48 protein-coding genes and 2 pseudogenes (1 of these 50 running past the window's edge) are annotated in these 57671 nt (G+C 72.6%); 21 read left to right on the plus strand and 29 right to left on the minus strand.

The features are described from left to right. Window positions 1-62: 62 nt before the first annotated feature. The 4 genes from ABGB21_RS31120 to ABGB21_RS31135 all read left to right on the plus strand — a co-directional run bounded on the left by ABGB21_RS31120 (window position 63) and on the right by ABGB21_RS31135 (window position 4596). Window positions 63-1043 (plus strand): sugar ABC transporter permease, encoded by a 981-nt coding sequence (locus ABGB21_RS31120; RefSeq protein WP_347656870.1) that lies wholly within the window; start codon window positions 63-65, stop codon window positions 1041-1043. Window positions 1044-1114: 71 nt separating this feature from the next. Next, entirely contained in the window at window positions 1115-1948 is an 834-nt protein-coding gene (locus ABGB21_RS31125; protein WP_347656874.1) for a carbohydrate ABC transporter permease, read from the plus strand. Beyond that, the gene (locus tag ABGB21_RS31130) at window positions 1945-3378 is read left to right on the plus strand and encodes a GH1 family beta-glucosidase (RefSeq protein WP_347656869.1); all 1434 of its coding nucleotides are present in this window, start codon (window positions 1945-1947) and stop codon (window positions 3376-3378) included. The genes ABGB21_RS31125 and ABGB21_RS31130 overlap by 4 nt, the downstream gene beginning before the upstream one ends. A gap of 174 nt (window positions 3379-3552) precedes the next feature. Continuing rightward, window positions 3553-4596, plus strand: a complete 1044-nt coding sequence (locus ABGB21_RS31135; protein ID WP_347656868.1) for a LacI family DNA-binding transcriptional regulator — start codon at window positions 3553-3555, stop codon at window positions 4594-4596. A 41-nt stretch (window positions 4597-4637) separates the two neighbouring features. Here ABGB21_RS31135 and ABGB21_RS31140 read toward each other — a convergent pair. Then, window positions 4638-4916: pseudogene (locus ABGB21_RS31140) on the minus strand (hypothetical protein); the annotation flags it as partial. A gap of 471 nt (window positions 4917-5387) precedes the next feature. On the opposite strand from ABGB21_RS31140, the gene ABGB21_RS31145 reads away from it, so the two are divergent. Both ABGB21_RS31145 and ABGB21_RS31150 read left to right on the plus strand, forming a co-directional pair. Beyond that, window positions 5388-6173 (plus strand): amino acid-binding protein, encoded by a 786-nt coding sequence (locus ABGB21_RS31145; protein WP_347656867.1) that lies wholly within the window; start codon window positions 5388-5390, stop codon window positions 6171-6173. Between the two features lie 37 nt (window positions 6174-6210). Beyond that, complete coding sequence (locus ABGB21_RS31150) at window positions 6211-7371, plus strand: GNAT family N-acetyltransferase (protein ID WP_347656866.1); 1161 nt, start codon at window positions 6211-6213, stop codon at window positions 7369-7371. Window positions 7372-7547: 176 nt separating this feature from the next. Here ABGB21_RS31150 and ABGB21_RS31155 read toward each other — a convergent pair whose 3' ends face one another. Next, complete coding sequence (locus ABGB21_RS31155) at window positions 7548-9122, minus strand: aldehyde dehydrogenase family protein (protein ID WP_347656865.1); 1575 nt, start codon at window positions 9120-9122, stop codon at window positions 7548-7550. A gap of 1090 nt (window positions 9123-10212) precedes the next feature. Between ABGB21_RS31155 and ABGB21_RS31160 the strand changes: the two genes are divergently transcribed. After that, complete coding sequence (locus tag ABGB21_RS31160) at window positions 10213-12987, plus strand: glycoside hydrolase family 9 protein (protein ID WP_347680855.1); 2775 nt, start codon at window positions 10213-10215, stop codon at window positions 12985-12987. A gap of 142 nt (window positions 12988-13129) precedes the next feature. Here the strand turns inward: ABGB21_RS31160 and ABGB21_RS31165 are convergent, their stop codons facing one another. From ABGB21_RS31165 to ABGB21_RS31195, 7 genes are all read right to left on the minus strand, one after another. Next, entirely contained in the window at window positions 13130-13618 is a 489-nt protein-coding gene (locus tag ABGB21_RS31165) for a helix-turn-helix domain-containing protein (RefSeq protein ID WP_347680799.1), read from the minus strand. 60 nt (window positions 13619-13678) lie between these two features. After that, window positions 13679-14539, minus strand: a complete 861-nt coding sequence (locus ABGB21_RS31170; protein WP_347680801.1) for an enoyl-CoA hydratase/isomerase family protein — start codon at window positions 14537-14539, stop codon at window positions 13679-13681. 37 nt (window positions 14540-14576) lie between these two features. Continuing rightward, a complete protein-coding gene (locus tag ABGB21_RS31175; RefSeq protein ID WP_347680803.1) occupies window positions 14577-15416 on the minus strand; it encodes an alpha/beta hydrolase in 840 nt (279 codons plus the stop codon). 23 nt (window positions 15417-15439) lie between these two features. Further along, on the minus strand, window positions 15440-16192 hold the full coding sequence (locus ABGB21_RS31180; protein ID WP_347680805.1) for an MBL fold metallo-hydrolase: 753 nt from the start codon (window positions 16190-16192) through the stop codon (window positions 15440-15442). Window positions 16193-16375: 183 nt separating this feature from the next. After that, on the minus strand, window positions 16376-16531 hold the full coding sequence (locus ABGB21_RS31185) for a hypothetical protein (RefSeq protein WP_347680807.1): 156 nt from the start codon (window positions 16529-16531) through the stop codon (window positions 16376-16378). 74 nt (window positions 16532-16605) lie between these two features. After that, the gene (locus ABGB21_RS31190) at window positions 16606-16908 is read right to left on the minus strand and encodes a hypothetical protein (protein WP_347680809.1); all 303 of its coding nucleotides are present in this window, start codon (window positions 16906-16908) and stop codon (window positions 16606-16608) included. 71 nt (window positions 16909-16979) lie between these two features. Further along, window positions 16980-18983, minus strand: coding sequence for a glycoside hydrolase family 3 protein (locus tag ABGB21_RS31195; protein ID WP_347680811.1), 2004 nt, complete (start codon window positions 18981-18983; stop codon window positions 16980-16982). A gap of 168 nt (window positions 18984-19151) precedes the next feature. Here ABGB21_RS31195 and ABGB21_RS31200 point away from each other — a divergent pair, with 168 nt between their 5' ends. The 3 genes from ABGB21_RS31200 to ABGB21_RS31210 all read left to right on the plus strand — a co-directional run bounded on the left by ABGB21_RS31200 (window position 19152) and on the right by ABGB21_RS31210 (window position 21384). Then, window positions 19152-19736: a TetR/AcrR family transcriptional regulator gene (locus ABGB21_RS31200; RefSeq protein ID WP_347656861.1), complete on the plus strand. Its 585-nt coding sequence runs from the start codon at window positions 19152-19154 to the stop codon at window positions 19734-19736. 58 nt (window positions 19737-19794) lie between these two features. Next, entirely contained in the window at window positions 19795-20649 is an 855-nt protein-coding gene (locus ABGB21_RS31205) for an alpha/beta fold hydrolase (protein ID WP_347680813.1), read from the plus strand. Window positions 20650-20721: 72 nt separating this feature from the next. Continuing rightward, window positions 20722-21384 carry a GNAT family N-acetyltransferase gene (locus tag ABGB21_RS31210; protein WP_347680815.1) on the plus strand — a complete coding sequence of 221 codons (663 nt, stop codon included), beginning with the start codon at window positions 20722-20724 and terminating at the stop codon, window positions 21382-21384. A gap of 39 nt (window positions 21385-21423) precedes the next feature. On the opposite strand, the gene ABGB21_RS31215 is transcribed toward ABGB21_RS31210, so the two are convergent. Next, window positions 21424-21603, minus strand: a complete 180-nt coding sequence (locus ABGB21_RS31215; protein WP_347656858.1) for a hypothetical protein — start codon at window positions 21601-21603, stop codon at window positions 21424-21426. 46 nt (window positions 21604-21649) lie between these two features. Beyond that, the gene (gene bioB, locus ABGB21_RS31220) at window positions 21650-22645 is read right to left on the minus strand and encodes a biotin synthase BioB (protein WP_347656857.1); all 996 of its coding nucleotides are present in this window, start codon (window positions 22643-22645) and stop codon (window positions 21650-21652) included. Window positions 22646-22925: 280 nt separating this feature from the next. Between bioB and ABGB21_RS31225 the strand changes: the two are divergent. The 4 genes and pseudogenes from ABGB21_RS31225 to ABGB21_RS31240 all read left to right on the plus strand — a co-directional run. Continuing rightward, window positions 22926-24059: pseudogene (locus ABGB21_RS31225) on the plus strand (8-amino-7-oxononanoate synthase); the annotation flags it as partial. A gap of 116 nt (window positions 24060-24175) precedes the next feature. Then, window positions 24176-24880 (plus strand): dethiobiotin synthase, encoded by a 705-nt coding sequence (bioD, locus tag ABGB21_RS31230; RefSeq protein ID WP_347656872.1) that lies wholly within the window; start codon window positions 24176-24178, stop codon window positions 24878-24880. A 98-nt stretch (window positions 24881-24978) separates the two neighbouring features. Continuing rightward, window positions 24979-26682: a histidine kinase gene (locus tag ABGB21_RS31235; protein WP_347680817.1), complete on the plus strand. Its 1704-nt coding sequence runs from the start codon at window positions 24979-24981 to the stop codon at window positions 26680-26682. A gap of 47 nt (window positions 26683-26729) precedes the next feature. Beyond that, entirely contained in the window at window positions 26730-27395 is a 666-nt protein-coding gene (locus tag ABGB21_RS31240; RefSeq protein ID WP_347656855.1) for a response regulator transcription factor, read from the plus strand. 95 nt (window positions 27396-27490) lie between these two features. On the opposite strand, the gene ABGB21_RS31245 is transcribed toward ABGB21_RS31240, so the two are convergent. Beyond that, a complete protein-coding gene (locus tag ABGB21_RS31245; RefSeq protein WP_347680819.1) occupies window positions 27491-28357 on the minus strand; it encodes an ABC transporter permease in 867 nt (288 codons plus the stop codon). Next, window positions 28354-29307 (minus strand): ATP-binding cassette domain-containing protein, encoded by a 954-nt coding sequence (locus ABGB21_RS31250; protein WP_347656853.1) that lies wholly within the window; start codon window positions 29305-29307, stop codon window positions 28354-28356. The genes ABGB21_RS31245 and ABGB21_RS31250 overlap by 4 nt, the downstream gene beginning before the upstream one ends. A 244-nt stretch (window positions 29308-29551) precedes the next feature. Between ABGB21_RS31250 and ABGB21_RS31255 the strand changes: the two genes are divergently transcribed. After that, window positions 29552-30091 (plus strand): signal peptidase II, encoded by a 540-nt coding sequence (locus tag ABGB21_RS31255; RefSeq protein WP_347680821.1) that lies wholly within the window; start codon window positions 29552-29554, stop codon window positions 30089-30091. A 27-nt stretch (window positions 30092-30118) separates the two neighbouring features. Here ABGB21_RS31255 and ABGB21_RS31260 read toward each other — a convergent pair whose 3' ends face one another. Further along, on the minus strand, window positions 30119-31282 hold the full coding sequence (locus tag ABGB21_RS31260; protein WP_347656851.1) for a cytochrome P450: 1164 nt from the start codon (window positions 31280-31282) through the stop codon (window positions 30119-30121). A gap of 9 nt (window positions 31283-31291) precedes the next feature. Further along, window positions 31292-31987, minus strand: coding sequence for a 50S ribosomal protein L11 methyltransferase (locus ABGB21_RS31265; RefSeq protein ID WP_347656850.1), 696 nt, complete (start codon window positions 31985-31987; stop codon window positions 31292-31294). Between the two features lie 254 nt (window positions 31988-32241). Here ABGB21_RS31265 and ABGB21_RS31270 point away from each other — a divergent pair, with 254 nt between their 5' ends. After that, window positions 32242-33195, plus strand: a complete 954-nt coding sequence (locus ABGB21_RS31270) for a hypothetical protein (RefSeq protein WP_347680857.1) — start codon at window positions 32242-32244, stop codon at window positions 33193-33195. Between the two features lie 126 nt (window positions 33196-33321). Here ABGB21_RS31270 and ABGB21_RS31275 read toward each other — a convergent pair whose 3' ends face one another. Continuing rightward, window positions 33322-36282: a M36 family metallopeptidase gene (locus ABGB21_RS31275; protein ID WP_347680823.1), complete on the minus strand. Its 2961-nt coding sequence runs from the start codon at window positions 36280-36282 to the stop codon at window positions 33322-33324. A gap of 516 nt (window positions 36283-36798) precedes the next feature. Between ABGB21_RS31275 and ABGB21_RS31280 the strand changes: the two genes are divergently transcribed. The 3 genes from ABGB21_RS31280 (at window position 36799) to ABGB21_RS31290 (ending at window position 40333) form a co-directional block, all read left to right on the plus strand. Next, on the plus strand, window positions 36799-38094 hold the full coding sequence (locus ABGB21_RS31280) for an extracellular solute-binding protein (protein ID WP_347656848.1): 1296 nt from the start codon (window positions 36799-36801) through the stop codon (window positions 38092-38094). Between the two features lie 93 nt (window positions 38095-38187). After that, window positions 38188-39549 carry a hypothetical protein gene (locus tag ABGB21_RS31285; protein WP_347680825.1) on the plus strand — a complete coding sequence of 454 codons (1362 nt, stop codon included), beginning with the start codon at window positions 38188-38190 and terminating at the stop codon, window positions 39547-39549. 28 nt (window positions 39550-39577) lie between these two features. Further along, the gene (locus ABGB21_RS31290; RefSeq protein ID WP_347680827.1) at window positions 39578-40333 is read left to right on the plus strand and encodes a hypothetical protein; all 756 of its coding nucleotides are present in this window, start codon (window positions 39578-39580) and stop codon (window positions 40331-40333) included. A gap of 75 nt (window positions 40334-40408) precedes the next feature. Here the strand turns inward: ABGB21_RS31290 and ABGB21_RS31295 are convergent, their stop codons facing one another. The 9 genes from ABGB21_RS31295 to ABGB21_RS31335 all read right to left on the minus strand — a co-directional run bounded on the left by ABGB21_RS31295 (window position 40409) and on the right by ABGB21_RS31335 (window position 51439). Beyond that, window positions 40409-41746 (minus strand): IniB N-terminal domain-containing protein, encoded by a 1338-nt coding sequence (locus ABGB21_RS31295; RefSeq protein WP_347680829.1) that lies wholly within the window; start codon window positions 41744-41746, stop codon window positions 40409-40411. 306 nt (window positions 41747-42052) lie between these two features. Then, window positions 42053-42865 (minus strand): SGNH hydrolase domain-containing protein, encoded by an 813-nt coding sequence (locus ABGB21_RS31300; protein ID WP_347680831.1) that lies wholly within the window; start codon window positions 42863-42865, stop codon window positions 42053-42055. Then, window positions 42750-44144 carry an acyltransferase gene (locus ABGB21_RS31305; protein ID WP_347680833.1) on the minus strand — a complete coding sequence of 465 codons (1395 nt, stop codon included), beginning with the start codon at window positions 44142-44144 and terminating at the stop codon, window positions 42750-42752. The genes ABGB21_RS31300 and ABGB21_RS31305 overlap by 116 nt, the downstream gene beginning before the upstream one ends. Window positions 44145-44350: 206 nt before the next feature. After that, window positions 44351-44896, minus strand: coding sequence for a DUF1707 domain-containing protein (locus ABGB21_RS31310; protein WP_347680835.1), 546 nt, complete (start codon window positions 44894-44896; stop codon window positions 44351-44353). Window positions 44897-45131: 235 nt separating this feature from the next. After that, window positions 45132-46721, minus strand: a complete 1590-nt coding sequence (locus ABGB21_RS31315) for a rhamnulokinase family protein (RefSeq protein WP_347680837.1) — start codon at window positions 46719-46721, stop codon at window positions 45132-45134. Further along, on the minus strand, window positions 46718-48781 hold the full coding sequence (locus tag ABGB21_RS31320; RefSeq protein ID WP_347680839.1) for a bifunctional aldolase/short-chain dehydrogenase: 2064 nt from the start codon (window positions 48779-48781) through the stop codon (window positions 46718-46720). Before ABGB21_RS31320 ends, ABGB21_RS31315 begins: the two co-directional genes overlap by 4 nt. 1 nt (window position 48782) lies before the next feature. Continuing rightward, entirely contained in the window at window positions 48783-49946 is a 1164-nt protein-coding gene (gene rhaI / locus ABGB21_RS31325) for an L-rhamnose isomerase (RefSeq protein WP_347680841.1), read from the minus strand. Continuing rightward, entirely contained in the window at window positions 49943-50326 is a 384-nt protein-coding gene (locus tag ABGB21_RS31330) for an L-rhamnose mutarotase (RefSeq protein ID WP_347656838.1), read from the minus strand. Before ABGB21_RS31330 ends, rhaI begins: the two co-directional genes overlap by 4 nt. Window positions 50327-50404: 78 nt before the next feature. After that, a complete protein-coding gene (locus ABGB21_RS31335; RefSeq protein WP_347656837.1) occupies window positions 50405-51439 on the minus strand; it encodes a LacI family DNA-binding transcriptional regulator in 1035 nt (344 codons plus the stop codon). Window positions 51440-51780: 341 nt separating this feature from the next. On the opposite strand from ABGB21_RS31335, the gene ABGB21_RS31340 reads away from it, so the two are divergent. Then, on the plus strand, window positions 51781-52800 hold the full coding sequence (locus ABGB21_RS31340) for a PmoA family protein (RefSeq protein WP_347680843.1): 1020 nt from the start codon (window positions 51781-51783) through the stop codon (window positions 52798-52800). A 64-nt stretch (window positions 52801-52864) separates the two neighbouring features. Here the strand turns inward: ABGB21_RS31340 and ABGB21_RS31345 are convergent, their stop codons facing one another. From ABGB21_RS31345 to ABGB21_RS31360, 4 genes are all read right to left on the minus strand, one after another. Beyond that, entirely contained in the window at window positions 52865-53737 is an 873-nt protein-coding gene (locus tag ABGB21_RS31345) for a carbohydrate ABC transporter permease (RefSeq protein ID WP_347656835.1), read from the minus strand. Further along, a complete protein-coding gene (locus tag ABGB21_RS31350; protein WP_347656834.1) occupies window positions 53734-54699 on the minus strand; it encodes a sugar ABC transporter permease in 966 nt (321 codons plus the stop codon). The genes ABGB21_RS31345 and ABGB21_RS31350 overlap by 4 nt, the downstream gene beginning before the upstream one ends. Window positions 54700-54934: 235 nt before the next feature. After that, complete coding sequence (locus ABGB21_RS31355) at window positions 54935-55516, minus strand: TIGR03086 family metal-binding protein (RefSeq protein WP_347656833.1); 582 nt, start codon at window positions 55514-55516, stop codon at window positions 54935-54937. A gap of 86 nt (window positions 55517-55602) precedes the next feature. Beyond that, window positions 55603-56205: a TetR/AcrR family transcriptional regulator gene (locus ABGB21_RS31360; RefSeq protein ID WP_347656832.1), complete on the minus strand. Its 603-nt coding sequence runs from the start codon at window positions 56203-56205 to the stop codon at window positions 55603-55605. Window positions 56206-56555: 350 nt separating this feature from the next. On the opposite strand from ABGB21_RS31360, the gene ABGB21_RS31365 reads away from it, so the two are divergent. Next, window positions 56556-57671 carry the 5' end (the start) of a TRAP transporter fused permease subunit gene (locus ABGB21_RS31365; RefSeq protein WP_347680845.1) on the plus strand. It continues 1236 nt past the right edge of the window, so only the first 1116 of its 2352 coding nucleotides appear in the window; the start codon lies at window positions 56556-56558; its stop codon lies off the right edge, out of view.

Consider the following 57671-nt stretch of genomic DNA (forward strand, 5'->3'; position numbering starts at 1 on the left):
CACCCCGCCCGGGTGTGGGCGCCGCCGGGTCACCGCCGTCCACCTCCCCGGAAGGACCTGCAATGAGTTCTGCTGTCGGCACGCGCCCGCCGCGGCATGCCGCCCCCGCCCCGACCCGCCCCGAACGCCGCCAGCGGTCGTTCCGCCTGGGCCGGTGGGACATCAAGTACTCGCCCTACCTCTACATCGCGCCGTTCTTCGTGCTCTTCGGGGTCTTCGGCCTGTTCCCGGTGCTCTACACGGTCTACGTCTCGCTCTTCGACTACGACCTGCTCAGCGGCACCAAGGAGTACGCCGGCCTGGAGAACTACCGCTTCGTGCTGGCCGACTCCCAGTTCTGGAACGCGGTGTACAACACCGTCGGCATGTTCGTGGTCAGTACGGTGCCGCAGCTGATCCTGGCGCTGGTCATCGCGAACCTGCTCAACCGGCAGATGCGGGGCCGGACACTGCTGCGGATGGGCATCGTCATCCCGAACATCACCTCGGTCGCCGCGGTGGGCATCATCTTCGGGCTGATCTTCGCCGACCGCTACGGGCTGGTGAACTGGCTGCTCGGCGGGATCGGCGTCGACCCGATCGCCTGGCGGGACAACCGCTTCGCGTCGTGGATCGCGGTGGCGTTCATGGTGGACTGGCGGTGGACCGGCTACAACGCGCTGATCTACCTCGGCGCGATGCAGGCGATCCCGAAGGACCTCTACGAGTCGGCCTCGCTCGACGGCGCCTCGGCCTGGGGACAGTTCTGGCGGATCACCGTACCGCTGATCCGGCCGACCATCATCTTCACGATCATCATCTCGACGATCGGTGGCCTGCAGCTCTTCACCGAGCCCCTGATGTACGGCTACGGCATGGTGCGCGGCGGCGCCGACCACCAGTTCCAGACCCTGGCGATGTACATCTACGAACGCACCTTCACCAACAACTTCGAGTACGGCGTCGGCGCGGCCATGTCCTGGCTGATGTTCCTTATGATCATCATCTTCGCGCTGATCAATTTCGCACTGGTCCGCCGCTCGGTCAAGGGGGAGACGAAGTGAGTACCCTCCAGACGCTTCCCCGCCCGCTGGCCGACGCGCCGACCCCGAAGCCGCGGCGCCGTCGTGGCGGCATGCCCGGGGCGCAGCTGTGGCAGGCCAGTCCGCTGACCTACCTCGCGCTGATCCTCGGCAGCGTGCTGTCGATCTTTCCGATCATCTGGTCGTTCCTGATCGCCTCGAAGGACAACAGCGGCGTCTACGAGATGCCGCCACTGCCGGGTGACAAGTTCGGCGACAACGTGAGCCGGATGTTGGCCAACGACGACGCCGCGTTCCTCTACGGCCTGGCCAACTCGTTCGTGGTCTCCACGGTCGTCACCATCTCGGTGATCTTCTTCTCCAGCCTGGCCGGCTTCGCCTTCGCCAAGCTGAGGTTCAGGGGCCGTAACGCCCTGCTACTGGTGATCATCCTGACCATGATGGTCCCCACCCAGCTCGGCATCATCCCGCTGTACCTGATGATGGTGGAGCTGGGCTGGACGGGCACCCTGCAGGCGGTCATCGTGCCGTTCCTGGTGCAGGGCTTCGGCGTGTTCATGATGCGCCAGTACGCGCTCTCCGCGATCAGCGACGAGCTGATCGAGGCGGCCCGGCTCGACGGCTGTTCGACCTGGCGGATCTACTGGAACGTGGTGCTGCCGGCGCTGCGTCCGGCGGCCGCGATCCTCGGGCTGCTGACCTTCATGCAGACCTGGAACGAGTTCCTCTGGCCGTTCGTCGTGCTCACCCCCGACACGCCCACCGTGCAGTACTCCCTCAAGATCCTCTCGTCGGGGCTGTACCAGACGGACTACACGGCGCTGTTCGCCGGTACCGCGCTGGCCACCCTGCCGCTGCTGATCGTGTTCATTCTGTTCGGCCGCCAGATCATCGGCGGCATCATGGAAGGCGCCGTCAAGTCGTGAGCAACTCCGCGAACCCCCAGTCCGCCCAGCTCCTTCTGGAGGACCGGGGGTTGAGCTTCCCGCCCGGCTTCCTCTGGGGAGCCGCGACCGCCTCGTACCAGATCGAGGGCGGGGTGCACGAGGGCGGTCGTACCGCCTCCATCTGGGACACCTTCAGTCACACCCCCGGCCGGGTCCTGCACGGCCACACCGGCGACGTCGCCTGCGACCACTACCACCGGTACCCGGACGACGTGAAGATGATGGCCGAGCTGGGCCTGAAGGCGTACCGGCTCTCGGTGGCCTGGCCCCGGATCCAGCCCGACGGGTCGGGCCCGGCCAACCAGGCCGGCCTCGACTTCTACCGCTCGCTCGTCGACGAGCTGCTGGAACACGGCATCGAGCCGTGGGTGACCCTCTACCACTGGGACCTGCCCCAGGCGCTCGAGGACGCCGGCGGCTGGCCGGTCCGGGACACCGCCCACCGGTTCGCCGAGTACGCCGAGCTGACCCACGCCGCCCTCGGCGACCGGGTCCGGCACTGGATCACCCTCAACGAGCCCTGGTGCTCGGCGTTCCTCGGCTACGGCTCCGGGGTGCACGCGCCCGGGCGTACCGAGGGACCGGCGGCGGTCCGGGCGGCCCACCACCTGATGCTCGGGCACGGCCTCGCCACCCAGGCGCTGCGCGCGGCCGCCCCCGACCACCAGGTCGGAGTGACGCTGAACCTCTACGCGGTCTCTCCGCAGACCGACTCGGCCGGCGACGTCGACGCGGCCCGCCGGATCGACGGGCTGGCCAACCGGTTCTTTCTGGACCCGATCCTGCGCGGCAGCTACCCGGCCGACGTGGTGGCGGACATGGCCGAGGTCACCGACTTCGACCACGTCCACGAGGGCGACCTCGAGGTGATCAGCACCCCGAACTCGTTCCTCGGCATCAACTACTACAGCCGGCACGTGGTCGCCGGCCCGGTCGAGGGGGTCGAGCCCGAGCCGTACTGGCGGGCGCAGTCCTGCTGGCCGGGCAGCGAGCAGGTCCGGTTCGTCACCCGGGGCGTGCCGGTCACCGACATGAACTGGGAGATCGACGCGCCGGGGCTGGTCGAGATCCTCCAGCAGGTCCACCGGGACTACCCGGAGCTGCCGCTGTACATCACCGAGAACGGGTCCGCCTTCGTGGACGAGGTGGTCGACGGCGAGGTCGACGACAGCGACCGGCTGGCGTACTTCGACGCCCACCTGCGGGCCTGCCACGCGGCGATCAGCTCCGGCGTGCCGCTGCGCGGCTACTTCGCCTGGTCCCTGATGGACAACTTCGAGTGGGCGTGGGGCTACACGAAGCGCTTCGGCATGGTCTACGTCGACTACGACAGCCAGCTGCGGATTCCCAAGTCGAGCGCCAAGTGGTACGCCGAGGTGATCCGACGGAACGGATTGGCCGCACAATGAACCATCTTCGGCCCTACCGCGCGGCCCGTCCGGGCCGCCGGGTGAGGATCGGCGCGGACGACGCGCCGTCCTGGCCGAAGCGGGTTCAATAGGCGTGGTCAGCCAGTATTGGGAGTGCCCGGCACCGGCCCGTACCAGGTCGGTGCCGGCCGCCCGACGTCGGAGGAGCAGACGATGACAACGCAGCGCACCCGCTCGCTCGGGCGGCCAACCCTGGACGCGGTCGCCGCCCGCGCGGGTGTGGGACGGGGCACGGTGTCGCGCGTCGTCAACGGCTCGCCGCAGGTGAGTCCGGAGGCCCGGGCCGCCGTGCAACGGGCGATCGCCGAGCTGGGTTACGTCCCGAACCGGGCGGCCCGGGCACTGGTGACGCAACGGACCGACTCGGTGGCCCTGGTGGTGTCCGAATCGGAGGAACGGGTCTTCGGTGAGCCGTTCTTCGCCGGGATAGTGCGGGGCATCAGCTCGGCCCTGCTGGAGACCCCGATGCAGCTGTGGCTGGCGATGGCCCAGTCACCGGCCGAGCGGGAACGGGTGGAGCACCACCTGACCAACCAGCATGTGGACGGCGTACTGCTGCTCTCCCTGCACGACGCCGACCCGCTGCCCACCCTGCTCGAACAGCGCGGGCTGCCGACCGTGCTCGGCGGCCGGCCGGCCCGGATGCTGGCCGACCCGGACGGCGCCTACTTCGTCGACGTGGACAACGCCGGCGGGGCCCGGCTCGCGGTGGAGTACCTGCTGCGGAAGGGACGCCGGCGGGTGGCGACCATCGCCGGCCCACAGGACATGGGGGTGGGCGTCGCCCGGCTGACCGGCTACCGGGAGGCGGTGCGGGACAGCGGCGCGCTGGTCAACGACGCGTTGATCGCGTACGGCGACTTCAGCGAGAGCAGCGGCGCGGCGGCGATGCGCCGGCTGCTGGACAGCTGCCCCGACCTCGACGCGGTTTTTGTCGCCTCGGACCTGATGGCGTGCGGGGCGCTGCGGGCGCTGCGCGAGGCGGGCCGTCGGGTCCCCGAGGACGTGGCGGTGGTGGGCTTCGAGGACGCCCCGATCGCCCGGCAGACCGAACCACCGCTCACCACGGTCTTCCAGCCGATGGAGGAGATGGGCCGGCAGATGGCCCGGCTGCTCGTCTCCCGGATCCGTCACGAGGAGCGGGAGGCGCCGTACGTCCTGCTCGACACCCACCTGGTGCACCGCACCTCGGCCTGACCCGTACCGTGCCCCTGGGCGCCCGGGAGCCGACGCGGGGATCAGGGTCCGTCCGGGCCGGCGCCCAGCGCGGCCAGGCCGTGCGCGACCAGCGGGGCGACCAGGGCGCCGATCCGGTCGAAGCCGGTGCCGACGGTCCGCCCCAGGGTGCAGGGTGCCAGGGCACAGGGTGGTGGTGTGCCGGTAGCGGCGAGCTTGAAGCAGCCCAGCGCAATGTGCCAGTCCAGGGGACCGACGTCGACGTCGCTGCGGGCGGCGTACCGGTTGATCAGCTCGGCCCCGGTCGGGAAGCCGGCGCCCGGCCCGAGTCCGTCGGCGAGCCCGGCCGCCTGGAAACAGTTCGGCCCGGAGCGGACCGCCCAGCAGGTCGGGCCGGTGCGTGCCGAGGTACCCGGTGAGCCGGTCGAGGTCGAGCCCGGACGGCGACCCGGCAGGTGACGCCGAACCGACGGCACCGGCCGGGGGATCGGTCATCCGGCCAGTGAACCTTTTCCACCTGAATCGCGCAACGCATGCGCCCAGACTTCCGCCCGCGGCCACGACGGACCGCACGGGGAGCGGGAAAGGGTTCGGTGGAGGGCACTCCGCCGCCCGGTCAAACCCTGCGGATCGGGACCGGTTGTCCGGCGTCGTCCGGTTTCCCGGACAGGGCCAGTACTGCGTGTCCTCCTGCCGAACACGGGTTGTTGCGGTCGGGACATGCTTCGGCAACAGGGGCGAAATGGTCATCGGGCAGCCTGGTATCCGCACCGGCGGTGACGCGCGCCGGTCCGCCGACGGAGGGGACGGACATGCTGCTGAGGGTGCGGGTAACCCTGCCGGATCGACCTGGGACGCTCGGCCAGGTCGCCCGTACGCTGGGCGTCGCGGGTGCCGACATCGTCCAGGTGGTGGTCCTGGAACGGCTCGGCGGACGCGCCGTCGACGACTTCACCGTGGTGTGGCCGGGGGTGGCCCGGGTGGACCGGCTCTCCGCCGGACTCGCCGCCATCCCGGGCGTACGGGTCAACGGCATGTGGCGGGCGATCGGCGCGCCGAACGGTGGCGGACAGGACGCCGAACTGCTGGCCCAGATCGCGGCGAACCCGGGGGACGGGCTCGGCACCCTGGTCGACGCGGTCCCGGGGCTGCTTGCCGCCGACTGGGCCGCCGCCGCGGTGGTGCCGGCGGACTGGGCGGCCCGGAGCGCCTCGGGTTCCGGGGCGCTGCGCGGCGCTGGCGGCTCGCCCGCCGTGGCGTACGCGAGCTGGCGTTCGCCCACCCCGCTGGTACTGCCGGAGGTGACCCCGCTGCGCGCCCGGGCGCTGAACGGGCCGGCCGGCACCCACTACGCGGTCGCGCCGTTCGGCCGGGCCGGGCTGGTGCTGATGCTCGCCCGGGTGGACGGCGACGGCCTCTCGGCGGCCGGCTTCCACGTCACCGAGGTGGATCGGATCGCACAGCTGGTCCGGGCCGCCGCGACGATTCTGGGCGACCGGCTCGACCTGGTCAGCGCACCACCCGTGTCGGACCCGACGATGGCGGCGGTGGTGACCGGGACCACGGCCGCCACGGCCGGTTCGGCAACAGCCGGGTAACAGTCCGCAGGCAGGCTGGAACCGGGAAGGAGCCGACATGACGCTGTGGCGGATCAGGGCGACGGTGGCCGACCGGCCTGGTTTTCTCTCCGTGCTCACCGCGAGTCTGGCGCTGCGCGGGGTCAACATCCTCACCGTCCAGGTGCACACCACCGAGGCCGGCGCGGTGGACGACTTCCTGGTCGACGCGCCTGCCGAACTGACCGCGGACGACCTGGTCGCGGCGGTGGAGAAGGGACGTGGCCGGGACTGCTGGGTGGCGCGCAGCGAGGCGCAGGGCCTGGCCGACCAGCCGACCCGGGCGCTCGGCCTGGCGACCCGGCTGGTCCACGACCCGGACGCGCTGGGGGAGACGTTGCGGGCCCTGCTCAACGCCGACACGGTGAGCTGGCGGCCGATGCCGGCCCTCAACGGTCCCGGATACGACCGGGGCAGCATGCGGCTGCCGGACCCGGACGGTGGGGTGTTCGAGCTGGTCCGCTCCGCGCCGAGCTTCACCCCGGCCGAGTTCGCCCGCGCCCAGGCGCTGCTGGAACTGGCCGGTACGGTGCTGCGCCGCAGCGTCGAACAGGTCACCCTGGTCCTGTCGGAGGGCACCGAACTCCTGGTCCGTCCGGCGTTGCCCGACGACCTACCGGCGGTACGGGCGATGCACGTCCGTTGCTCGGCGCGCACCCTGCAACGTCGCTACCCGGCGGCGGCGATCCGCCCGTCGGCCGCCCGCCTCGCGCGGCTGCTCGCCCCGCACCGGGGGGTGACGCTGCTGGCGACGACCGACGGGACGGCCGGCACGCCGGGTCTTCCCGAGCCGCCGGGACGGGAGCCGAACGGGCTGTCGGAGCGGGTGGTGGCGATGGCGAACCTGGTGGCCGAGGGGCCGGTCGCCCAGGTGGCCCTGCTGGTCGAGGACGGCTGGCAGCGACGTGGCATCGGTGGCACGCTGCTGCGTCGGCTCGTCGCGTACGCCCACCGGGCGGGTTACCTCGCGCTGTCGGCGTACACCTTGGCGGACAACGTGGGGATGCTGCGGCTGCTGGACCGGCTCTACCGGCCGGGCGCGGTGGAACGGGACGGCAACCTGCTGACCCTGACCGTGCCGCTGACCGAGCGGGCCGGTGCGGGACCGGCGGGTCCGCCGCCGGTGGTTCCGGCACAGGGCGACCGGCCTCCCGCCAGCGTCGAGGCGCCGCGGGCCTGAGACAGCGCTCCGGTCCCGGTTCGCCGACCGGAGCGGAGGCGGCGGCGCGGGCCTGGTGGGCCGCGGGCCGCAGAGACAGCGGTCCGGTCCCGGTTCGCCGACCGGACCGCCAGCAGCCCGAGCGGGCGGAACCCGTGGGGCCCTTCCGGCGGGACGTCCGGAAGGGCCCCACCGGGTCAGGTCGTCGGGTAGCTGCTGTAGTCCGGGAAGTTGCCATACAGCCGCTGGGTCGTTCCGGAGCCGACGGTGACCGCCTGCACCAGCAGGTCACCGCCGACGAAGGCACCCTTCCAGGAGGCGCCCCGGCCGCCGAACGGCTCCTCCCGGTCGCCCCGGGACCGTGGCCGGTTGATGCCGACCTTGAACGCCTGCAGGTCGACGGCGAGCTTCGCCGCCTCGTCCTCGTCGTCGCAGGCGAGGCTGGCCACCAGGGCGCCGTTGGAGGCGTTCATCGCGGCCAGCAACTCGTCGGGGGTGTCCACCACGACGATGGTGTCCACCGGGCCGAAGGGTTCGGCGTGCATCAGCCGGGACCGGCCGGGTGGGGCGAGCAGCACTGCCGGCGCCACGTACGCCGAGGTGTCCTGCCCGGAAAGGAACGGCGCGCCGTCGAGCTTGCCCCGGTAGAGCGGGACGGCGCCGCCCCGGACCGCCTCGTCCACCTTGCGGCGCAGCTCGTCGGCCTTGGCGCCGCTGATCAACGGTCCGAAGTCGAGCTCCGGCAGCGGGTCGCCGTCGGCCCAGCCCTCGTCGACGGCGAGCGGGTGGCCGAACCGTACCGAGCGGACCACCGGCAGGTACATGTCGAGGAACTCGTCGACCAGGTCCCGCTGGACCACGAACCGGGGGTACGCGGTGCAGCGCTGCTTGCCGTACTCGAAGCCCTTCTTCAGGTGCGTGGCGAGGCTGTCCCACTGGGAGAAGTCCCAGATGCCCCAGGCGTTCAGTCCCTCCTGCTCGATCATGTGCCGCTTGTCGGTGTCGAGCAGCGCGGCGGCGACCTTGCCGCCGTTGGACCGGCCGCCGACAAAGGCGACCGCGCCGATCTCCGGGGCCCGGACCAGCACCTCGGAGAGTTCCTCGCCGCTGCCGGAGAGCAGGGTGGCGGGCAGCCCGGCGCGGCGCATCAGGGCGTGCGCGACGGTGAGGCAGACCGCTCCGCCCTGGGACGGCGTCTTGGCGAGCACCGCGTTGCCGGCGAGCAGTTGCACGAGTTCGGCGTGGACCAGCACGCTCATCGGGTAGTTCCAGCTGGCGATGTTGCTGACCGGGCCGGACAGCGGTTCGCGGCCGTCGGCGAGCATCCGGTCGATCTCCTCGACGTACCAGCGGACCCCGTCCAGGGCCCGGTCGACGTCGGCACAGGCCAACCGCCACGGCTTGCCGATCTCCCAGACCAGCAGCAGGGCGAGCAGGTCACGGTGCAGGGTCAGTTCGTCGAGCGCGGCGACCACCCGGACCTTCCGCTCGGCGAGCGGGGTGTCGGCCCAGTCGCGGTGTTCGGCGGAGGCGTACCGGACGGCGGCCCGAGCCGAGTCGGCGTCGAGTCGGGGCAGGTTCACCAGTACGGTGTTGTCGACCGGGGTCCGGACGGCGCTCGGGGCGCCGACCGACCGCCAGGCCCCCTCGATCAGGTTCCGTAGCGTCGTGGTGCTGTCGGGACGGCCGGGGTCGAACGCTTCCGGGGTCGCCTCGACCGCTCGGGCGAGGATCTCCCGCCAGGCGGTGCCGTCGGCAAGGCGCAGTGCCATCGCTGTCTCCTCAGGTCGGTCGCCGGCGCGGTGGCCGGCGCGGTTCCGGTGGCCACCCCCGCGACCGTCCGACCGTCCCGTACACCCGTCCGTCCATCCATCCGTCTGGAACGGACCGGACTCGGACCGGACCCGGGCTGGTCAGGGCACGGTCCGGTCGGACGCGGTGGGGGGCGGGCACGGTGCACGGCGTTCCGGAGGGCCGTGCACGGTGGCGCACCCCGGGAGGGCCGCGGGTGGGCGGACCGTGGGTGGCGAGCGGTCACCGGGTGCGTCGCACTGGCTGGACGGCGCCCCGGCAGGGCCGCGGTGAGCTGCGCGGCGGCGACGATGGCACCGCTGATCTGGGCGTACTGTCCCCCGTCCCGGACAGCGGCGGCAACCGTACGCCCGTATACCGGAACGCCCGGTCCGCCGGTTGGTTCGATGATTCACGCCGTCCGCGGCTGTTGATCGTCGACGACCTGGGCGGACGTGCGGTGTGTATTGGGGATCATGGATTTTGTGGCGAGTGTCAAAGAATGGGAAAGGGCTTTCCTGAGGGACTTCCGCAATCGCCCTGTCGATCCGGTCGGGGGGCTGGGCTCACCGGTTTGGTCCTTCACAAACCGGCAATGGCGCGGTTACATTGTTGGCTATCCATGGGAGCGCTCCCGGCGCTCCGACTAGGCCCGATGACCCCCAGGACCGGACGGCACACCCACCGGCTCGACCGAACGCCCCACCACCAGCACCCCGCGTCGTGCACCGCACAGCGGAAGGGGCGGATGCGCCCACATCCGCCCCTGGTGTCCTCCGCTACGCGTCGCCGCGCGCGGCTCCACGGACAGGAGCGATTCTAGTGCGCGACCGCATCGCCCCAGCCCGGCCGAACGGGCAACGTCCCCGGCCCGGTCCACGCCCGAGGCCGAAGGTCCGGCACCGGCTCGACGGCCGGCAGCGACCGGACGGCCGGCAGCGCCCCGACCGGGGCCAACGGCCCGGCCGCTGGTACGAGCGGACCGCGACCCGGATCACGGCTGTCCTGACCGCCGTCGGGCTGCTGCTCGCCGCCCCGCAGACCGGCCTCGCCGCCCCGGCATCCACCGGGATCAGCGGCACCGGGAGTGTCGGCACCACCGCCGCGCCAGCGGACTTCAACTACGCCGAGGCACTGCAGAAGTCGCTGCTCTTCTACGAGGCGCAGCAGTCCGGCCGGCTGCCCGACTGGAACCGGGTCTCCTGGCGCGGCGACTCCGCGCTGACCGACGGCGCCGACGTCGGAGTGGACCTCACCGGCGGCTGGTACGACGCCGGCGACCACGTCAAGTTCGGCTTCCCGATGGCGTTCAGCACCACCATGCTCGCCTGGGGCGCGGTCGAGTACCGGTCCGGGTACGCCGACTCCGGACAGTTGCCGCACCTGCTCAACAACCTGCGCTTCGTCAACGACTACTTCATCCGGGCCCACCCGTCCGCCGCCGTACTCTACGGACAGGTCGGCAAGGGCGACGACGACCACAAGTGGTGGGGACCGGCCGAGGTGCTGCCGATGGCGCGGCCGGCGTACAAGATCGACGCCAGCTGTGGCGGCGCGGACCTGGCCGGTGAGACGGCCGCCGCGATGGCCGCCTCCTCGATGGTCTTCCGACCCACCGACCCGACCTACGCGGACACCCTGGTCCGGCACGCCCGCCAGCTCTACACCTTCGCCGACACCGTGCGGCGGGCCTACCACGAGTGCATCACCGACGTGACGAACTTCTACCGGTCCTGGAGCGGCTACCAGGACGAACTCGTCTGGGGCGCGATCTGGCTGTACCGGGCCACCGGCGAGGCGAGCTACCTGACCAAGGCCGAGACCGAGTACGACCGGCTCGGCACCGAACCGCAGTCCAGCACCCGGATGTACAAGTGGACGGTCGCCTGGGACAACAAGCAGTTCGGCGCGTACGTGCTGCTGGCCAACCTGACCGGCAAGCAGAAGTACGTCGACGACGCCAACCGCTGGCTCGACTGGTGGACCGTCGGGGTGAACGGGGAGAAGGTGCGTACCTCACCCGGCGGAATGGCGGTCCTGGACACCTGGGGCGCGCTGCGCTACGCCGCCAACACCGCGTTCGCCGCACTGGTCTACAGCGACCGGACCACCGACACCACCCGCAAGGCCCGCTACCACGACTTCGCGGTCCGGCAGATCACCTACGCGCTCGGCGACAACCCGCGCAACTCCAGCTACGTGATCGGCTTCGGAACCAATCCGCCGCGCAACCCGCACCACCGCACCGCGCACGGCTCCTGGTGGGACAGCCAGCAGGTGCCGGAGGCGACCCGGCACGTGTTGTACGGCGCACTGGTCGGCGGCCCCTCCGCGCCGAACGACGCGTACACCGACAGCCGGGGCGACTACGTGATGAACGAGGTCGCCACCGACTACAACGCCGGCTTCACCTCCGCGCTGGCCCGGCTCCACACCGAGTACGGCGGCACCCCGCTGGCGAACTTCCCGCAGCCGGAGTCGCCGGACATCGACGAGATCACCGTCGAGACCACGGTGATGCAGAACGAGCCCCGGTCCACCGGGATCAAGGCGATCGTCTACAACAAGTCCGCGTTCCCGGCCCGGGCGCTGACCGACTCCCGGTTCCGGTACTACTTCCGTCCGGAGGGGACCAGCGCGATCCAGGTGACCAGCGGCTACACCCAGGGCTGCCCGGCACCGACCAGCGCCCGCCAGTACGCCGGCGACATCTGGTACGTCGAGGTCGACTGCTCCGGCCACACCATCGCCCCGGCCGGGCAGTCGGCACACCGGATGGAGGTGCAGTTCACAATCGGCGTACCGGAGGGTGGCACCTGGGACCCGACGAACGACCCGTCGTACCAGGCCACCGCCGGACCGAACCCGAAGCTGGCGCTCTGGGAGGGCGACGACCTCGTCTGGGGCGCCGAGCCCGCCCCGCCGACCCCGGACACCGTCGCGCCGAGCGTGCCCGGCACCCCGACCGCCTCGGCGGTGACCGCCACCGGGCTGACCCTGAGCTGGGCGGTCTCGACCGACACCGGCGGCAGCGGGCTCGCCGGCTACGACGTCTACCGGGAGGCGGGCACGACCGACGTGCTGGTCGGCTCGCCGAGCGCGGCGACGCTCGCGGTGACCGGGCTGACCCCGGCGACCAGCTACCAGTTCCACGTGCTGGCCCGGGACGGCGCCGGAAACCGGTCCGCCGCCTCCGCGCCGGTCACCGTCACCACCGCGGCGGCCGGCGGCGGGGACACCACCCCACCGGGTACGCCGACCGGGCTGACCGCCTCGGCGGTCACCACCACCGGGGCGACCCTGAGCTGGACCGCGTCCACGGACAACGTCGGGGTCACCGGCTACCGGGTCTACCGGGAGGCCGGGGCCACCGACACCCTGCTCGGCACGGTGACCGCCACGACGTACCCGGTGACCGGGTTGACGGCCGGTACGACGTACCAGTTCTACGTGGTCGCGGTGGACGCGGCCGGCAACGTCTCGGCGGCCTCGGCGCCGGTCCCGGTGACCACCGGGACCACCCCGACCAGCGGCTGCCGGGTCGGCTACACCACCACCGACTGGAGCAGCGGCTTCACCGGCAACGTCACGATCACCAACACCGGCAGTACCACGATCGACGGCTGGACCCTCACCTTCGGCTTCGCCGCCGGGCAGCGGGTCACCCAGGCCTGGTCGGCCACGGTGGCCCAGTCCGGTACGACGGTGACCGCGACCAACCTCTCCTACAACGGCACCCTGGCCCCGGGAGCCTCGACCAGTTTCGGCTTCAACGGCTCCCACACCGGCAGCAACCCGAGGCCGGCGACGTTCACGCTCAACGGCGCGGCCTGTACGACCGGCTGAACCGTCCCTTGGCCGGTCCACTCCGGGGCCGTCGGGCAACACCAGCAGGCTGCCCGACGGCCCCGGTCCCGGTGCGGGCGGGTTCAGCCGTGCCGGTCACCGATGACGCCGCTGGCAGGGCGTCGCTGACCGCGACACGCGGTCACGCCGGCCGGGTGGTGGTGATCAGCCCTGGACCGGCCTGGATCTCCACCTCGTCAGACCGGACGTCGTGGCCGTTGTCGCAGACCAGCCGTACCCGGACGGGTGTCGCGCAGTCCCGATGGACTGCCCGCACCGGCGGTCCCTCCGGCCCGGCCGCCCAGATGTCGCCCCAGTCCCGCAGCGCGGTGATGACGGGAAGCAGGGCTCGGCCCTTCTCGGTGAGCCGGTACTCGTACCTCGTGCGCTGGCCGGGCTCCTGGTAGGGCACCCGGTCCAGCAGTCCGTCGGCGGTCAACTCCTTGAGCCGGGCGGCGACCGCCGGTTCGCCGACGGCCACCCGACGGGCGAAGTCGTCGAACCGCCGGGCGCCGAAAAACGCCTCCCGGAGCACGAGCACCGCCGACCGCGTGCCGATGATCTCGAACGCGCGTGCGATCGAGCAGTTCTCCATCGACCAGGCGTCTCGATCCTGGAGCAGGTCTCTCATGAGTCAAATGTACGTCTGGCTCGTGTTTGCGTCAGTCAGCAACCCGCCGGGCATGCCGGTTCACTCCGGTCCGTACAGCGAGGGCAGGTCGAGTTCGGCGGAGGCGAGGGAGCCGCCGGCCCTGGCGCGTAGCCGCCGCTGGCGCTCCTGCACCGCGTCGGTCGAGGTCAGCTGGAGGATCGCCGTGAAACTCTCCCGCAGTTCGGCCTCGGTCGGCACCGGCTGCCGCCGGTCGACGAGTTGCTTCACGGTGCGCAGCGCGGCCGGGTGGAAGCTCGCGATACGTCGGGCGAGGGTGTCGACGTGACCGTCCAGTTCCGCGTCGGGCAGGGCCCGGTTGACCAGGCCGTACAGCTCGGCGGTCCGGGCGTCGACGTCGTCGGCGCCCAGTACGATCTCCAGCGCCCGGGACCGGCCGACGTGCCGTGGCAGCCACTCCAGCCCACCGCCACCGGGCACGACCCCGAAGCCGACCTCGATCTGGCAGAGCAGAGCCCGTTCGAGGCTGGCGAACCGCATGTCGCAGGCGGCGATGAACTCGTTGCCGATGCCGCGGGCCCGGCCCCGGACCTTGGCGATGCTGACCACCGGGGCCCCGGTGAGCCAGGTGCTGAACGCCGGCCAGTGCGCGATGATGTTGTGCGCCCCGGGGATCTCCGGAACCTGGTTGATGGTGGCGAAGTCCAGGTGAGCGATGAAGAAGTCGGGGTTGCCGGATTCGAAGACGACAACCCGGACCTCGTCGCCCCGGGCCTCGACGTACTCCCGCAGCAGGTGCAGGCCGGCGAAGACGGTCGGGTCGAACAGGTTGGTTGGCGGGTTGTCGATCACGACGCGCAGGTGACCGGCGACCGGCTGCGACACGTGCACCACGTCGCTGGCGATCAGTGACGGCCCGGCCGGGCTGCTCTCGGTACTCATGCTGTGATCCTCCACGGTGCTCGTGAGTCGGGTCTCGTCAGCGCAGGAACGTCAGCACCTCGCGGCCGAAGTCTTCGGCGTGTTGGAACAGGAACCCGTGCCCCGCGTCGCCGTAGATCACCAGCTTCGTGTTGGGCAGTCGTTGCGACATCGCCCAGCTGCCCCAGGCGTCGATCATCACGTCGTGCGCGCCGTTGGCGACCAGGATGGGCTGGCTGAGTTCCCCGAGGCGCTCCCAGTAGCCGGGGAAGGTGGTGGCCGCCTGGATCTGCGCGGCGAGCGCCTCCGGCTTCAGCGTCGAACCGGACCCGCCGAGCCGGGCGTCGAGGCGGCGCAGCGAGGCCAGCCCGGCTTCGCGGCCCGCCTCGTCGGCAGGGAAGAACAGGTGGAGGAAATCCTCGTCCACGTTCTCGGGCCTGGTCGCGATCTGCCACGTCTGCTCGCTCATCCGGGGCATCGCCGGCACCGGGCCGCCCGGCGCGCTCCCGGCGACGACGAGGCGCCGGACCAGCTCCGGCCGGCGCAGCGCGACGCCCAGGGCGACGTATCCGCCCAGCGACCAGCCCAGCAGGTCGACCTCGTGGAGACCGAGCGTGTCGACCAGGTCGATGACGCCGTCGACCAGGCCCTCGACCGAGGTGGCCGGGGTACCGGTGGAGTAGCCGAGGCCACGGTTGTCGAAGACGATGACGTCACGCTCGGCCGCCAGGACGTCGAGCAGCGCCGGATCCCAGTGATCAATCGTGCCGCGGAAGCGCAGCACCATAACCAGCGGGACGCCCCTTCGGGGGCCCTGGCGGCGGTAGGCGTAAGTCGCGCTGTCGGTGGTGACGTACCGCGTCTCGACCCGGTCGGCCGGGTAGGTCGTCGTGTTCATCCGTGCTTTCCTTCCAAGGGGGGTTAGGAGTAGAGGGCGACGGCGCCGTTCCACAGGGCGCCGGGGTTGAGCCGGGTGGGGAAGCGCTCGAGCATGTCGTGGAAGAAGTCGAGCGGGGTTGGGTGCTTCGGCAGTAGTTCGTCGACCACGTCCAGGTATTCGCGGGTCTCCGCGATGGTGCGGCCCGCGTTGTCGTCGAGGTCCCGGTTCTTGTGGCCGGCGACGATGTGCCGGGGACGCAGCGCCTCGACGGTGCTGACGGCGGTACGCCACGCGTCGCGGCCGCCTTCCTTGGACTCCACCAGGAACTGGTGGACGCCGTTGTAGATGACGTCACCGGCGACGACCAGTTCGAGGTCGGGCACGTGCAGGACGCTGGTGTCGTCGGTGTCGCTGTGGCCGACCTCGACGATGCGCAGATCGTGACCCTCCAGCGCGAAGCGGTTACCCGGCGGGGTGGTGGCCGTGACGGGGGTCTCGGGAAGTTGGCCGGGCAGCAGCCGGTCCCAGAAGTGTGGCCGGATCGCCACGTTGTGGTGCATCTGGGCGATCGTGCCGGTGGAGGCGACCACCCGGGCGCCAAACCGCTCGGCGAGCGTCCCGGCGGTGAACCAGTGGTCGCCGTGACCGTGCGTGGCAAAGATGTGGGTCAGCCGCTTACCGCTGGTCCGGATCCAGGCCGCCACCTCATCGGCCTGCGCCCTGGTCAGGGGTGGATCGACGAGTACGGCGTCCCGCTCACCGGTGAGCAGGGTCACCGACAGTGGCGAGAACATTCGTCGATCGCCGTTCGGCACCGGCTCGCTCACGGCGAGCGGTACGGGATCGGTTACCAGGACTTCGTACCTGATCGTCACGTTCACCACGCTCCTAGCTGGCTTCTCTAAACCAAAGCTAGCATGCCGAGCGGAGATCCGGAGCCAGATCCGGTGGAGTCCCGGGATGCCCCGGGCGCGGAGTCAGGGCCGGCCGGCCGTCGCGGCAGCCTCGTCCAGCCAGTTGAGGTACCAGCGGGCGAAGCCGATCCGGTCGCCCCGGTCGGTGAGCGGACGGAGGCCTGCGTCGTCGGCGGAGTCGTCGGCCCACACCATGCCGCGTTGTGGCCCGCTGACCACCAGCAGTTGGCGCAGCGCGCAGCCGCGGTGACACAGGTAGATCGTCCCGACCGTGCGCGCCGGGTCGAGTCGGCTCAGGGCTGGGTTGTCATCCGGTCGACGGCCTGCTTCGCCGCCAGCAGACCCTCCCCGGTGGCCTGCCGGTAGGCCCGGACGGCCGCCACCGTCCGGCCGTTGCGGAGGTGCTCCCGGACCTCGGCGAGTTCCGGTTCGGGATCGGTGACCCCGAGGTGGGTCAGGACAAGCTGGAGCTTGCGGTCGATCCTGGCGATCCTGGCGACCGTGTCCCGCTGACGCTTCGCCGCCGTGGCCGCCTCGATCAACAGGAAGGCGAGCAGCGGGAGGGTGAAGACGGAGATGATGTCGATGGGATCCACCGGGCCATTCAACCAGTCCGGTCGGACCCGCGTTCGCTGCCGGAAACGCGGCGACGGCTACGAGAACCGGCTCAGCGGGTACGCAGGCCGTACCCGTACGGGAAGAGCGGGCGGTAGTCGCGGTCACCGATGTTGATCGGCACCTGCGCCTCGCTGCGCGGCCAGCTCATCGAGAGCTTGCCGGTGAACGGGCGCCGGCCGAACAGCACGTCCGCGACGCCGGCCCCCTCGCTGCCCGGCAGCCAGGAGGCGACCAGTGCGTCCATCTGACCGAGTTGGTCGGTGAGTACCTGGGGACGGCCGGAGACGACCAGGACGACGCAGGTGTCGATCTCGCCGCAGACCTTGTCGACCACCGCCTTGTCGCCCGGCTGCAGCGACAGCGACTTCTCCTCGTGCTGCGGGGTGGAGCACCAGGTGCACTCCGGCCCGCCGACATCACCGAAACCCTCGGCGTACGGGGTCTCGCCGACCACCACGACGCCGACGTCGGCACCGTCGGTCGGCGCGGAGGCGTCGGCGCTGTACGTCACCTCGGCCCGGGGAGCGACCTCGCGGATGCCCTCCAGGATCGTGGTGCCGGGGATGATGTCGCCGGAGGCGCCCTGCCACTGGATGGTCCAGCCGCCGGCCTGGTTGCCGATGTCGTCGGCGTTGCGGCCGGCGACGTACAGCTTCGCGTCCCTGCGCAGCGGCAGGGCCCGGTTGCTGTTCTTCAGCAGCACCTGGGACTCGGCGACGGCCCGGCGGGCCAGGGCGCGGTGCTCCCGGCTGCCGACCTTGTCGACGTTGTCGGCCGAGGCGTACGGCTTCTCGAAGAGGCCGAGTTCGAACTTGGCCCGCAGGATCCGGCGGACCGCGTCGTCGATCCGGGCCCGGCTGACCCGGCCCGCCCCGACCTCGGCGGTCAGCAGGTCGATGAACTGCTTCGCGCTGTTCGGCACCATGAACAGGTCGATGCCGGCGTTGACCCCGGTGCGGACCTTGTAGGGGGTGAGGCCGCCGTTGGCCGGCTCGGCCGGGTCCGGGATCTTGTGGATGCCCTCCCAGTCGGAGATGACAAAGCCCTGGAACCGCTTGGCGCCCTTGAGCACGTCGGTGAGCAGTTCCTTGTGCGCGTGCATCTTGACCGGGTTGCCGATCCCGTCCTCGGTCCAGTCCACACTGGAGTACGACGGCATCACGCTGCGCACGTCGTAGCGCCGCATCGCGTCCCAGTACGGCGCCAGGTTGGTCCGGTTGAACTCGGCCCGGCTGGTCACCGTCACGCCCTGGTCGATGACGTACGCCTGGTTGGCCGGCGGCAGGTTGGCGTTGTTGTCGGCGGCGGCCTGGTCGTAGACGGTGTCCCCGTCGCCGGCGTAGTGCTTGACCGTGGCGAGCACTCCGGCGCTCTGCGAGCCGGCGACGTAGCTGGCCATCTGGCCGACCAGCTTCGGGTCCTCGCCGAAGCTCTCGTACGTCCGGCCCCAGCGCTCGTCCCGGGCGACGCAGAGGCAGGGGGCGAAGTTCCACGGGATGCCGGTGGCCTTGACCTCCTCGGCGGTGGCCTTGCCGATCTGCCGGACCAGGTCCGGGTCGCGGGTGGCGCCGAGGCCGATGTTGTGCGGGAAGACGGTGGCACCGTGGACGTTCGCGTGCCCGTGCACCGCGTCGACGCCGTAGATGATCGGGATGCCGAGGCGGGTGCTCATCGCCTGCCGCTGGAAGCCGTTGATCATTTCGACCCAGGCTTCCGGGGTGTTCGGGGTCGGCACCGAGCCGCCGCCGGAGAGCAGTGAGCCGAGGTTCCACTCGGCGATCACCGTCGGGTTGTCGGTGACCGCAGCTCGCTCGGCCTGCGTCATCTGGCCGACCTTCTCGGCCAGGGTCATCCGACCGAGCAGGTCGTCGACCCGGCGGTCGACCGGGAGTTTCGGGTTGAGGTACGCCGGCCGACCGCCCGGGCCGCCGTGCCGGGCGGTGTCGGTGTCGCCGGTGGTGGCCGATGCCGTGCCCGCGGGCAGCAGGGAGACGGCCAGCAGGCCGACCACCAGCGGTATCAGCGGGGTGCGGGATCGTGGGTGTGGACGCAAGGTGCCCTCCAGGATCAATGGGTACGCGCCGCCACCGATCATTCCCACGCGGATAAGACGACGTCAATATGAAATCGTAAGGCTTCTTACTTGATAGATCGAATCCGATCCAGGAGTCCGAGGGTGTTGGCCCTTGACAAAAAGTACGATCGTGCGGACGATGTCCGCATGGGGAAGGGTGAGGTGACCCGGCAGGCGGTGCTGGTCGCCGCCAACGAGGTCGCCGACCGGCTCGGGCTGGCCGGGCTCACCATCGGTTCCCTGGCCGACCGGGTCGAGATGTCCAAAAGCGGGCTGTTCGGCCACTTCCGGTCCAAGGAGGCACTGCAGCTGGCGGTCCTGGAGTACGCCCGGGACGGCTTCGTCGACGCGGTGATCCGGCCCGCCCTGGCTGCGCCCCGGGGCGAGAAGCGGATCCGGACCCTGGTGGAGGGCTGGATCGTTCTCGGTGTCGAGCGTCGTGCCGGCTGTCTGTTCGTCTCCGCCGACCTCGAGTTCGACGACCGGCCCGGGCCGGTGCGGGACCAGTTGGTCCGCGACCACCGGGACCTGCTGGAGTCGGTCGCCCAGATGTTCCGGACCGGGATCTCCGAGGGGGAGTTCCGGCCGGACGCCGATCCCGAGCAGTTCGCCCACGACCTGTACGGGGTGATGCTCGGACTGTTCCACGCCCATCGCCTGATGGAGGATCCGCAGGCGATCAGCCGGACCCGCCGGGCGCTCGACGCGCTGTTGGACAACGCCCGGATCTGACCTTTCGGAGTGGAGAGACATGGTTGCTTGGCGGAAACAAAAAAGCACGATCGTTCGTATGATTACGATGGCGGTCACCCGGCGGATGTTCGGCGTTCTGGAACGGGTGGCGCCCGGCCCGGGAGCCGTACTCGCCGAACGGATCTGGTGCAGCGTGCCACGCGGCCCGGTCCGCCCCGCCGACCCGCCCGGGCAGCGGTTCACCGTCACCGTGCACGGCCGGCCGGTGGTCGCCGAGTCCTGGGGCGACGGTCCCGCCGTCTACCTGATGCACGGCTGGGGCGGCTGGCGGGGGCAGTTCCAGTCGTTCGTCGCCCCGCTGGTGGCGGCCGGGCACCGGGTCGTCGCCCTCGACGCGCCGGGCCACGGCGACTCCGCACCCGGGGCGTACGGACGGGGTCGCGGCCTGCTGACCGAGTTCGCCGACGCGTTGACCGAGGTGACCCGGATCGCCGGCCCGGCGTACGCGATCGTCGGGCACTCGGCCGGCGGCACCGCCACCGCGCTCGCGGCGCTGGACGGGTTGACCGCCGAGCGGCTGGTCCTGATCGCGCCGATGGCGGACCCGCTCGCCTACACCACCGACTTCGCCCGGTCGCTCGGCTTCGACGAGCGGATCCGGACCCGGTTCCTCCGCCGCCTGGAACGACGGGTCGGTCGGCGGACGACGGAACTGGACGTCGCCGGACGCGCGACCGGGCGGGACGACCTGCCGGCGCTGCTGGTCGCGCACGACTACGCGGACAAGGAGGTCCGGTACGCCGACGGGCAGGCGATCGTGGCGGCCTGGCCGGAGGCGGAGGGGCGGTGGTCCAACGGGCTCGGCCACCGGCGCATCCTGCGGGACCCGGCCACCGTGGCCGCGGTGGTCGACTTCCTGACCTGGAGCCGGGTGGCCCAGCCGGTCAGCTGACCCGGGACGGAAGCCGTTGCGGCCGCCGACCCGGACCCGGACCCGGACCCGGACCGGATAGGCTTCACTCCCGTGACCAGCCAAAACGACGTCGAACGGTCGATCGTGACCTCGGCCACCGCCATCGGACACGACGCGACCGGCGAGCAGCCGCCCCGGACCCACCCCGGGTCGCCGCCTGCGCCGCCGAGCCACCCCGGGTCGCGGCTGGCGCCGCTGAGCCACCGGTTGGCGACCGAACGGGACCTCGCCGCGCTGGTCCGGCTCCGTGACGACGCGGCCCGCTGGCAACTGGCCAACGGCATCGACCAGTGGCGGCCCGGAGACCTCACCGAGGACCACTTCCGGGCCCGGCTGGCCGACGCCGAGGTCCGGCTGGCCACCCTCGGTCCGGACGGGCCGGTCGTCGGCGCCTTCGAACTCTGGTGGGACGACGTCGTCACGTGGGGTCCGCAGCCCCCCGTGGCCGGCTACGTGCACCGGCTGATGACGGATCGACGTACCGCGCCGCCCGGGACCGGGCGACGGCTGCTCGCCGAGGCGGAACGACGGATCACGGCGGCCGGACGCCGACTGTGCCGACTCGACTGCCGGGCCGACAACCACCAGCTCCGGCGGTACTACGAGTCGGCCGGCTACCTCGTGGTCGGCGAGCAGTCGTTCACCGACCGCCCCACCCACGGAGCGGGCGGCAGCAACTACCCGGTCACCCTGCTGGAGAAGACCCTGCGGTAGGAGGGAGGAGCCAGCCGGGGACGGCCGCCGGGCGAGGCCTCAGGAGTGGAGGTCCCCGTGCTCCACGCAGGTCGCCGTCCAGCCGGCCGGCAGCACCTGCACCTTCATCCGCCGCCGGCAGGCGGCGCAGAACCGGGGCGGTTCGAGGTGCCGCGCCCGGTCGCAGTCGTCGTGGCCGCCGTCGGCGAGCGCCCCGCCGCACCGGTCACACCACGTCATCTCGGGCCCCCGCGGAGCTGGGGTGATCGGCTGCACCGTGCCTCCTTCACAGCGTCGCCGAGAGCGCCTTCACCGGCATCTTCAGCTCCTCCAGCAGCGCCAGGTCCTCGTTTGCCGGCCGGCCCAGGGTGGTCAGGTAGTTGCCGACGATCACCGCGTTGATCCCGCCGAGCAGACCGTCCCGGGTGCCGAGGTCGCCGAGGGTGATCTCACGACCACCGGCGTACCGGAGGATCGTCCGCGGCATCGCCAGCCGGAAGGCGGCGATGGCGCGCAGCGCGTCCCGTGGCTCGACCGGCGCCTGGTCACCGAGCGGGGTGCCCGGTCGGGGGTTGAGGAAGTTCAGCGGCACCTCGTGCGGATCGAGTTCGGCGAGCTGCGCCGCGAACTCGGCCCGCTGCGCGATCGTCTCGCCGAGCCCGAGGATGCCGCCGCAACACACCTCCATCCCGGAGGCGCGGACCATCCGCAGCGTCTCCCAGCGCTCCTCCCAGGAGTGCGTGGTGACCACGTTCGGGAAGTGGGAGCGGCAGGTCTCCAGGTTGTGGTTGTACCGGTGCACACCCATCTCGACCAGCTCGTCGACCTGCTCCTGGGTCAGCATGCCGAGCGAGGCGGCGACCTGGATGTCGACCTCGGCCCGGATCGCCGCTACACCCTCGCGCATCTGCTTCATCAGCCGCGCGTCCGGCCCCCGGACCGCGGCCACGATGCAGAACTCGGTGGCGCCGGTCGCCGCCGTCTGCTTCGCCGCCTCGACCAGCGACGGGATGTCCAGCCAGACGGACCGGACGGGCGAGGCGAACAGGCCGGACTGGGAGCAGAAGTGGCAGTCCTCGGGGCAGCCACCGGTCTTCAGGGAGACGATCCCCTCCACCTCGACCTCCGGACCACACCAGCGCATCCGTACCTCGTGGGCGAGCTGGAGGGCGGCGGAGAGCCGCTCGTCGGGGAGCTGGAGCACGGCGAGCACCCCGGCCTCGTCGAGACCGACACCGCCGTCGAGGACCTGGGTCCGTGCCTGGTCGAGGATGTCTGGCATGGGTCGTACCCTACAAGCCGGCCTGGCCGTCGATGGGCGCCGACCCGAAGGACGACCCGGCGGGCGTCGCACCCGGCCACCCCGCGCGGCCCGGCGGCCCCTCCGGCCGCCGACCAGGTGGTATTTTCGCCGGTCGGGGCCGTCCACGCGGACGGCCGGGGCCGCCGACGCGGGGTGGAAGCCGCCGCCGAGGCCCCTGCGGGCCAGGGTCCGACGGTTCCGCCGAGCGTCGCCGCCCGACACCGTCGGGCCGGACGTGCACGACGTGGGGAGTGAGACGGTGTCAGGCTGGCTGGAAGGGCTGGAGCGCCGGGCCCAGCTGCGGGCCAGGGCGGGTCTGCGCCGTCGGCTGCGACCCCGCGCCGCCGACGACCGGGTCGTCGACCTCGCCGGCAACGACTACCTCGGGCTCTCCCGGGACCCCGCGGTGACAACGGCCGCGGCCGAGGCACTGACCCGGTACGGCCTGGGCGCCACCGGCTCCCGCCTGGTCCGGGGCAGCACCGGAGCCCACCAAGAGTTGGAGAACGCGCTCGCCGACTGGCTGGGCGTCGGGCAGGCACTGGTCTACTCCTCCGGCTACCTGGCCAACCTCGGTGCGGTACGCGCGCTCACCCGCCCGCGTACGCTGCTGGTCTCCGACGCGCACAACCACGCCTCGCTGATCGACGGCTGTCGCCTCTCCGGGGCCGAGACGGTCGTCACCCCGCACCTCGACGTCGACGCGGTCGCCTCGGCCCTGGCCGCCGCGCCGGGCCGGCCGGCGGTGGTGGTCACCGAGTCGGTCTTCTCCGTCGACGGCGACCTGGCGCCGCTGGCCCGGCTGCACCGGGTGACCCGGAAGCATGGCGCGGTGCTGCTGGTCGACGACGCGCACGCGCTGGGCGTACTCGGACCCGACGGGGCCGGCGCGGTCGCGGGCGCCGGACTCACCGGCGAGCCGGACGTGGTGGTGACGGCGACCCTCTCCAAGGCGCTCGGCGGCGCCGGGGGAGTGGTCGCCGGCCCGGCCGAGCTGGTCCGGCACCTGATCGACACCGGCCGGACATTCATCTATGACACCGCGCTGCCACCGGCGGTGGCCGCCGGGGTTCTCGCCGCCACCGACCGGGCCCGCTCCGGTGCCCGGCTGCGGGCCGAGTTGGCCGACCGGGCGGCCGCCGCGGCCCGCCGGCTCGGCGCGGCCGGGCTGCCGGTCTCCACCCCGGCCGCCGGGGTGGTCTCGGTCACCGCGCCCGGCCCGGAGGCGGCGGTGGCCTGGGCGGCCGACTGCCTGGAGCGCGGGGTGGCGGTCGGCTGCTTCCGGCCGCCGTCGACCCCGGACACCCGGTCGCGGCTCCGACTCACCATCAACGTCGGCGTACCGCGAGCCGACTTCGACCGGGCCCTGGAGGCGATCGTGGAGTGTGCACCGGCGGGTACGACACCGTCATCGCCCATCGGGGCGGTGGTCGCGGGCGCCCAGCCGACGACGACGGCGGTGCCGGCCGGGGGAGGTCCCCGGTGACCGGCACGGGCTGGCGGGGGCCGATCCTGGTCACCGGTACCGACACCGACGTGGGCAAGACCGTGGTCACCGCCGCGATCACCGCCGCGGCCCAGGCCGCCGGGCTGCGGGTGGCCGTGCTGAAACCCGGCCAGACCGGTACGGCGACCGGTGGCCCCTCCGACGTCGACACCGTCACCCGACTGGCCGCCCCGCTGACGGCCCGTACGTTGGTCAGCTATCCGGATCCGCTGGCGCCGCTGGCCGCCGCCCGGGTGGCGAGCGCGGAACCGCTCGAGCTCTACACGGTCGTCGACGAGGTACGGGCCGAGGCGGAGAAGCACGACCTGGTGCTGGTCGAGGGCGCCGGCGGTCTGCTGGTGCCGATGGGGCTGCGGCCCTCCGGCGACGCGTGGACCGTCGCCGACCTGGCGGTGGCGATCGGCGCCCCCGCCGTGGTGGTGACCCGGGCCGGCCTCGGCACCCTCAACCACACCGCGCTGACCCTGGAGGCGCTGGAGCGGCGGGCGGTACCGGCCGGAGTGGTCCTCGGCGCCTGGCCGGCCGAGCCGGAACTGGTGCACTGGGCCAACCTCACCGAGCTCGTCCCGAACATGGTGGGCGCGCTGCCCGACGGCGCCGGGACCATGGAACCGGGCGTCTTCCAGCGGTCCGCGCCGGGCTGGCTCACCCCCGCCCTGTACGGGGTGCTGGACGACTGGCGGACCTGGGCCGACGAGGTCAGTTGACTCCCGGCACCTCACTTTCGTCGGTAACGCAACCTGTCCCGGCTGGGTAACCTGGCCGGGTGCTGGCCCGGCCGACAATCACCCTCCACCGCCGAAGCGTGTCTGACCTGGTCCGGGGACGGCGCGATCTGCTACTGGACGTCCTGATCTGGGCCGCGCTGTCCGGGCCGATCGGCTGGGCGCTGCTGTCTCCGCCGTCCGAGTTGTGGACGACTCTCCGGTCGGGCGGCGGGCTGCTGGTGATGGCCGTCGCGGTGCTGGTGAGCCGCCGGGCGCCGTTGTTGTCCCTGGTGATCGTCGTAGTGTCGACGCTCGCCGACGGCAACTTCGTCTTCGCGATTCCGGTGATGAGCTACCTGGTGGGTTGGCGGACGGCCCGGGCCGCTCCGGCGGCGTTCGTCTTCGGCGCCATCGCCCTCGGCGGCACGATCCTGAACCTCGGACTGCTCCGCAACGGTGCCGAGATGTGGTACCTCCTGGCCACCACCCTGGTGTTCGGTGGAGTCCTGCCCTGGCTGTTCGGACGCTACCGCGGCCAACATCAGGCCCTTGTGCTCGCCGGCTGGGAGCAGGCGGAGTTGTTGGAGCGGGAGCGTCGTGGTGTCGCGGAGCGGATCCGGATGAGGGAGCGAGCCCGGATCGCCCAGGACATCCACGACTCCCTCGGACACGACCTGAGCCTGATCGCGCTCCGCGCCGGTGCGCTGGAACTCGCGCCGGACCTCGACGAGCGGCACCGGCGGGCGGCCGGTGAGGTGAGGGCCAGCGTCACGTTGGCCACCGACCGGCTGCGGCAGGTGATCGGGGTGCTCCGGGAGGACGCCGAGCCGGCGTCGACCCGGCCGGCGGGCGAGGGGATCAGCGAACTTGTCGAGCGGTGCCGCGCCGCCGGCATGTCGGTACGGCTGCTCGACGACCGGACACAGACCGAGCCGTCGCCCCGCAACTCCGGCGAGTTCCCGTCGGGATCGAACGTGACGCGGCTGCCGGCTGGCGTACCGCCGTTGGTGGACCGGACGGCGTACCGGGTGGTGCAGGAGGCGCTGACCAACGCGAACCGGCACGCCCCGGGGGCCACGGTGACCGTACGGCTCGGCGGCGCGGACCGGACGGTGGTCCGGGTGGTGAACGGGCCACCACCGGCCGGTCCGGTGTCGGGCGTCCGCAGTGGCGGGACCGGCCTGCTCGGCCTGCGTGAGTGGGTACGGATGGCCGGCGGCACCCTGCGGGCCGGCCCGGTGGCCGGCGGCTTCGAGGTGGTGGCGGAGCTGCCGCACGAGCATCTTGATGGTCGGGTGGCGGCTGCCGATCCCGGGCTCGCCGGCGGGCTGGCGTTCGACGCCGACCGTCCCGATCACGGTGTGGCGGTCGACGGCCACGGCCGGGACGGAGGCGACCCGGACGATGATCCCTCTTCGCCGGAGGTCGGCCCCGTGGCGGCGTCGACCGAACGCCTGCGGCGGGCCCGGCGCCAGGTGCGGCGCAGTCTGCTGACCGCGGTCGCGGTGCCGGCGGTGATCGTTGCCGGCCTGACCCTGGCGTACTACCCGATCGCGACCACGGGAGCGGTGCTGGACTCGGCCGAGTTCGACCGGATCCGGCTCGGGCAGCAGCGTGCCGAGCTGCGCGACGACCTGCCCCGGCGGCAGGTCGCGCCGCCCGCGTACCGGGACGGGGAGAGCGAACCGGCCGGCGCCGCCTGCGAGTACTACACGGACGGGAACTTCCCGATGGGACAGGTCGTCTACCGGCTCTGTTTCCTCGACGGGCGGCTGGTGAGCAAGGACCGGGTACCCGGCTGAGCCGGGGCGCGGATGGTCCGCGCGGTGGAAATAGTTAGGGCTACGACGTGATTCCGGTGCTACTGGCCGACGACGAGATGATGATCCGGGCCGGGGTACGGGCCATCCTGGCCACCGATCCGGAGATCGAGGTGGTGGCGGAGGCGGCCGACGGGCACCAGGCGGTGGAACTGGTCCGGGCCCACCGGCCCCGGGTGGTGCTGCTGGACATCCGGATGCCTCGACTCGACGGGCTCGCGGCCGGGGCGCAGATCCGTCGACTCGCACCGGAGACTGCGGTGATCATGCTGACCACGTTCGGCGAGGACGACTACATCGCCCGCGCGCTCGGCGAGGGCATGGCCGGCTTCCTGCTCAAGTCGGGCGATCCCCGGGAGCTGATTGCCGGGGTACGGGCGGCGGCGGACGGTGGGGCGTACCTGTCGCCACAGGTCGCCCGTCGGGTCATCGAACTCGGCGGTGGACTGCTGGCCCGGGGCCCGTCCGCCCGGGAACGGATCGGGACGTTGACCGAACGGGAGTCCGACGTACTGGCCCTGGTCGGGGCGGGGCTCTCCAACGCGGAGATCGGCCGGCGGCTCTTCCTGGTGGAGGGCACCGTGAAGAGCTATCTCAGCAGCATCTTCACCAGGCTGGGGGTACGCAACCGGGTACAGGCTGCGATCATCGCGTACGAGGCCGGACTGACCGGGGACGACAACAACTCGGCCTGACATCGGTCGGGCCGCTCCGGCTGACCGCCGAAGAGTGGTGGGGAAGGGGCCCTTCCCATGCAAGGAAGCGATAACAAGGGCCCCTTCCCCACACCTCAGGCGTCGCGGCGGCGGAGCACCGTGTGCCCGGCGGCCAGAGTCGCGCCCGCCCAGGCGGCGAGCAGGAGCAGGCCGACCGCCGGCGGGTACGGGTCGGTGTCGCCGCGCAGGAAGTGCAGTCCGGCGCTGCCGGGCAGTACGTCGGCGAGGGTGTCGAGTATCGCCAGGTCGGGCAGGCGCAGCATGGTCGGTACCACCGTCAGCACCAGGAAGACCGCGACCAGGGTGCCGACCGGGCCCCGCAAGGCGGCGCCGAGGCCCAGCGTGAAGACGCTGATCAACGCCAGGTACGCCCCGACGCCGAGCGCGTCGCCGAACGCTTCCGGCGCCTCGAACCGTCCCCACTCACCGAGCACCGGTGCGGCGACCGCGGCACCGAGCACGCCGAGCAGGGTGCCGACGGCGAAGGTGACTCCGGCGACGATCGTGGTTTTGGCCAGCAGCAGGCGCCACCGGGACGGGGTCCACTGCAGGGTGTTGCGGATCATTCCGGTGCCGTACTCGCTGGTGATGACGAGCAGGGCGAGCGCGAGGACCGCGAACTGGGCCAGTTCGACGGCGTCGACCGCCATCCGGCCGATCGCGACCACGCCACGGTCGTCGACCGGTTCGGGGTTGGTGTTGCTGTTCTGCACGTAGATGGCGAGCTGGCCGGCGGTCGCGGCCATCAGTACGACGCTGGAGAGCAGACACCACCACACCGAGCGGACCGACCACAGTTTGGTCCACTCGCTGGCGATCGCGCCGGGTAGTCCGCCGCCGGAGTGCCGGGTCTCGGCGGAGCCCGGCGGGACCGGGGCGGCCGGGCGTCGGGTGGCAGGCGACGTCGGGTGGTGCGTGGTGCGGGAGGTCGGGGTAGTCATCGGGCCTCGCTCCGGGTCGGGTGGGTGGCGGTGCCGACGGGGGAGCCGGTGAACTGCAGGCTGTTGTCGGTGAGTTCGAGATATGCCTGCTCCAGGGAGGCCTCCCGAGTGCTCAGCCCGTGCAGCCGTACGCCGAGTTCGTGGGCCAGGTCGCCGACCTCGGCGACGGTCGCGCCGGTGACCACCAGTTCGTCCTCGCCGGCCGGTTCGACCGCGAGGCGCCGGGCGACCAGCCGCTCCCGGAGTCGGCCGAGCGCGGCCGGTTCCGGGAGACGTACCCGGACGGCGGTCAGTGAGCTGGCCGAGATCACGTCGGCGATCGGCGCGTCGGTGATCAGCCGACCGCGGCCGATCACCACGAGCTGGTCGGCGGTGAGTTGTACCTCGCTCATCAGGTGGCTGGAGACGAAGACAGTCCGCCCCTGGGCGGCCAGCGACCGCATCAGTTCGCGGATCCAGCGCACCCCGTCCGGGTCGAGGCCGTTCACCGGCTCGTCGAAGATCAGCACGCCGGGATCGCCGAGCAGTGCGCCGGCGATGCCCAGCCGCTGACTCATCCCGAGGGAGAAGGACCCGGCCCGTCTGCCGGCGACCTCGGTCAGGCCGACTGTGGCCAGCACCTCGTCGACCCGTTCGGTGGGGATGCCGTTGCTGCGGGCCATCGCGGTCAGGTGGGCCCGGGCGCTGCGGCCCGGGTGCACGGCCCGGGAGTCGAGCAGTGCGCCGACCACCCGGAGCGGGTGCCGCAGTGCCGCGTACGGTCGGCCCTCGACCAGGGCGGTCCCGCCGTCCGGCCGGTCCAGGCCGAGGATCATGCGCATCGTGGTGGACTTGCCGGCCCCGTTCGGGCCGAGGAAGCCGGTGACCCGGCCCGGCGTGATCTCCAGGGTCAGCGCGTCGACCGCGGTTGTCCGGCCGAATCGTTTGGTGAGTGCGGTTGTCGTGATCATGAGTCCTTCCGGGGCCGTTCGGTCCGTCAGCCGGAACCGGTCATCCAGGCGGGTCGACGGTAGGAATCCGGGCCGGGCCGGCACAGCGGACGATCGGGACCGGACGACCCTGACTTTCGGCAACCGGTGGGACGGTCAGCGACCGGATGTCCGGATCCGGGGGAAGCGGACCATGGGCTCCTGCCGGGCGAGGTCGTACGCTTGGGGCCGGTCCGGGGACGGTGCGGTGCTGGAGGAGCGTGTCATGCAGCAGGTCGAGGCGGATTCGTCGGTGCCGGAGGAGACGGCCGCGACCGCAGGTGTGCGATGGTTTCCCCGGATCGTCACCCTGGCGTTCCTGATCATCGTGGTCGACCAGCTCACCAAGTTCTGGGCCACCTCGACGCTCTCCGGCGGCCGGTCCCGGGAGATCCTCGGCGACCTGCTCAGCCTCCGGCTGCTCTACAACCCCGGAGCGGCGTTCTCGATCGGCACCGGACACACCTGGGTCTTCGCGATCATCGCCGCGGTGGCCGTCGTCGCGATCACCCGGGCCGCCTGGCGGGTACGGTCCCGCGCCTGGGCGCTCGCCCTCGGGCTGATGCTGGGCGGCGCCACCACCCACCTGCTGGACCGGTTGTTTCGGGAGCCCGGCTTCGCCCGGGGGCACGTGGTCGACTTCATCGACTACGCCGGCTTCTTCGTCGGGAACGTCGCCGACATCTGCCTGGTGGTCGGTGGTGTGCTGATCGTCCTGCTCTACCTGCGCGGCATCGACCTGGACGGCCGACGCGGCGAGCACTGACCCACCGAACCGCCGGCCGACAACCGGTCAGCGGCGGGTGACCACAAACGCGTCAGGCATCCGGAACGAGAGGTTGTCCGGACACCAGGGGGCACGTCGTACCGTGACGTCGCCGAGCAGCGGCGCGGTCTCGGCCACCACCACCGCCGCCTCCATCCGGGACAGCTGGGCGCCGACGCAGCGGTGCGCGCCGGCCCCGAACGCCAGATGCCGCCGCGAACCCCGCTGACCGGGAACGAACTCCTCCGGGGCCGCCACCACCGCCGGGTCACGGCCGGCCCGGGCCAGCCACAGCACCAGGCTGGCCCCCGCCGGTACGGCGGTGCCGGCCAACGTGGTGTCCCGGTCCGCCACCCGACGCCAGGTGACGATCGGCGGTTCCAGCCGCAGTCCCTCCTCCACCACGTCCTCGACCCCGACCGTGCCGTCGCGCAGCCCGGCCAGCACCGCCGGCTCCCCGGTCAGCCGGTGCAGCAGCAGGGTGAGGAACTGCGAGGTGGTCTCCTGACCGGCGACCAGCAGGAAGAACAGCGCGCCGACCACCACCTCCGGCGGGTGTCCGGCGGCCCGGAGCCGGCCGACCAGTCCGTCCCCGGTCCCGGCGAACTCCCGCAGTACGGCGTGGAACCGCCCGACGGTGTCGGAGAGCACCCGTTGCCGGTCGGCGTCGACCGGGGCCCAGAACAGTTCGAGGGCGGCCCGGGTGAACTCCTTGACCGCGCCGGTCGGCGCCGCCGGCAGGTCGACGAGCCGGGCCAGGACGAGCAGTGGCAGGTCGGCCGCGAGGTCGGCGTACAGGTCGACCGACCGGCCGGCGTCGAGCGCGGCGCGCAGTCGGTCGACCCGTTCGCGTACCAGGGTGGTCAGCCAGGGGCGCAGGGCGTCGACCCGGTGCGGGTGCAGGGCGTCGGCGACGATGCCCCGGATCTCCGGATGGCTGGCCCCGCCGTTGTTGGCCAGGGTCGGCGGCAGCCGGAAGCCGTGTCCGGCGAGCACCCGGAGCGCGGTGACCGGGATCGGGGTGACCGCGTCGAGGGCGTTGTCCGGGCGGAACGTGTCGGGGTCGGCGAGCACCTGGCGGACCAGGGCGTGCCGGGTCACCACCAGATGGTCCACCCCGAGGTGGTCGGGCACGGTGACGACGTCCGGCCAGGCCTGCTCGACCGGCCCCTGCCAACTACGGAACAGCACGTCGTCACGCTAGTCAGTACGCGGATCCGGGCCGGAACGCCCCGACCCGGGGGTGGCGGGGATCAACTCCCAGACCGTGGTGTGCTTGACCCGGACGCTCTCCAGTGCCGGCGGGACCGGGATGTCGTAGCTGTCCAGCCGGTGGAACCGGGATCGGGGCAGGTACGCCCGTTCCGGGTCACCGACCAGCACCCGGGCACCGCCGTCCCGGGCGGCCCGGAGCAGGAACCGGAGCATCCGGTTGGCCATCTCCTGGCTGTAGAAGACGTCACCGGCCAGCACCACCTCGGCGTCCCCGGCGTCGCCGTCGAGGATGTCGGCGAGGCGGGTCTCCACCGTCACCCCGTTCGCCCCGGCGTTCACCTCGATCGCGGCGACCGCTGTCGGGTCGACGTCGACCGCCCGTACCCGGGTGGCGCCGGCCCGGGCGGCGGCGACCGCGACCAGACCGGAGCCGGACGCCAGGTCGAGCACCCGGCGGCCGCGGACCGTCTCGGGATGGTCGAGCAGGTACCGGGCCAGGGCCTGACCGCCGGCCCAGGCGAAGGCCCAGAACGGTGGCGGCTGCTCGCTGCGGAACTCGCCCTCGGTCAGCTCCCAGAGCCCGATCGGCTCGGCCGCCTGGTGCAGCCGGATCTCGGGTACCGCCGCGACCGGGGCGAGCCCGGCGTAGGCCCGGACGAATTCAGCGACGCTCTCCGACACAACCGCAGATTGTGCCCGGCGGGACAGCCGGGCCCGGGGCCGGGTCGGCCGGTCGCGGTCTGTTGGTAACCGGTTCACCACTGCCCGTGAAATCTGCCCCTTTGATTGCTGAAAGGTGCCTATACGCCAGTCTTCCGCCCACCCGACCGACGCCCATAACGTCGGTTCCGCACAGCTTCGTCGGTGCGCGGACCGCCCAGGCGTCCGGCGGACCGTACCGACGGGGTTCCGGTGACGACGAGGCGGTGGTGACGATGCGGCGGTGCGGTGTGGTCCGGCTCGGGCTTGTCCTGGCCGGTGCGACCGTGGGCTGGGCGCTGCTACCGGCAGTACCGGCCGGCGCGGCACCCGGCTTCCGTACCGTGCTGACCACGGTGCCGGACACGCTCGCGGCCGGCGGTGATCCCCGTACCGTCACCGCGGTCGTCTCGACGAGCCGGGACGAGGGCTGCCGCAAGGTCCGCTGGTCGCTGCTGGTCCAGGTGTCGGGCCTGCGGCTCGACCAGGTCGGGGTCGACCGGATCGAGGAGACCGGCTCCTTCCCGATGACGGTCCGGGCCGGCGGCGACACCGGCCGGCTGACCGACCGGGACCTGGATCCGGGCACCCTCTGCCGGGACCGGACCGTCACCGCCCAGTACCGGATCGCGGTCGCCGACGACGCGCCGGCGGGCCGGATCAGTCTCACCGTCGAGGCGTACGACGCGCAGGGGCGGCTGCTCGACCAGGCCGGCGCCACCCGGCAGGTGACCGGTGCCCGGGCCGAGCGCGCCCCGGACACCCCGAAGCGGTCCACGGCGGCACCCACCCCGTCCCGCTCCGCCCCGCCGACGTCGGCGGCACCGAGCACCACCGGCCCCGCCGACGACGAGACGACCCCGGCGGACGATGCCACGTCGGACGATGCCACCTCGGACGATTTCGCCGAGGACGCGGCCGGGCTGGCCGGTGCGGACACCTCCGGGGACGGGACCGGCGCCGCCGACCGGGCCGGCGCGGTGACCGGGCCGGACCGGATCGGGCCGGTCCAGGTCGGCTTCGCGGTCGGCGGTGTCCTGCTCTTCCTCGGGGTCGGGCTGCTGCTGCGGGTGCTGAGCCGGAGCCGGGAGAACGATCCGGAACCCGTGCCACCGGCGCGGCGCGGCCGGGCCGGCTACCCGCCCCGGCCGGCGGCACGCCGCCGCGCCGCCCACCTTCCCGACTGGTGAACCGGCCACCGCCGACGGCACACCCCGGACAGCACACCGCCGCCCGGCCCGGGCGGACGACCCGGGACGGACGGCGGTGCGGGGGACCGACGGGGCCGGCAGACGGCCGGCCACGGCTGTGCGCGGCTACCGGCCGAACACCTGGAACTCCGCGATCCGGACCTGGTTACGGGCCGGGCTGGAGGTTGCGCAGTCGGTGCTGGTCGCCGGGTCGTTGTCCTGCTCACCGGCGTACGCCGGCCCGCCGGTGCACTGGCTGGTCAGCACCTCCAGTCGCAGGTGGGTGGCGACCGTGGTCGGGATCTCGAACGACCGGAGGTTGATGTCCCGGGAGTACGCCCGGTACGCCCCACCGGGGAACGCGTCCGACCGGCTGGTGTAGACCCGGCGGTAGTTCGTGTCGTCGGTGCAGTCCCGCTTCGTCGCGTCGCAGGCCAGTACGGCGAACGAGCGCAACGCCGAGAGCGCGTTCTGCGACCCGGTGTCCGGACCGGTGGTGACCGACGGACGCAGGTAGCCGCTGACGTTCACCCGCCGGACGGTCTGCGGCCGGTCCCCGGCGAGGTCGACGGTGACCCGCCTGCCGGCCACCCCGTCCAGGGACGCCCAGTTGGTCGCCTCGGTGTCGTCGACGACCTGCGCCAGGTTGACGCCGTCCCCGGTCACCGTCGCACCGGAGGCGCCGGAGGCGAGGTTGCGGCGCAGTTCCGGCGCCACCTGCTGCGGCCGGTCGCCGTGCCGGCCCTTGCCGAGGGTGAACTCCCGGCTGAACCGGGTGTGCCCGAACCCGGGCGCCACCGCCACGAAGGAGAACTTCGTGCCGGGGACCGCCTCGAAGGTGTCCGGCAGCGGCGTCGCCGGGTCGGTGTCCGCGACCGGAACCGCCCGGGCCTCGTACTCGCCGAGGTAGAGCCGGACCGGGGCGCCGGCCGCCTCGCCCGTCGGGCGCAGGGTGACGGTGACGTTGCGGCCGTACGGGGAGGCGAAGCTCGGCGTCGGGTCGGTGTCCGCCGCGCCGTTGGTCACCGCGTCGCGGCCGAGCCCGGACTCGGCGAACGCCCGCCAGATGATGTCGGCGTTGCGTCCGCCGAACCGGAGCTGGTCGGCGGCGAGCATGTTGTCCCGCATGTCGATCATGCTGACCGAGCTGGCCGCCTGGAGCAGGTACGAGTCGAAGACCAGCTGTGCCCAGCGCCGGTTGCCCGGGCACCGCTCGACCGGCACCGTCCCGTTGGCGCAGTCCAGCTGCCGGGACGGTGTGCCGAGGCCGTACCGCTTGACCAGGGCGGACCGGACCCGCCAGTTGGTCGCGCCCCAGATCTCGCCGTCGGCGTGCACCGCCGGGCCGGCCGTGTTGTAGCCGATGTCGGAGTAGTTCAGCGGGCTGCGGCTGAGGTCGTAGTTGCGGATCCCGCTGACCAGGTTGCCGGTGACGTAGCCGCCGGTGATGAACGGCGTCTCGCCGGGTGCCCGCAGGTTGTGCTGGAAGAGGTACTCGGCGCCCATCAGGTCACCCCAGGACTCGCCCATCGCGCCGCCCTGGTGGCCGCTGATCCCGCTGTCCGGGCCGGCGATCATGCGGTTGGTGACCGCGTGCATGTACTCGTGCCCGATCACCGTCATGTCGTAGTCGCCGTCCACACAGGGCGGGTACGGCCCGCCGGCGGCCGGCTGCCACAGGTACATGTTGGTGGTCGGCGGCAGCCCGTCGCGCATGGTGCCCTGGTTGGCGTTGTTCCGGTTGCCGCTGAGCGCGCCCTGCTGCGCACGACCCTGCTCGGCGTCGCCGCCGAGCCCCTGTCCGCTCAGGTTGACCGCCTGCAGGTTCCACGACGACTCGGTGAAGCCGAGGTGGTAGGTCCAGTCGTGCATCCGGTTGTGCATCGCGAACAGGTTGGCGATCGCCGCGTCCGCGTCGTTGCGGCCCGGAGACGTGAAGACCGCCGGGTCGCACTTCGACGTCCGCCACGGGTCGGTGAACGGGTAGACGTACTCCCGGGTCGCGCTGGTCGGCGCCGGGACGACCGGGCTGCCGGCGCCCCAGGAGACGACCGTGTTGGCCGCGTTGCCCCGCGAGGTGTACGTCGGTTCGCCGGTGGCCAGGTCGACGTCCCAGGCCTGCCCGCTGACCGGGTCCCGCACCGTACGCTCGCAGCCCCGTTCCCGGCTGAGGCACCAGAGCACCCGGGAGTCCTCCCGACCCGGTTTCACCCGGCTCGGCGGGGTGCCCGGGAAGACCGCCCAGTGCGGGTTGTCCGAGTCGAAGTCGACCAGGTCCTCCCGGACCAGCACGGTGCGGTGCTCGCCGTCGACGAAGGTGCTGAACGCGGTCGGGTGCGCGCTGTCGGTGGAGATCAGGGTGACCTCCCAGGCGGCCCGGGCCGGGCTGCCCGGGATCGGGACCGCAACCTGACGCGTCTCGTGCCGGGTCACCTGGTCGGCGCTGAGTCCGGCGTCGGCGAGCGCGGTCGCGTACGCCTGCTCGGCGGAGATGGTGACCGGGCCCGGCGCCCCGGTGTGCCGGGAGAGCGAGGAGCTGACGTTGACCACCGCGCCGTCGCGGACCGCGATGCTGACCAGGCCGTCAACGCCGGCGGGCAGGTCGCCGAAGCGCTGCCGCAGGGTCACCACGGCCCCGGCGCCGATCTGCCGGACCAGTAGCCGTTCCAGCCCGGCGACCGCCTCGGCGTCCAGCCCGAAGAGGTCCCGGTTGGCGGCCAGGTACTGCCGGGCCGCCGTCTCCGGGTCGCTGTCGAGCCCGTCGGCGAGGGGGCCGTCGGTGGCGGTCAGCGCGTGCGGGGTGCCGAGCGGGTTCCATCGGACCGTGCCGGGCAGCTGCTTGGCCAGCCCGCGTTGCCGGGCGTCCGGTGCGGCCGCGCCGCCCCGGTTGTCGACGTCGCGGGGGGCGTGACTGCCGCCGTACGACTCGGGGTGTTCGGCCGGGGTGACCGGGGCGGTGGCTTCGGCCGGTGCCGCGCTCGCCGAGGTGGTGGCGGGCAGCAGCGCGGCGGCGAGTACGGCCGCGGTGAACGCGGGTACGAGCCGTCGCCGGCCGCGGTTCGGTGATCTCCACCCGGATCGTGGCAAGGGGTCCTCCTTGGACTGCGGGTACGCGGAACGGGGGTGAGCGGGGCGGGACGGGTGGTGGGGCGGACCGGGGGCGTGGTGTGGGTACGGCGGAGCCGACCGGGGGAGGCCCGGCCCGGACGTGGATCATGAGCGCGTGTAGATACGTGGATATCAGCAGGTGGGGACGAAGGCAAGGAGTGATCGCGAACTGTTCCGGGACCCGGTGGCCGTCGCGGCGCGGTGACTCGGGTCGGTCCGACACCGGAAGCCCAGGTGGGGCGGGGTCCGGATCCCTTGACAACCTGCGGGTGTCCCCATACCGTCCGGACTAGTTAAATCGTTTCATCCCCCCGACTGACAGCACCGACACATACCCCACATCGCGCCCAGGTCCCCCGTCGACGTCGGAGAGTCCCCCGGCGGCTAGCGCACTCCCTGCCCGTCCCGGGTAAGCGCTTACCGGCACTCCACACGTCCCGCCGGTCCACCGAGACGACGGCCGGAAACTGGGCGCCACCGGGAAGGAGAACGTCCATGGTGCACACCCGGCGCCTGCCCCGCGCAGCGCGGGTCGCCACCCTCGCCGCCGCCGCACTGCTCGTCCTGCCGCTGGCCGCCTGCGGCGACGACGGCGGCTCGGACGGCACGGTAACCCTCGATTTCACCTGGTGGGGCAATGACGACCGGGCGAAGGTCACCGAGGCGGCCATCGACCTGTTCGAACAGAAGTACCCGAACATCAAGGTGAACACCTCGTTCGGCGCCTTCGACGCGTACTTCCAGAAGCTCTCCACCCAGATCGCCGGCGGTGACGCGCCGGACGTGCTGCAGATGGACCGCGCCTACCTGCGCGAGTACGCCGAGCGCAACGCGTTGCGCGACCTCACCGAATACGTCGAGGACGGCACCCTCGCCGTCGCCGACCTGACCCAGACCCTGCTGCCGGCCGGCAAGGTCGGCGACGCGACGTACGCCGTCCCGATCGCCCAGAACACCCAGGGTGTCGTCTACGACCCGGCGGTGCTGGAGAAGGCCGGCGTCCCCGCGCCGACCCCGACCTGGACCTGGGCCGACATGCAGGCCGCCGGGCAGAGGATCAGCCAGGCCAACGGCGGCAAGGTGGCCGGTTTCGGCGACTTCGGCTTCGCCATCGACTGGTTCGACATCTGGCTGCGCCAGCGGGACAAGGCGATCTACACCGACGACGGCAAGCTCGGTTTCACCGAGGCCGACCTGACCGCCTTCTGGACGATGACCGGCCAGATGCGCGACGCGGGCGCGCTCGCCCCGGCCGCCCTGACCACCCAACTCGACGGCTCGATCCAGAACTCGTCGCTGGTCAAGAAGGGTGTCGCCGGCGAGGTCAACTACGACTCCAGCTACACCGGACTCGTCGGGGCGTACGGCGCGCCGCTGGCCATCGCGCCGATGCCCAGCGACACCCCGAAGCGCGGCATGATCGCCTCGATGTCGATGGCGTACAGCGTGGCCCAGCGCAGCGAGCACCCGAAGGAGGCCGCGATGCTGATCGACTTCCTGGTCAACGACGTCGAGGCCGGCAAGGCGCAGGGTGTGGCCCGGGGTATGCCGGCCAACGCCAAGGTCCGGGACGCGATCGCGCCGAGCCTGACCGAGAACGACAAGAAGGTGTACGAGTTCGAGAGCTCGGTGACGAGCCTGCTGCTGCCCACCCCGCCCGCCCAGCCGAAGGGCGGCGGCGCGGTCAAGGCCGAGTTCCAGCGGGTCTACGACGAGGTCATCTTCGGCCGGATCCCGCCCGCCGAGGGTGCCAAGCGGGTCATCGCCGAGGCTGCCAGCCAGCTCGGTTGAGGTCGGTGCCCTGGCCCGTTCCGACTGCGGCCCGGCCGTGTGCGGTCGGTCGGGTCGGGCGGGGCGGGCCACGGTGCCGACGACCGGTGCCGCATGACCGCACGCGACCAGGCGAGGCTGTCCGGACTTGTCCGGAACCCCGCCGCCACCGAGGAGATGCTGGTCCGGCTGGCCCGCGACCCGGCGGTCGCCCGGGAACTGGCCGGCTGGCGGCGGCCACTGCCGGATCCGGTGGCCGAGGCGGTCCTCGCGCACCGGGATCCCGACTCGCTGCTGTTCCTGCGCGGTGACCGGGTCTCCCCGGCGATCCGGGCCCGGATCGCCGCCGACCCCGACCCGGCGATCCGCGACGCGCACCGCGACCTTGTGCGCCGTAAGGTCGCGCGGCGGGTCTTTGTCCCCGTCGACGACTTGGCCGAGGCGTACGGGCGGTCACCCGAGGAACTGGCCCGGGATGCCGACCCAGGTATTCGGGCCGCGGTCGCCGAGGCCTGGTGGGCCGCGCCCGCCCCGGTCCGGATCGCCCTGCTGACCGACCCCGACCCGACAGTACGGGCCGCCGCGTCCCGCCGGGCCCAACCACCGGTACCGGCCGAACTGCACCCGGCCTGCCTCGCCGACCCGGCCACCCGGGCCCACGTCGCCGGCTACGCGGAGCTGACCGACGTCGTCGCCTTCGCCCTGGCCACCGCCCCGGACCACGGGACTCGGCAGGCCGTCGCCCGCAACCCCCGGCTGTCGGCCGAGGTGGTCGCCGTGCTGGTCGCCGATCCGCACCCGTTCGTCCGCGGCGTGATGATCCAGCATCCGGGGGTCGACGAGCGGACCCGGGACCGGCTGCACGCGGAACTGGTCGCCGAGCGGGCCGCCGGCAGTATCGAGGCGCGGGTCGCACTCGAGGGGGACCTCGCCGTACCGACCTGGGTACGCGACCTGCCGCTGCCAGCCCGGCTGTCCTACCTGGACTCCCCGCACGTGGTGTTCCGGCGCGCCCTGGCCACCTGCCGCGACCTGCCGTCCGAGGCGTGGCAGCGGCTCGACGCCGATCCCGACCGGCGGGTCCGCCGCTCCGCCGCGACCCGCCCGGACGTCCCGCCGGAGGTGCTGGAACGGCTGGTCCGGGAAGACGGCGACGGCGGCCCTCTCCGGCCCCGGCTGGTCGAGCACCCGAACTTCCCGGCCGCGGCCTTCGCCCGCTTCGCCGAGGATCCCGAGCCCCGGGTCCGGCGTCTGGCGCTGGCCGGTCCCGATCTTCCTCCGGACCTGCTCGGCCGACTCGCCGTCGATCCGGAACCGTCGGTCCGCCGGGCCGCCGCCGGCCATCCGGGGCTCGACCCGGCCCGGGTCGCCGACCTGCTCGCCGACGAGGACCCCGAGGTGGTCCTCGCCGCCGCCGCCAACCCGGGGCTGCCGTCCGGGTGGGCGTACCGGATCCTGGCCGAGGCGGGGCTGTGAGCGTGGGCCGGTTCGCTACCCTCCGGCCGTGACGCAGTGGGAAGTCTGGCGACAGGACGACAATGGCAACGAGTACCGGTTGGCCGTACATCCGGACCGGATAGCCGCGTTGGCCCAGCTCATGGTGCTGGAGTCCGGGGTACCGCACAAGCAGCTGTACCGGGTGGCCGGGCCGTCCGGGCCGGTCTGCCGGACCAACCGCGATCTCTACCGGCGGGTCCTCGCCGAGGGCCGGCGGATGACCGAGCGGGGGCGCACCCTGGACGAGTTCCTGCGTGGTTGGTGGCAGGTGGCGCGGCCGCTGGCCGGCCGGGCCCGCCTCGACCTGGACGAGGTGGCGGCGATGCTGGTGGCCGCCGGGTCGGTCGAACCGCCGCCGATCCGGCCGGAGTGGCGGTCGACCTCGTTCGAGTGGCTGACCGTGGAACCTCGCCGGTACGTCGACTGGCAGTCCATCGTGCGGTGCCAGATCGCCGACCTGGCCGACTTCGCCGACCAGGGACCACTGCCGCCGTACGCCGGGCTGGGGCTGGACGCGCCCCGGCCGGGCGGTCAACGCCGGTGCATCGGGGTGCGCTGGTACAACTTCGACCCGGCGTCCTATCTGGAGTGTGGACTGGCCGGCGCGCTCGGCGGTTGGGACCCGGACGACGACGTACGGGTCGAGTTGCCCGGCCCACTGGTTCCGCTGCGTCCGGAGCCGGGGCCCGAAGAGGTGCCGGTCGAGACGTTGACCTGGGACGACCTGGCCGAGTTCGCGGTCTGTGGGCAGGAGTACGAGTAGGTCACGGCGAACGGCGACGGCCGGACCAGCCGCTTCCCTGGTCCGGCCGTCGCCGTTTCTGGTGGAGGTGAATGCTCAGAGGACGCCGTCGGTCAGGTTCTGCACCCCGAGGTCGCCGGCGCCGAGCAGACCGGTCACGCCGCCCAGCGCGCCGTCGACGGCCCCGGTGACGTTGCCCGTGGTCCCGCCCAGGTCGGTGACCCCACCCAGGGTGCCGGTCACGCCGTCCAGGTCGGCGACGCCACCGAGCGTCCCGTCGACCGTGCCGGTCACGGTGCCCAGGGTGCCGTCGAGGTCGGCCACGTCGGTGACACCGCCCAGGTCGGTCACGCCACCGAGGTCGGTGACGCCGCCCAGGGTGCCGGTCACGCCGCCGAGGGTGCCGGTCACGCCGCCCAGGTCGGTGACCCCACCCAGGGTGCCGGTGACGCCGCCCAGGTCGGTGACCCCACCCAGGGTGCCGGTGACGCCGCCCAGGTCGGTGACCCCACCCAGGGTGCCGGTGACACCGCCCAGGTCGGTCACCCCGCCGAGGGTGCCGTTGACGGTGCCGGTCACGTTGTCCAGGGTGCCGTTCACGTCGGTGACCCCGGCCAGCGTGCCGTCGAGGTCGGCGACGCCACCGATCGTGCCGTCGACGGTGCCGGTGACCGTGCCCAGGGTGCTGCTCAGGTCGGTGACGTTGCCCAGCGTGCCGGTCAGGTCGGTCAGGCCGCCCAGGTCACCGGCGCCGACCAGGTTGGTCGCGGTGCCGGCGGTGGAGGTCACCGTGGTCGCGGCGAAGTCGGCGGTGCCGAGCACACCGTCGACCACCCCGAGCCCGCCGGCCGCGTTCAGCACGGTCGCGTCCAGGGTCCCGGCCAGGTCGTGCGCCCCGGACAGGTCCACCGTCACACCGCTGCCGAGGCCGAGCACCGGCAGGGCGGTGGAGGAGGCCGTCACGGTCAGGCCGGTCGGGTCGATGCTGACCCCGGCGACGTCGGCCACGCTGACGTCCGCGTCGGTGGCGTAGAGCCCGGTGGTGAACTGGTTGGCGACGGTCTGCACCTGGCCGACGACGGCGGTCGGGCTGACGGCGAGCGAGCTCAGGCCGAGACTCTCCACCGCGCTGAGGTCGGTGAGGCCCTGCAGCGGTACGGAGTCGACCACCAGCGGGATCACGTCGTGGACGTCGGCGGGGACCACGTCGCAGAGCCCGAGGCTCTCCAGGGTGCCCTGCGGGTCCAGCTCGAAGGCCGAGCGGAGGTCGGCGTCGCCGAGCAGGTTGAGCACGAAGTCGTGCAGGGTCGGGGTCGCCTCCGGCGCGGCCGACTCGGGCGTGGTCGCCTCGGGCGCCTCCGGAGCCGGAGCCGGCTGCGGGCTGGCGGCCGGGGCCGAGGTGGCGGTCGAGTCCGCGGTGGGTGCCGTACTCACAGTGACGATCTCCTCGAACGTTCGGCGGGACGATCTGGGCATGTCCGTCCAGACCTGGCGATGACCGTACGGCGGGTTCGACGTACCGGACATCGGGGACAAGCCCGTGTTCTCACCCCGACCGCCGGGGCGCTTCGGGGGTCGGCACGTTAGGGGCTTAGGGGGTGGGAGCGCCGACCGTGCCCGCCGCCGCCTCTCGACGGGCTGGCGGGAACCCCGCTGTCCACGCAGGTGAGCGCGGTGTTGACCGGTGGTGCCCCGAGTCGGGCCGGCACCCCCTGGTGCCGCTCGGGGGTGGGGTGACGTTCAGGGCGTGGTCTGGCCGACCACGCGCTCCAGCGCGGCCCGGAGTCGGGGACCCAGGCTCCGCGCGTAGCTCGCGGTGAGATGCTCCGTGTCCCGGTAGACCAGAAGACCGCCGATCACCGGCGCGCAGCGGTCGGTCGGGCAGATCGCGCCGTTCAGGTCGATCAGCGGTACGTCGTCGAGCTTGCGCACCGCCTCGGCCTGGACGGCACCGGCCCCGGCCGCCAGCGCGGTACGCCGTGACGGCGCACACCGGGTCAACCGGTTCGGGTTCCGCACCGCACACTCCGGTACGTCGATCCCGGGCACCGGGGTGTCCCGGAGCACCACCGTGCGGACCTGGTCGGCGACCAGCCCGGACCAGGTCCGGCGCATCCCCTCGACCAGGGCCTTCTCGGCGGCGCGGCCGGTCAGCGCCCGGCCGTCGACCGACGGCGGGTACCGGCGACCGGTGGTCAGCAGCAGCGTCGGGCGTTCCGGCCCGGTCAGTTCGGTACGCACGTTGGCGTACCACCGGGCGCAGGCGGCGACCGGACGGCCGGCGCTGTCGGCGACCGGCAGGTCGAGGAAGGGACAGCCGGGCCGGAGGTAGGTGATCAACCGCCAACCTCTCGCCTCGGCGACGGCGGCCAGCGCGGGCACCCAGCTCGCGGCGTGGCTGTCGCCGGCCAGCGCGACGGTGAAGTCGGAGTTCCGGTCACCGTAGAGGCAGGCCCGGGCCGGCCCGTCCGCCCCGCCGGAGAAACAGTTGTGCCGGTAGACGTCGGGCAGGTCCGCCCCGGCGTCGGCCGGCTTCGGACTGATCGCGCGCACCCGGGCCACCGGAGCGCCGGCCGGATCGCCCGACGGTGAGCCGCGCAGCGCGGCGGCGCCCCGCGGCGGACGACGGGGTCGGGCGGGGCGGCCAGACCCCGAGCTGGAGCAGCAGCCCGCCGATCACCACGGCGGCCGGCAGCAGGGCGGCGATCCGCAACGTCTCGACGGGTGACCAGGCGGGCAGACCGGCGTGCAGCGGCGCCTCGACGTACCGGCGGGTGAGGACGGCGAGCAGGACGGCGCCGCAGAGCACCGCCACCGCGGCCACCGCCGGCAGGTCACCGAACCGGGCGTGGGCGGCGACCAGCAGCGGCCAGTACCAGAGGAGCAGCGGATAGCAGATCCGCCCCGCCGCGCGTACCGGACGGCTGGCCAGGAATCCGACCGGCCGGTCGTCGCCGGTGGTCGTACCGGTGTGGCAGGTGCGGGCGAGGATGACGGCGGCGGCACCGAGGGCGGGCAGCACGGCGGCGACGCCGGCGGAACCCGGTCCGGGGCGGAGGGTGAGGACGGCGACCACGATGGCGCCGAGTCCGCCCCAGCCGAGGGCGGTGGCGACCCGCCGGGACAGTCCGACCGGGCGCAGCGCCAGGATCGCGAGCCCGGCCCCGAGGGCGGGTTCCCAGACCCGGGTGTGGGTGCCGACGAACGCCGGTGCGCCCGGGGCGGCCAGCACCGCCCAGCCGAACGAACCGGCGGTGAGCAGGCCGGCCGCGTACAGCAGGGGACGGCGTGGATCGCGGCCCTCGCGCCGGACCGCCCAGACCGCGACCGCGGCGAGCAGCGCGGGCCAGAGCACCAGGAACTGTACGGCGACGCCGAGCGCCCAGTGCTGCGCCAGCGGCCCGGCGGCGGCGTCCGGGGCCACCGGTACGCCGGCGTCCTGGGCGGCGAGCCGCCAGTTCAGTACGCCGAGCCCGGCGGTCAACAGGTCCCAGCCCGCCTCGGGCCAGCGGGACCGGGGCAGCCCGGTCAGGACGAGCAGTGCCGACCCGGCCAGGACCAGGACGGCGGTGGGCAGCAGCCGGCGGGCGCACCGGGCGTAGAACGTGGTCAGCCCGACCTGGCCGGCCCGGTTCCACTCGGCGAGCAGGGTGGCGGTGACCAGGAAACCGACGAGTACGAAGAGGACGTCCACCCCGACCGGGCCGCCGGGTACGACGTCGGGTCCGACGGCGACGAGCAGCAGCGGCAGGGCGCCGAGCGCGGCGAGGCCGAGCAGGTCGGTGCGGTGACCGGAGTCGGTCCCGGCGTGGGGTCGGGTCCGCGTCGCCATCTGTGCAGCCTCCAAGCCCAGGGATCAGTCCGGTTAGCACCTTCTTAACAGATGCTTTCCTTTTGAGGGCTTCTTTGGCTTTCATGAGCAATGCTCGTTGAGCCTGCTCCGACGACGGCGACCGCGCACCCGGGCGATCGGCGCTCCGCGACCGCGCACCCGGGCGATCGGCGCTCCGCGCCTGGCCGGACCCCTGGCCAGGGGGACTACCAGCGCCAGAACCAGAAGCGGCGCTCGTAACGGACGAGAAGGGTGCCGGCGGCGGCACTGCCGGTGACGACGATGTGCGGCGCGGTCGAGCCCGGTTCGGGGGTGGACGGAACCTTGCTCCTCGCCGTACCACCGGTCGTGCTGACCCCGTCGATGTCGGCGGTCGCGCCCGGCGGTAGCACGATGGTCGTCGCGCCGGCCTGGGTGGCCAGCTCGATGTGGGACACCCGGTGACTGATCACGGCCTGCCGCAGGTCGAGGTGGACCGCACCGGCCATGCTGTGCACGACCAGCCGCCGGGGCATGCTCCACCGACCGGTACGTCGGATCTGGCCGGCGTGACTGCGCAGCTCGACAACCTCGCTGGGGGTGACCGGTGCGGCGGCGGCCGGCAGGTCGGCGAGGAAGGGCTCCACGTCGCCGTAGGTGCGGGCCCGCAGCACGCCGTCGACGCGCTCCTCGAACTCGGCCAGGGTCAGCCGGCCCTCGGCGACCGCGGTGTTCAACTGGGCGATCACGCCCTCCCGGTCCGCATCGGACATCCGGACAGCCCGGCGCGACGGTACGACCTCGCCACTCACTCCGTCGACTCTACGGGCCGACGACGCAGGCGCGGAAGGCCCGCCGGGGCGCCCGGCGACACCCGGCGTCCACGCCGGGCTCGCCCGCCGCACCGACCCCGCCGCACCGACCCACCGGCCCGCTCCACCGACCACCCGCCGACGGGACCGGCACGGCGACGGGACCCGCTCCGTTGCCGGTCCCGTCGCCGGCTCGTCACCGGTCCTGGAGACCGGCCCGTTCGGCGGCGTCCCGCCAGGCGGCCTCGGCCCCGGGCGTCGGCTGGTACGTCCGCAGCGCGCCGGTACGCGGCAGCGTGCGCCGCAACAGCCCGCGCAGCTGCGGCAGCCCACCGGCCAGTACGCCGAGCGCCCGGCCCTGCACCAGCGCGTTGCCCAGCGCGGTCGCCTCGACCGGGCCGGCGACCACCGGCAGCCCGCAGGCGTCGGCGGTGAGCTGACAGAGCAGCTCGTTACGGGCGCCGCCGCCGACGACGTGCACCACGTCCACCGGCCGGTCCGCCAGCCGGGCCGCCTGCCGCACCGCCGACCGGTGCGCCAGCGCCAGACTGTCCAGAATGCACCGGGTGATCGCGGCCGGCCCCGCCGGCACCGGCTCGCCCCGGTCCGCGCAGGCCCGGGCCAACCGGGCCGGCATGTCGCCGGGCGGCAGGAAGACCGGGTCGTCCGGGTCGACCACGGCGCCCAGCCCCGGTTCCCGGGCGGCGGCGGCGAGCAGCTCCGGCAGCTCGACGTCGTACCCCCGGGAGCGCCAGACCCGCAGCGACTCCTGGAGCAGCCAGAGCCCCATCACGTTGCGTAGGTAGCGGACCGTGCCGTCCACCCCGGCCTCGTTGGTGAAGTTCGCCGCCCGGCTCTCCGCCGACAGCACCGGCGCCGGCAGCTCCACCCCGACCAGTGACCAGGTGCCGCAGGAGATGTACGCGAACCGGTCGCCCTCGGCCGGCACCGCGACCACCGCCGAGGCGGTGTCGTGCGAGCCGACCGCGGTCACCGGCAGCGGACCGGTCGCCCCGACCGCCTCCCGTACCCCGGCGAGCAGTTCACCGGCCGGTTCGCCCGGCTGGCGCAGCGGGCCGAACAACCGTTCCGGCAGGCCGGCCGCGTTGATCAGCTCCGTCGACCAGCGTCGGGTGGAGACGTCCAACAACTGGGTGGTGGAGGCGTTGGTGACCTCGGTGCCGGCCACCCCGGTCAGCCAGTAGCTGAGCAGGTCCGGAATGAGCAGCAGCCGTTCGGCCCGGTCCAGGACCGGGGTGCCGGTCGCGGCGACCAGCTGGAAGAGGGTGTTGAACGGCAGCAGCTGCAGCCCGGTCGTGGTGTAGAGCCGGTCGGCGCCGAGCGCCGCGACCACCCGCTCCGGCACCCCGTCGGTCCGCCGGTCCCGGTAGTGCACCGGGTTGCCGAGCAGCGCCCCGGTCGCATCGAGCAGCCCGTAGTCGACGGCCCACGAGTCGATGCCGACGCTGGCCAGGTCGGGCCGGCGGGTCAGCGTGGTACGCAGCCCGGCGACCGTCTCCGCGTACAGCCGGAGCACGTCCCAGTGCAGGGTGTCGAGCAGGCGTACCGGGTCGTTGCCGAACCGGTGCACCTCGGTCAGGTCGATCCCGTCGGCGGTGATCTCGGCGAGCATCACCCGTCCGCTGCCGGCCCCGAGGTCGACCGCGGCCACCGCGGTCGAGTCCGGGCGGGCTGCCGTACCGGCCCGACGGCCCGGTGCGGTGGTGGTGGCCGGCGGCGAACCGGCGACGGGGGAGCCCGCCGCCGGTTCCGTCGGCGCACTCATCGCAGGAAGGCCGCGGCCACGCCGGAGTCCACCGGTACGTGCAGCCCGGTGGTGTGCGACAGTTCGCCACCGGTCAGCGCGAAGACCGCGTTCGCCACGTGCTCCGGCAGCACCTCGCGCTTCAGCAGCGTCCGCTGGGCGTAGTACGCCCCCAGCTCCGACTCCGGCACCCCGTAGACGGCGGCCCGCTGGGCACCCCAGCCGCTGGCGAAGATCCCCGAACCGCGGACCACCCCGTCGGGGTTCACCCCGTTGACCCGGATACCGTGCTCGCCGAGTTCGGCGGCGAGCAGCCGTACCTGGTGGGCCTGGTCGGCCTTGGCGGCGCTGTAGGCGATGTTGTTCGGGCCGGCGAAGACCGAGTTCTTGCTGGAGACGTAGACGATGTCCCCGCCCAGACCCTGGTCCAGCATCACCCGGGCGGCGGCCCGGGAGACCAGGAACGAACCCTTCGCCATCACGTCGTGCTGCAGGTCCCAGTCCGCCTCGGTGGTCTCCAGCAGCGACTTCGAGATCGACAGCCCGGCGTTGTTGACCACCAGGTCGACACCGCCGAAGGCGAGCGCGCCCTCGGCGAAGGCGGCCTCGATCCCGGCCGGGTCGGTGACGTCCACCGGCACCGCGACCGCCCGGTCGGTGCCGCCGAGCTCACCGGCGACCGCCGCCGCGCCCTCGGCGTTGCGGTCGGCGACCACCACGCAGGCACCCTCGGCGGCGAGCCGGCGGGCGATCGCCGCCCCGATCCCGGAACCGGCGCCGGTGACCAGGGCGACCCGGCCGGCCAGCGGCTTCGGCTTCGGCATCCGTTGGAGCTTCGCCTCCTCCAGCGCCCAGTACTCGATCCGGAACTTCTCCGACTCGTCGATCGGGGCGTACGTCGACACCGCCTCGGCGCCGCGCATCACGTTGATCGCGTTCAGGTAGTACTCGGCGGCGACCCGGGCGGTCTGCTTGTCCCGCCCGAAGCTGAACATCCCGACCCCGGGCACCAGCACGATCGCCGGATCGGCGCCACGGATCGCCGGGGAGTCCGGCGCCGCGTACCGCTCGTAGTAGGCCCGGTAGTCCTTCCGGTACGCCTCGTGCAGCTCCCGCAGCCGGGCGACCACGTCCGGCAGCGGCGTCCCGGCCGGCAGGTCCAGCACCAGCGGCCGGACCTTGGTGCGCAGGAAGTGGTCCGGGCACGAGGTGCCGAGCGCGGCCAGCCGTGGGTGTTCGGCCCGGGCCAGGAAGTCCAGCACCGCCTCGTCGTCGGTGAAGTGTCCGACCTGGAAGCGGCCGGACTGCCGGCTGTCCGTACTGGCCAGGCCCCGCAGTACCGGGGCGAGCGCGGCGGCCCGCTCCCGACGCTGCGCGGCCGGCAGCGGCTCGTACCCGGGCAGCACCGGCCCGAACGGCTCCGGCCGGCCCTGCTCGGCGAGGAACCGGGTGGCCGTCTCGATGATCTCCAGCGAGTTCGCCTCGCACTCGGCGCTGGTCGCCCCCCAGGCGGTGATGCCGTGCCCGCCGAGAACGCAGCCGATCGCCTGCGGGTTGTCCCGGGCGATCGCGGCGATGTCGAGGCCGAGCTGGAAGCCGGGGCGGCGCCACGGCACCCAGACCACCCGGTCGCCGAAGCAGCGGCGGGTCAGCTCCGGCCCGTCGGCGGCGGTGGCCAGCGCGATGCCGGCGTCCGGGTGCAGGTGGTCGACGTGCGCCGCGTCGACCAGGGCGTGCATCGCGGTGTCGATCGACGGCGCGGCCCCACCCCTGCCGTGCAGGCAGTAGTCGAAGGCGGCGACCATCTCGTCCTCGCGGTCGACGCCGGGATAGACGTCGACCAGCGTGCGGAGCCGGTCCAGCCGGAGTACGGCGAGGCCGCCCTCGGTCAGCGTGCCGAGGTCGCCACCGGATCCCTTGACCCACATCAGCTCGGTCGCCTCGCCGGTGACCGGGTCGTCCGCGCTGCCCTTGGCCGACGTGTTACCACCGCCGTAGTTGGTGTAGCGCTTGTCCGCGCCGAGCCGGTGCGACCGGTCCAGCAGCGCGGTGACCTCGGGGGAGGTGTGCGTGTCCGTCATCTCAGGCACCCCACCCCGCCTGCTGGCCGCCGACCCGCTCGGCGACGATCTTCTCGGCGTACCCGGACCGGGCGTACGCGGTCATCGGATCCGGGTCCAGCCCCATCTCCTCCCGCACCTCGCGCAGCAGCGGCCGGACGTCGGTGTTGAAGGCGTCCATCAACACCCCGTTCGCGCCGAGCACGTCCCCGGCCGCCTGCGCGGCGGCCAGCGCCTCCGCGTCGACCAGCAGCGCCTTGGCGGTCGCCTCCTGCACGTTGAGCACCGAACGGATCTGAGCCGGGATCTTCGGCTCGATGTTGTGACACTGGTCGAGCATGAAGTTGATCCCCGACTCCGGCCGCAGCGCGTCGGCCCTGACGATCTCGTGCATGATCCGGAACAGCTGGAACGGGTCCGCCGCGCCGACCATCAGGTCGTCGTCGGCGTAGAACCGGGAGTTGAAGTCGAAGGCGCCGAGCCGCCCCTCGCGGAGCAGGAACGCCACGATGAACTCGATGTTGGTGCCCGGGGCGTGGTGGCCCGTGTCGATCACCACCTGGGCCTTTTCGCCGAGCCGCAGGCAGTGCGCGTACGCGGTGCCCCAGTCCGGTACGTCGGTGGTGTAGAACGCCGGCTCGAAGAGCTTGTACTCCAGCAGGATCCGCTGGTCGGGGCCGAGCCGGTCGTAGGTGACCCGGAGCGCCTCGGCGAGCCGGTCCTGTCGGGCCCGGATGTCGTCCTGGCCCGGATAGTTGGTGCCGTCGGAGAACCAGAGCTTCAGGTCCCGCGAGCCGGTGGCGTCCATGATGTCGACGCACTCCAGCAGATGGTCCAGCGCCTTGCGCCGGATCCGGGGATCCGGGTTCGTGACGCTGCCCAGCCGGTAGTCGTCGTCCTGGAAGACGTTGGCGTTGATCGCGCCGAGTCGTACCCCCCGCTCGGCGGCGTACGACGCCAGCTTCGCGTAGTCGTCGACCCGGTCCCAGGGGATGTGTAGCGAGACGATCGGGGCGATCCCGGTGAACGCGTGCACCTGGGCCGCGTCGGCGATCTTCTCCTCCGGGGTACGCGGCACGCCGGGCTGGGCGAAGACCTTGAAGCGGGTGCCCGAGTTGCCGTACGCCCACGAGGGCACCTCGATCTGCTGGGCGCGCAACGCCGCCCGGATGTCGACCCCGGTCATGCCCTCTCCTCGCTTCGCTCGGTCATGTCGGCCTCCGTGTTCTCCAGCGCGGCGAGTTGTGCGTCCAGGTTGAAGATCTCGTCGAGGACGACGAATCCCTCGTCGGGGCGCCGCCCGTCCAGCCCGACGAAGAACGGTGCCATCTCGGCCTGCCACCTGGCGTTGACCTCGGTGCGTTCCATCGCGGCGAGCGAGGCGGCCAGGTCGGCGGTGCGGAAGTGCCCGACCAGCAGCCCGTCGTCGTGCAGGAAGAGGGAGTAGTCGTGCCAGCCGGCGTCGCGGAGTGCGGCGAGCATCTCCGGCCAGACCGCGGCGTGCCGTTCGCGGTACTCGGCCAGCCGCTCGGGCCGGACCCGCAGGATGAAGCAGACACGCCGCATGGCGGCCTCCCTTGAATGAACCGTTTCAACCAAGCGCCCTCAAAATACGATCGGCATCGTTGAACTGTCAAGAAACGGTCAGTCGACGGGGCGGGCGTACCGGCTCGACTCGCGGACCACCAGCTCCGGTTCGAAGACCACCTGCTGGTGCCGGTGGCCCTCCGGATCGTTCGCCTCCTCCAGCATCAACTGGGCCGCGGTCCGGCCGAGTCGCTGCCGGGGCTGGCGTACCGAGGAGAGCGGGACCGCCGCGGCGGCGGCGAATTCGATGTCGTCGTAGCCGACCAGCGCGATGTCCTGCGGCACCCGGACCTGCTGCCGGGTCAGCTCCTGCAGTACGCCGAGCGCGAGCAGGTCGTTGGCGCAGAACACCGCCGTCGCCCGGCTGGACCGGGGCTGGCCGAGGATTCGGGAGGCCGCGTCCCGGCCGGCCGCCACGGTCGGGCTGGCCGTCTCGAAGCGCCGCATGTTCTGCTCCGAGAGCCCGGCCTCGTGCAGCGCGTGCAGGGCGCCCTGGTGCCGGTCCCGTACCTGTTCCAGCCGCCAGGGGCCGCCGACGAAGGCGATCTGCCGGTGTCCCGCCTCGACCAGGTGTCGCACGGCCAGCTCACCGCCGAGCCGGTCGTCCACCGAGACCGAGCAGACGTCGGTCCGGGTCGAGCGCCGGTCCAGCAGGATGACCAGGACCCCCCGCTCCCGCAGCCGCACCAGTCGCTCGTTGGCGTCGTCCACCGGCGTGATCAGCACCCCCTGGACCCGCTGTTCCTCCAACAGGTCGAGGTAGCGGCTCTCCTTGCCCGGGTCGCCGTCGCTGTTGCAGAAGATCACCGCCATGCCGGCCTCGCCGGTGGCGTCCTCGACGCCGCGCGCCACGTCGGTGAAGAACGGGTTGGCCACGTCCAGCACCACCAGGCCGAGCGTGCGGCCCCGGCCCCGGCGCAGCTGCCGGGCGGCGTCGTTGGGTACGAAGCCCAACTCGTTGATGACGGCCAGGACGCGGCTCCGGGTCGACGCGGCCACGATGTCGGGCCGGTTGAGCACGTTCGAGACCGTGCCGACCGAGACGCCCGCCTGGGCGGCCACATCCCGGATGCTGACCGTGGGTCCCGCCACCACGTCTCCCTCCGTTGCCCGGACCGCCCGGGCTGAAACGTGTCAAGGTTATCCGGCGACCGGACCGACCGTGCTCGTGGCACCGCCAGCGGCGTGGCGACCCCGCCATCGGCGTCCGCCGTGCCCCTCGCCGTGCGCCGACACGGTACGCCGCCCCGCCCCGCCCGGTAGCCCCTTGCCACCGGCGTCAATCGATGCCCTGTCAACGGGCGGCGGCCCGGCGCGACCGACCCGGGTACGCTGTCCGCCGGTAACCGCTTTCCTCCGCGCGTCCGGCGGTCCCGTCGACCGCCACCGGGAACACCAGCGACAGTCGCCATCGAACCGACAGGAGCGGGCTGATGACCGACGAGCCGACCGGACCACGGCTCCGGATAGGCGGCGAGATCGTCGCCGGGTACGTCGTCGCGCCGGAGATCGACCCACGCTGGGGCCCACGCCCGTACCTGCATCCGGTGCGAACCCTGGCCGGGGTGACCGTCACCGACACCCTGCCCGAGGACCACCGGTGGCACCTCGGGGTCTCGGTGGCGCTGCAGGACGTCTCCGGCACGAACCTGTGGGGCGGTCGGACGTACGTCCGGGACACCGGCTACACCTGGCGCGACGACCACGGCCAGATCACCCACGACGCCTGGCTGCCCGACGGCGGCACGGCCGGACCGGTCGGCGTCGAGGCCAGGGTCGGGGCCAGCGCCGAGGCCAGGGTCGGGGCCAGCGCCAAGGGCGGCGTCGAGACCAGGGTCGGGGCCGCCGCCGCGGACACCGGAGGTGAGCCCGTCCCGACCGTTCCGGAGCACCCCGACCGGCCGCCGGCCGACGTCGACGGATTCGCCGAGCGGCTGCGCTGGTCGGATCCCTCCGGTGCCACCCTGCTGACCGAGGAGCGGACGGTCCGCGCCACCGCGCTTCCCGACCGGGCCGACGCCTGGCTGCTCGACTTCGCCTACCGGCTCACCGCGCCCGCCGACCGGGACGTCGTGCTGGGCAGTCCGGCCACGAACGGCCGCCCCGGCGGTGCCGGGTACGGCGGGTTCTTCTGGCGTGCCGCGTCGGGTGAGGTGTCGACCTTCACCGCCTCCGCCGACGGGGAGGAGGCCGTCAACGGCAGTACGGAAGCGTGGTTGGCTCTGGGCGGTCGCAGCGCCGACGGTGCGGCGTACACCCTGGTCTTCACCGGGTTGGGCGACGGCGACCACTGGTTCGTGCGGACCGGGATCTATCCCGGCGTCTGCGTGGCGCTCGCCTGGCAGCGGACCCGGCGGCTGGCCGCCGGCACCTCACTGCGCCGCCGGCACCGGATCGTGGTAGCGGACGGGAACCTGCTCCGCGAGGACATCGCGGCGGTCCTGCCGACCTGAGTACGACAGCCACCGGTCGCGGGCCCGTCCGGCAACGGTACGTCGGACGGACCCGCGAGGGTGCTCAACCCTTCAGACCGGAGGTGGCGATCCCCTCCACCAGGTAACGCTGGAAGGCCAGGAAGAACAGGATCACCGGGATGATGCTCAGCACCGACATCGCGAACATCGGGCCGAACGCCGACTCGCTGGTCTGGTCGATGAACAACCGCAACGCCAGCGGCAGCGTGTACGACTCCGGGTCGTTCAGGTACACCAGTTGACTGAAGAAGTCGTTCCAGGTCCAGATGAAGGTGAAGATGGCGGTGGTGACCAGCGCCGGCTTGAGCAGCGGCAGGATGACGTACCGGAAGGTGAGCACCGGTCCGCAACCGTCGATCGCGGCGGCGTCGTCCAGTTCCCGGGGCAGGCCCCGGATGAACTGCACCATCAGGAAGACGAAAAACGCGTCGGTGGCGAGCAGCTTCGGCAGGATCAGCGGCACGAAGGTGCCGACCAGGTCCAGCTTCTGGAAGATCGTGTACTGCGGGATCAGCACCACGTGGTACGGCAACATGATGGTGAGCAGGGTGAACGCGAACAACGGTCCGCGTAGCCGGAACCGCAGTCGGGCGAAGGCGTACGCGGCCAGCGCGCAGGAGACCAGGTTGCCGATCACCGAGCCGGCCGCGACCAGCACCGAGTTGGTGAAGAACCGCCAGATGCCGATCCCGGCGATGCCGTCCAGCGCGGCGGAGTAGTTCTCCGGCGCCAACCGGCTGGGCAGCAGGCTCAGACTGGACAGGATCTCGTCGGTCGGCTTGACCGAGGTGGCGACCAGCCAGACCACCGGATAGAGCAGCAACGCCAGGACGGCGATGATCAGCGTGTGCCAGCCGATCCCCCGCAGCCGGGTTCCCGTACGGCCGGCGGTGCGGCCGCTGGTCAAGGTGGTCACCTGTCCTCCCCCGAGTAGAAGACCCAGCGGCGGGACGTGCCGAAGAACAGGGCCGTGATGATGGCGATGACGAGCAGCAGCAGCCAGGCCATGGCCGAGGCGTAGCCCATCCGGAACTGGGCGAAGCCGCGCTCGTAGAGGTAGAGCGTGTAGAACAGCGTCGAGTTGCTCGGGCCGCCCCGCCCGCCGCTGACGATGAACGCCGGGGTGAACGCCTGGAAGGCGTGGATGGTCTCCAGCACCAGGTTGAACAGGATGATCGGGGAGAGCATCGGCAGGGTCACCGAGCGGAACGTCCGCCAGCGTCCCGCGCCGTCCACGGCCGAGGCGTCGTACAGTTCGGTCGGGATCTGCTTGAGCCCGGCCAGGAAGATCACCATCGGGGCGCCGAACTGCCAGACGGCCAGGATGATCAGCACCCAGAGCGCGTAGTCGGGCTCGTTGATCCAGCCACCGGTGTCCCAGCCGAACGTCCCGGTGACCGAGTCGACCACCCCGCTGTCGGTGAACATCGCCCGCCAGACCAGCGCGATCGCCACGCCGGTGCCGAGCAGCGACGGCGCGTAGAACGCCGACCGGTAGAAGCCCTGTCCGCGCCGGTTGCGGTTGAGCAGCATGGCGACCCCGAGGGCGGCGGCCAGCTTCAGCGGTACGGAGATCAGCACGTAGGTCGCGGTGACCTTGGCCGAGTCGAGGAACCGGGCGTCGTCGGTGAACAGTCGCCGGTAGTTGTCCAGCCCCACCCACTCCGGGCTGGTGAACAGGTCGTAGTCGGTGAAGGAGAGGTAGAGCGAGGCGAGCATCGGGCCGACGGTGAGCAGCAGCGCGCCGAGCGCCCAGGGGGAGAGGAAGAGGTACGCGATGCCGGGGCGGTCGCGTCGGTAACGCGGGCGGCGCGGGGTCGAACCGCCTTCGCCGGTGGCGGGCCGGGGTGGCGGCCGGTGCAGGGTTCCAGTGGTCATCGTCGATATCCGATCGGCTCGGCCGCGGCTCGCCGGGTGAGCGCCCGACCTCGGCGGCGAGGCAATATGAAACCATTCAACAGCCGCCCGAACGTACCGTCGGGGTGATCCGACTGTCAACGGACGCCGCCGCCCACCGCACCCGGCCGGCCGGTCGTGGTCCCGTGGGGGCCGCACGCCCCGGCGCGCCGGTCCGGGCCTGGTCGGGCCGCACGTCTCGGCGCCAGCCCGGGCCTCACGCCTCGACGCGCCAGCCCGGGTCGCGACCAAAGGCGGCGATAAACCGGGCCTGGTCGTCCGCCCCCGGAGGCAGCTCCACCTCGGACGCCGTCAGCCCGCTCGACCGGTACCCGGCGGAGCGCCCGGTGAACCAGCGGGCACACTCCCGTACCGCCTCGGGATCCAGGCGGACGACGGAACCGACCGCCACCGACAGGTCCCAGCCGTGTACCAGGCACTCGGCCATCAGCTCGTGCAGGTACTCGTCGGCCGAGGTCGGCCCGGACGACAGCCGTACGGTCCGGTCCCACACCCCCGGCTCGCCCGCCGCCCGGTCCGCCTGGGCCGCCGCGTCCCGGGCGACCGCCGCCGGATCGGTGCCGAGCAGATCACCGGAGAACCGGTCGCCGACCTCGGCCACCCTGGCACCGGCGAGCAGCGGCACCGACCAGTACAGTTCGCCGACCACATGGTTGACCAGCGCCCGGACGTCCCAGTCCGGACACGGCGTGGGAGCTGCCCACTGGTCGTAGCCGACCTGACCGACCTGATCGGCCAGGTGGCTCAGCGTACGCCGGTACGCGGGCAGCAACTCCATGCCCCGATTCTGCCTCCAGACGCGCGGCCGTAACCGGCGGATCGTCACTCCAGCCGGGCACGGCCCTCAGTCCAGCCGGGCGGCCCTCAGTCCAGTTGGGTGGGGGAGAGCCCGAGTTCCCGGGCGACCGCGAGCCGGACCCACCCGGTGAGCTGCCGACGGGGGATCACCCGTTCGTGTACCGCCAACTGCACCGCGAGCCCGTCGATCAGCGCGTTGATCCGCCAGGCGGCCCCGGCCGGATCGTCGCAGCTGAACACCCCCTCGGCCACTCCGGCGGCGATGACCTCGCCGAGCCCCTCCCGCCGTCGCAGGTCGAGCCGGCGGGACACCTTCTCCAGTTCCGGCGTACGCAGCGACTCGGACCAGCCGTCGATCCACATCGCCCAGGACCGCGACCGGCCCGGTGGGGCGTAGAGCCGGAGCAGCTTCTTGAGCTTGCCCAACGGAGTGGCGGTGCACCGGAGCACCGCGTCGAGCCGACCGAGATCCTGCTCGGCCGCGTACGCGAACGCCTGCGCGACGAGTCGTTCCTTGGTGGCGAAGTGGTAGAACACCAACGCCTGGCTGACCCCGGCGGCCTGTGCCACGTCGGCGGTGCGGGTGTTCGCCAGACCCCGGGTCGCGATCACCTCACAGGCGGTACGCAGCAGCGCATCCAGCCGCACCTCGGCCGCACGTCTCGTCACGCGGTTACCGTAGCCCATCTCGGCGCGCACAATAAGCTACCAACACGTCGGATAAGTTACCAACATCGTAAATATCGGGGCGCTGTCCCTCGAACGGTGGAGCCGGGCGGCGGACCGACCGCGCTCCCTTGCCAGGAAGGCCCCCGCCGACACCTCCGGGTCAGGAAATGCCCCTTCCCCACACATCGGACCGCCGCCCGCCGTGGCGAACGACCGCTCGACCTGTCTCGTCGACCGCCCGACCTGCGGAGTTGACCGTTCGTCCCGGGTGGCGACCGTTCGTCCCGGCCGGGCAACCGTCCGGCCCACGAAGATCGGCACCGGTCGCTGGCCCGTAGTAGTGTCCGCTCATGTCAGACGGTGTGGCCCAGATCCCTCCGACTGCGACCGCCGAATCGTCCCCGGACCGGCGGCCGTCCACACCGGACGGCGGATCACCGCCGCCGGCCGCGTCGCAGCTGGCCAGCCCGGCGTACGACGACGAGGAACGCCCCGCCCGACAGCTGACCGGGCCGGTCGGCACCGGCGTCGCGGTGGTCGCCTTCGCCGTCGCCCTGCTCGTGCTCTGGCAGGTCTTCCGCCCACTGTCGCAGGGCAGCCAGTTCTATCTGATCATCTTCCTGTCCGGGGTACTGCCGCTGGTCTTCCTCGCCTACCGCTCCGGGCTACGACTGCCGGCGCGGACCGCCCGGGACGTACCCGAGGGCGCGCCCGCCACCCGCCGCCCGGACCGGCCGACGGCGCTCGACTGGGTCCTGGCCGGCCTGGCGCTACTGGTCTGCCTCTACCCGGTGCTGCCGCTGGCCGTCGGGGACGCCGGCGGCGGCTACGACGCCTTCCTCGACCGGCAGGGCCTGCTCGCGCCGGTCGACGTGCTGATGGGGGCACTGCTGCTGGTCCTGCTGGTCGAGGCGTGCCGCCGCACCACCGGCTGGATCCTCCCGGTGGTCTGCCTGCTCTTCCTCGCCTACGGCTACTACGGCGGCCTGCTGCCGCAGACCTGGGCGATCGCCCACGCCGGCCTCGACTTCGGACAGATCGTCGACGCCCTCTACAACTCCGGCAGCGGCTTCTACGGCACCCCGCTGGACGTCGCGGCGACCTACATCGTGCTCTTCACCATCTACGGCGCGGTGCTCGACCTCTCCGGCGCCGGACGGTTCTTCGTCGACCTCTCGGTGGCCGCGTTCCGACGCTCCCGCAGCGCCGCCGGGCGGACCGCGGTCGCCTCCGGCTTCCTGCTCGGCACCGTCTCCGGATCCGGCACCGCCACCGCGGTCAGCGTCGGCGCGGTCACCTGGCCGATCCTGCGCCGCGCCGGCTACCCCGCCGAGCACGCCGGCGGCATGCTCGCCGCCGCCGGGGTCGGGGCGATCCTCTCCCCGCCCACCCTCGGCGCGGCGGCGTTCATCGTCGCCGAGTACCTCGAGGTCTCCTACCTGACGGTGCTCGGCTGGGCGGTCATC

This window comes from Plantactinospora sp. B24E8, assembly GCF_039871735.1.
GTDB lineage: Bacteria > Actinomycetota > Actinomycetes > Mycobacteriales > Micromonosporaceae > Plantactinospora.

What these genes read in the sequence shown, in the direction of transcription:
- ABGB21_RS31120 (WP_347656870.1), top strand. Translation starts at nt 63, where the DNA reads ATGAGTTCTGCTGTCGGCACGCGCCCGCCGCGGCATGCCGCCCCCGCC.
- ABGB21_RS31125 (WP_347656874.1), top strand. Translation starts at nt 1,115, where the DNA reads ATGCCCGGGGCGCAGCTGTGGCAGGCCAGTCCGCTGACCTACCTCGCG.
- ABGB21_RS31135 (WP_347656868.1), top strand. Translation starts at nt 3,553, where the DNA reads ATGACAACGCAGCGCACCCGCTCGCTCGGGCGGCCAACCCTGGACGCG.
- ABGB21_RS31145 (WP_347656867.1), top strand. Translation starts at nt 5,388, where the DNA reads ATGCTGCTGAGGGTGCGGGTAACCCTGCCGGATCGACCTGGGACGCTC.
- ABGB21_RS31150 (WP_347656866.1), top strand. Translation starts at nt 6,211, where the DNA reads ATGACGCTGTGGCGGATCAGGGCGACGGTGGCCGACCGGCCTGGTTTT.
- ABGB21_RS31155 (WP_347656865.1), bottom strand. Translation starts at nt 9,122, where the DNA reads ATGGCACTGCGCCTTGCCGACGGCACCGCCTGGCGGGAGATCCTCGCC.
- ABGB21_RS31165 (WP_347680799.1), bottom strand. Translation starts at nt 13,618, where the DNA reads ATGAGAGACCTGCTCCAGGATCGAGACGCCTGGTCGATGGAGAACTGC.
- ABGB21_RS31170 (WP_347680801.1), bottom strand. Translation starts at nt 14,539, where the DNA reads ATGAGTACCGAGAGCAGCCCGGCCGGGCCGTCACTGATCGCCAGCGAC.
- ABGB21_RS31175 (WP_347680803.1), bottom strand. Translation starts at nt 15,416, where the DNA reads ATGAACACGACGACCTACCCGGCCGACCGGGTCGAGACGCGGTACGTC.
- ABGB21_RS31180 (WP_347680805.1), bottom strand. Translation starts at nt 16,192, where the DNA reads ATGTTCTCGCCACTGTCGGTGACCCTGCTCACCGGTGAGCGGGACGCC.
- ABGB21_RS31200 (WP_347656861.1), top strand. Translation starts at nt 19,152, where the DNA reads ATGGGGAAGGGTGAGGTGACCCGGCAGGCGGTGCTGGTCGCCGCCAAC.
- ABGB21_RS31205 (WP_347680813.1), top strand. Translation starts at nt 19,795, where the DNA reads ATGATTACGATGGCGGTCACCCGGCGGATGTTCGGCGTTCTGGAACGG.
- ABGB21_RS31215 (WP_347656858.1), bottom strand. Translation starts at nt 21,603, where the DNA reads ATGACGTGGTGTGACCGGTGCGGCGGGGCGCTCGCCGACGGCGGCCAC.
- bioB (WP_347656857.1), bottom strand. Translation starts at nt 22,645, where the DNA reads ATGCCAGACATCCTCGACCAGGCACGGACCCAGGTCCTCGACGGCGGT.
- ABGB21_RS31245 (WP_347680819.1), bottom strand. Translation starts at nt 28,357, where the DNA reads ATGACTACCCCGACCTCCCGCACCACGCACCACCCGACGTCGCCTGCC.
- ABGB21_RS31250 (WP_347656853.1), bottom strand. Translation starts at nt 29,307, where the DNA reads ATGATCACGACAACCGCACTCACCAAACGATTCGGCCGGACAACCGCG.
- ABGB21_RS31255 (WP_347680821.1), top strand. Translation starts at nt 29,552, where the DNA reads ATGCAGCAGGTCGAGGCGGATTCGTCGGTGCCGGAGGAGACGGCCGCG.
- ABGB21_RS31270 (WP_347680857.1), top strand. Translation starts at nt 32,242, where the DNA reads ATGCGGCGGTGCGGTGTGGTCCGGCTCGGGCTTGTCCTGGCCGGTGCG.
- ABGB21_RS31280 (WP_347656848.1), top strand. Translation starts at nt 36,799, where the DNA reads ATGGTGCACACCCGGCGCCTGCCCCGCGCAGCGCGGGTCGCCACCCTC.
- ABGB21_RS31285 (WP_347680825.1), top strand. Translation starts at nt 38,188, where the DNA reads ATGACCGCACGCGACCAGGCGAGGCTGTCCGGACTTGTCCGGAACCCC.
- ABGB21_RS31305 (WP_347680833.1), bottom strand. Translation starts at nt 44,144, where the DNA reads ATGGCGACGCGGACCCGACCCCACGCCGGGACCGACTCCGGTCACCGC.
- ABGB21_RS31310 (WP_347680835.1), bottom strand. Translation starts at nt 44,896, where the DNA reads ATGTCCGATGCGGACCGGGAGGGCGTGATCGCCCAGTTGAACACCGCG.
- ABGB21_RS31315 (WP_347680837.1), bottom strand. Translation starts at nt 46,721, where the DNA reads ATGAGTGCGCCGACGGAACCGGCGGCGGGCTCCCCCGTCGCCGGTTCG.
- ABGB21_RS31320 (WP_347680839.1), bottom strand. Translation starts at nt 48,781, where the DNA reads ATGACGGACACGCACACCTCCCCCGAGGTCACCGCGCTGCTGGACCGG.
- rhaI (WP_347680841.1), bottom strand. Translation starts at nt 49,946, where the DNA reads ATGACCGGGGTCGACATCCGGGCGGCGTTGCGCGCCCAGCAGATCGAG.
- ABGB21_RS31330 (WP_347656838.1), bottom strand. Translation starts at nt 50,326, where the DNA reads ATGCGGCGTGTCTGCTTCATCCTGCGGGTCCGGCCCGAGCGGCTGGCC.
- ABGB21_RS31340 (WP_347680843.1), top strand. Translation starts at nt 51,781, where the DNA reads ATGACCGACGAGCCGACCGGACCACGGCTCCGGATAGGCGGCGAGATC.
- ABGB21_RS31350 (WP_347656834.1), bottom strand. Translation starts at nt 54,699, where the DNA reads ATGACCACTGGAACCCTGCACCGGCCGCCACCCCGGCCCGCCACCGGC.
- ABGB21_RS31355 (WP_347656833.1), bottom strand. Translation starts at nt 55,516, where the DNA reads ATGGAGTTGCTGCCCGCGTACCGGCGTACGCTGAGCCACCTGGCCGAT.